General features: G+C 55.0%; 50 protein-coding genes and 1 other annotated feature (1 of these 51 running past the window's edge). Of the genes, 33 read left to right on the top strand and 17 right to left on the bottom strand.

Translation table 11 applies throughout. The features are described 5' to 3' along the window. The first annotated feature begins 549 nt into the window (after positions 1 to 549). From dnaA to GJ746_RS25155, 10 genes are all read left to right on the top strand, one after another. On the top strand, positions 550 to 1,950 hold the full coding sequence (gene dnaA / locus GJ746_RS25200; RefSeq protein ID WP_154682605.1) for a chromosomal replication initiator protein DnaA: 1,401 nt from the start codon (positions 550 to 552) through the stop codon (positions 1,948 to 1,950). Positions 1,951 to 1,954: 4 nt separating this feature from the next. Continuing rightward, complete coding sequence (dnaN, locus tag GJ746_RS25195; RefSeq protein ID WP_154682604.1) at positions 1,955 to 3,055, top strand: DNA polymerase III subunit beta; 1,101 nt, start codon at positions 1,955 to 1,957, stop codon at positions 3,053 to 3,055. Positions 3,056 to 3,193: 138 nt separating this feature from the next. Then, on the top strand, positions 3,194 to 4,267 hold the full coding sequence (gene recF, locus GJ746_RS25190; RefSeq protein ID WP_154682603.1) for a DNA replication/repair protein RecF: 1,074 nt from the start codon (positions 3,194 to 3,196) through the stop codon (positions 4,265 to 4,267). 28 nt (positions 4,268 to 4,295) lie between these two features. Further along, positions 4,296 to 6,710: a DNA topoisomerase (ATP-hydrolyzing) subunit B gene (gene gyrB, locus GJ746_RS25185; protein ID WP_154682602.1), complete on the top strand. Its 2,415-nt coding sequence runs from the start codon at positions 4,296 to 4,298 to the stop codon at positions 6,708 to 6,710. 171 nt (positions 6,711 to 6,881) lie between these two features. Continuing rightward, entirely contained in the window at positions 6,882 to 7,694 is an 813-nt protein-coding gene (gene yidA / locus GJ746_RS25180; RefSeq protein WP_154682601.1) for a sugar-phosphatase, read from the top strand. Positions 7,695 to 7,934: 240 nt separating this feature from the next. Then, positions 7,935 to 8,624 (top strand): D-galactonate utilization transcriptional regulator DgoR, encoded by a 690-nt coding sequence (gene dgoR, locus GJ746_RS25175; RefSeq protein ID WP_154682600.1) that lies wholly within the window; start codon positions 7,935 to 7,937, stop codon positions 8,622 to 8,624. Next, complete coding sequence (locus GJ746_RS25170; RefSeq protein ID WP_154682599.1) at positions 8,621 to 9,496, top strand: 2-dehydro-3-deoxygalactonokinase; 876 nt, start codon at positions 8,621 to 8,623, stop codon at positions 9,494 to 9,496. The genes dgoR and GJ746_RS25170 overlap by 4 nt, the downstream gene beginning before the upstream one ends. Then, positions 9,480 to 10,097 (top strand): 2-dehydro-3-deoxy-6-phosphogalactonate aldolase, encoded by a 618-nt coding sequence (locus tag GJ746_RS25165; protein ID WP_154682598.1) that lies wholly within the window; start codon positions 9,480 to 9,482, stop codon positions 10,095 to 10,097. Before GJ746_RS25170 ends, GJ746_RS25165 begins: the two co-directional genes overlap by 17 nt. Continuing rightward, entirely contained in the window at positions 10,094 to 11,242 is a 1,149-nt protein-coding gene (gene dgoD, locus GJ746_RS25160; protein ID WP_154682597.1) for a galactonate dehydratase, read from the top strand. The genes GJ746_RS25165 and dgoD overlap by 4 nt, the downstream gene beginning before the upstream one ends. 179 nt (positions 11,243 to 11,421) lie before the next feature. Then, a complete protein-coding gene (locus tag GJ746_RS25155) occupies positions 11,422 to 12,759 on the top strand; it encodes an MFS transporter (RefSeq protein ID WP_154682596.1) in 1,338 nt (445 codons plus the stop codon). Here the strand turns inward: GJ746_RS25155 and GJ746_RS25555 are convergent. After that, the gene (locus GJ746_RS25555) at positions 12,720 to 12,953 is read right to left on the bottom strand and encodes a hypothetical protein (RefSeq protein WP_413773423.1); all 234 of its coding nucleotides are present in this window, start codon (positions 12,951 to 12,953) and stop codon (positions 12,720 to 12,722) included. The two genes, GJ746_RS25155 and GJ746_RS25555, sit on opposite strands and share 40 nt — an antisense overlap. 58 nt (positions 12,954 to 13,011) lie before the next feature. Between GJ746_RS25555 and GJ746_RS25145 the strand changes: the two genes are divergently transcribed. Continuing rightward, a complete protein-coding gene (locus GJ746_RS25145) occupies positions 13,012 to 14,238 on the top strand; it encodes a DUF3748 domain-containing protein (RefSeq protein WP_154682595.1) in 1,227 nt (408 codons plus the stop codon). Here the strand turns inward: GJ746_RS25145 and GJ746_RS25140 are convergent, their stop codons facing one another. Continuing rightward, entirely contained in the window at positions 14,239 to 14,571 is a 333-nt protein-coding gene (locus GJ746_RS25140; RefSeq protein ID WP_154682818.1) for a YceK/YidQ family lipoprotein, read from the bottom strand. Positions 14,572 to 14,868: 297 nt separating this feature from the next. Then, positions 14,869 to 14,943: a sequence feature (ROSE (Repression Of Heat Shock gene Expression) occurs in the 5'-region of heat shock genes and acts as an RNA thermometer to modulate expression.), on the top strand. On the opposite strand from GJ746_RS25140, the gene ibpA reads away from it, so the two are divergent. The 4 genes from ibpA (at position 14,937) to GJ746_RS25120 (ending at position 18,622) form a co-directional block, all read left to right on the top strand. Then, positions 14,937 to 15,350 (top strand): small heat shock chaperone IbpA, encoded by a 414-nt coding sequence (ibpA, locus tag GJ746_RS25135; RefSeq protein WP_004126917.1) that lies wholly within the window; start codon positions 14,937 to 14,939, stop codon positions 15,348 to 15,350. It overlaps the preceding feature by 7 nt. Positions 15,351 to 15,467: 117 nt before the next feature. Further along, positions 15,468 to 15,896, top strand: a complete 429-nt coding sequence (ibpB, locus tag GJ746_RS25130; protein WP_154682594.1) for a small heat shock chaperone IbpB — start codon at positions 15,468 to 15,470, stop codon at positions 15,894 to 15,896. A 138-nt stretch (positions 15,897 to 16,034) separates the two neighbouring features. Then, the gene (gene dinD / locus GJ746_RS25125) at positions 16,035 to 16,862 is read left to right on the top strand and encodes a DNA damage-inducible protein D (RefSeq protein ID WP_154682593.1); all 828 of its coding nucleotides are present in this window, start codon (positions 16,035 to 16,037) and stop codon (positions 16,860 to 16,862) included. Positions 16,863 to 16,960: 98 nt separating this feature from the next. Next, complete coding sequence (locus tag GJ746_RS25120; protein WP_154682592.1) at positions 16,961 to 18,622, top strand: putative transporter; 1,662 nt, start codon at positions 16,961 to 16,963, stop codon at positions 18,620 to 18,622. Here the strand turns inward: GJ746_RS25120 and GJ746_RS25115 are convergent. Next, positions 18,590 to 19,336 (bottom strand): GntR family transcriptional regulator, encoded by a 747-nt coding sequence (locus tag GJ746_RS25115; RefSeq protein WP_154682591.1) that lies wholly within the window; start codon positions 19,334 to 19,336, stop codon positions 18,590 to 18,592. The genes GJ746_RS25120 and GJ746_RS25115 overlap by 33 nt on opposite strands. Before the next feature lie 340 nt (positions 19,337 to 19,676). Between GJ746_RS25115 and GJ746_RS25110 the strand changes: the two genes are divergently transcribed. From GJ746_RS25110 to GJ746_RS25090, 5 genes are all read left to right on the top strand, one after another. Beyond that, positions 19,677 to 21,299, top strand: coding sequence for an alpha-glucoside-specific PTS transporter subunit IIBC (locus GJ746_RS25110; RefSeq protein WP_154682590.1), 1,623 nt, complete (start codon positions 19,677 to 19,679; stop codon positions 21,297 to 21,299). Further along, positions 21,296 to 22,618 carry a 6-phospho-alpha-glucosidase gene (locus GJ746_RS25105; RefSeq protein WP_154682589.1) on the top strand — a complete coding sequence of 441 codons (1,323 nt, stop codon included), beginning with the start codon at positions 21,296 to 21,298 and terminating at the stop codon, positions 22,616 to 22,618. Before GJ746_RS25110 ends, GJ746_RS25105 begins: the two co-directional genes overlap by 4 nt. A gap of 188 nt (positions 22,619 to 22,806) precedes the next feature. After that, positions 22,807 to 23,154, top strand: a complete 348-nt coding sequence (locus GJ746_RS25100; RefSeq protein ID WP_004107145.1) for a YidH family protein — start codon at positions 22,807 to 22,809, stop codon at positions 23,152 to 23,154. Further along, positions 23,144 to 23,506 carry a DUF202 domain-containing protein gene (locus GJ746_RS25095; RefSeq protein WP_154682588.1) on the top strand — a complete coding sequence of 121 codons (363 nt, stop codon included), beginning with the start codon at positions 23,144 to 23,146 and terminating at the stop codon, positions 23,504 to 23,506. The genes GJ746_RS25100 and GJ746_RS25095 overlap by 11 nt, the downstream gene beginning before the upstream one ends. Beyond that, positions 23,503 to 24,033 (top strand): radical SAM protein, encoded by a 531-nt coding sequence (locus GJ746_RS25090; protein ID WP_154682587.1) that lies wholly within the window; start codon positions 23,503 to 23,505, stop codon positions 24,031 to 24,033. Before GJ746_RS25095 ends, GJ746_RS25090 begins: the two co-directional genes overlap by 4 nt. A 52-nt stretch (positions 24,034 to 24,085) precedes the next feature. Here the strand turns inward: GJ746_RS25090 and dsdA are convergent, their stop codons facing one another. Beyond that, the gene (dsdA, locus tag GJ746_RS25085; RefSeq protein WP_154682586.1) at positions 24,086 to 25,414 is read right to left on the bottom strand and encodes a D-serine ammonia-lyase; all 1,329 of its coding nucleotides are present in this window, start codon (positions 25,412 to 25,414) and stop codon (positions 24,086 to 24,088) included. Between the two features lie 17 nt (positions 25,415 to 25,431). Then, the gene (gene dsdX, locus GJ746_RS25080; RefSeq protein ID WP_004116631.1) at positions 25,432 to 26,769 is read right to left on the bottom strand and encodes a D-serine transporter DsdX; all 1,338 of its coding nucleotides are present in this window, start codon (positions 26,767 to 26,769) and stop codon (positions 25,432 to 25,434) included. Positions 26,770 to 26,992: 223 nt separating this feature from the next. Between dsdX and dsdC the strand changes: the two genes are divergently transcribed. Further along, positions 26,993 to 27,922 (top strand): DNA-binding transcriptional regulator DsdC, encoded by a 930-nt coding sequence (gene dsdC, locus GJ746_RS25075; protein ID WP_154682585.1) that lies wholly within the window; start codon positions 26,993 to 26,995, stop codon positions 27,920 to 27,922. Between the two features lie 123 nt (positions 27,923 to 28,045). On the opposite strand, the gene emrD is transcribed toward dsdC, so the two are convergent. From emrD to tisB, 4 genes are all read right to left on the bottom strand, one after another. Next, on the bottom strand, positions 28,046 to 29,230 hold the full coding sequence (gene emrD, locus GJ746_RS25070) for a multidrug efflux MFS transporter EmrD (protein WP_154682584.1): 1,185 nt from the start codon (positions 29,228 to 29,230) through the stop codon (positions 28,046 to 28,048). Between the two features lie 209 nt (positions 29,231 to 29,439). Next, positions 29,440 to 30,273: a DMT family transporter gene (locus GJ746_RS25065; protein WP_154682583.1), complete on the bottom strand. Its 834-nt coding sequence runs from the start codon at positions 30,271 to 30,273 to the stop codon at positions 29,440 to 29,442. A 70-nt stretch (positions 30,274 to 30,343) separates the two neighbouring features. Then, entirely contained in the window at positions 30,344 to 30,790 is a 447-nt protein-coding gene (locus GJ746_RS25060) for a GNAT family N-acetyltransferase (protein ID WP_154682582.1), read from the bottom strand. 70 nt (positions 30,791 to 30,860) lie between these two features. After that, positions 30,861 to 30,950 (bottom strand): type I toxin-antitoxin system toxin TisB, encoded by a 90-nt coding sequence (gene tisB / locus GJ746_RS25055; protein ID WP_004107126.1) that lies wholly within the window; start codon positions 30,948 to 30,950, stop codon positions 30,861 to 30,863. 582 nt (positions 30,951 to 31,532) lie between these two features. On the opposite strand from tisB, the gene ivbL reads away from it, so the two are divergent. The 3 genes from ivbL (at position 31,533) to ilvN (ending at position 33,839) form a co-directional block, all read left to right on the top strand. Then, positions 31,533 to 31,628 (top strand): ilvB operon leader peptide IvbL, encoded by a 96-nt coding sequence (gene ivbL / locus GJ746_RS25050; RefSeq protein WP_004107123.1) that lies wholly within the window; start codon positions 31,533 to 31,535, stop codon positions 31,626 to 31,628. A gap of 228 nt (positions 31,629 to 31,856) precedes the next feature. Continuing rightward, positions 31,857 to 33,545, top strand: a complete 1,689-nt coding sequence (gene ilvB / locus GJ746_RS25045) for an acetolactate synthase large subunit (RefSeq protein ID WP_154682581.1) — start codon at positions 31,857 to 31,859, stop codon at positions 33,543 to 33,545. Positions 33,546 to 33,548: 3 nt separating this feature from the next. Continuing rightward, the gene (gene ilvN, locus GJ746_RS25040; protein ID WP_154682580.1) at positions 33,549 to 33,839 is read left to right on the top strand and encodes an acetolactate synthase small subunit; all 291 of its coding nucleotides are present in this window, start codon (positions 33,549 to 33,551) and stop codon (positions 33,837 to 33,839) included. 54 nt (positions 33,840 to 33,893) lie between these two features. Here ilvN and GJ746_RS25035 read toward each other — a convergent pair whose 3' ends face one another. Then, a complete protein-coding gene (locus GJ746_RS25035) occupies positions 33,894 to 34,766 on the bottom strand; it encodes a DUF6708 domain-containing protein (protein WP_154682579.1) in 873 nt (290 codons plus the stop codon). Positions 34,767 to 35,165: 399 nt separating this feature from the next. On the opposite strand from GJ746_RS25035, the gene GJ746_RS25030 reads away from it, so the two are divergent. Together GJ746_RS25030 and nepI are read left to right on the top strand one after the other, a co-directional pair. Next, entirely contained in the window at positions 35,166 to 35,618 is a 453-nt protein-coding gene (locus GJ746_RS25030) for a DUF1198 domain-containing protein (protein ID WP_154682578.1), read from the top strand. A 238-nt stretch (positions 35,619 to 35,856) separates the two neighbouring features. Then, entirely contained in the window at positions 35,857 to 37,038 is a 1,182-nt protein-coding gene (nepI, locus tag GJ746_RS25025) for a purine ribonucleoside efflux pump NepI (protein WP_154682577.1), read from the top strand. 25 nt (positions 37,039 to 37,063) lie between these two features. On the opposite strand, the gene phnX is transcribed toward nepI, so the two are convergent. Next, positions 37,064 to 37,873 (bottom strand): phosphonoacetaldehyde hydrolase, encoded by an 810-nt coding sequence (gene phnX / locus GJ746_RS25020; protein WP_154682576.1) that lies wholly within the window; start codon positions 37,871 to 37,873, stop codon positions 37,064 to 37,066. A gap of 9 nt (positions 37,874 to 37,882) precedes the next feature. Then, positions 37,883 to 38,986, bottom strand: coding sequence for a 2-aminoethylphosphonate--pyruvate transaminase (phnW, locus tag GJ746_RS25015; protein WP_154682575.1), 1,104 nt, complete (start codon positions 38,984 to 38,986; stop codon positions 37,883 to 37,885). Positions 38,987 to 39,125: 139 nt separating this feature from the next. On the opposite strand from phnW, the gene phnR reads away from it, so the two are divergent. The 5 genes from phnR (at position 39,126) to phnV (ending at position 43,887) form a co-directional block, all read left to right on the top strand. Further along, the gene (gene phnR / locus GJ746_RS25010; protein WP_154682574.1) at positions 39,126 to 39,845 is read left to right on the top strand and encodes a phosphonate utilization transcriptional regulator PhnR; all 720 of its coding nucleotides are present in this window, start codon (positions 39,126 to 39,128) and stop codon (positions 39,843 to 39,845) included. A 250-nt stretch (positions 39,846 to 40,095) separates the two neighbouring features. Beyond that, on the top strand, positions 40,096 to 41,109 hold the full coding sequence (gene phnS, locus GJ746_RS25005; RefSeq protein ID WP_154682817.1) for a 2-aminoethylphosphonate ABC transporter substrate-binding protein: 1,014 nt from the start codon (positions 40,096 to 40,098) through the stop codon (positions 41,107 to 41,109). A gap of 5 nt (positions 41,110 to 41,114) precedes the next feature. After that, on the top strand, positions 41,115 to 42,227 hold the full coding sequence (gene phnT, locus GJ746_RS25000) for a 2-aminoethylphosphonate ABC transport system ATP-binding subunit PhnT (RefSeq protein WP_154682573.1): 1,113 nt from the start codon (positions 41,115 to 41,117) through the stop codon (positions 42,225 to 42,227). Next, positions 42,227 to 43,087 carry a 2-aminoethylphosphonate ABC transporter permease subunit gene (phnU, locus tag GJ746_RS24995; protein ID WP_154682816.1) on the top strand — a complete coding sequence of 287 codons (861 nt, stop codon included), beginning with the start codon at positions 42,227 to 42,229 and terminating at the stop codon, positions 43,085 to 43,087. Before phnT ends, phnU begins: the two co-directional genes overlap by 1 nt. Before the next feature lie 2 nt (positions 43,088 to 43,089). Beyond that, positions 43,090 to 43,887: a 2-aminoethylphosphonate ABC transport system, membrane component PhnV gene (gene phnV / locus GJ746_RS24990; RefSeq protein WP_154682572.1), complete on the top strand. Its 798-nt coding sequence runs from the start codon at positions 43,090 to 43,092 to the stop codon at positions 43,885 to 43,887. A gap of 295 nt (positions 43,888 to 44,182) precedes the next feature. On the opposite strand, the gene GJ746_RS24985 is transcribed toward phnV, so the two are convergent. Further along, complete coding sequence (locus GJ746_RS24985; RefSeq protein WP_154682571.1) at positions 44,183 to 44,476, bottom strand: YicS family protein; 294 nt, start codon at positions 44,474 to 44,476, stop codon at positions 44,183 to 44,185. Between the two features lie 209 nt (positions 44,477 to 44,685). Here GJ746_RS24985 and GJ746_RS24980 point away from each other — a divergent pair, with 209 nt between their 5' ends. Both GJ746_RS24980 and GJ746_RS24975 read left to right on the top strand, forming a co-directional pair. Next, positions 44,686 to 45,639, top strand: a complete 954-nt coding sequence (locus tag GJ746_RS24980) for an Rpn family recombination-promoting nuclease/putative transposase (protein WP_154682570.1) — start codon at positions 44,686 to 44,688, stop codon at positions 45,637 to 45,639. Continuing rightward, positions 45,639 to 45,908 (top strand): hypothetical protein, encoded by a 270-nt coding sequence (locus tag GJ746_RS24975; protein ID WP_154682569.1) that lies wholly within the window; start codon positions 45,639 to 45,641, stop codon positions 45,906 to 45,908. Before GJ746_RS24980 ends, GJ746_RS24975 begins: the two co-directional genes overlap by 1 nt. Before the next feature lie 3 nt (positions 45,909 to 45,911). Here GJ746_RS24975 and GJ746_RS24970 read toward each other — a convergent pair whose 3' ends face one another. From GJ746_RS24970 to GJ746_RS24955, 4 genes are all read right to left on the bottom strand, one after another. Further along, complete coding sequence (locus tag GJ746_RS24970) at positions 45,912 to 46,814, bottom strand: carboxylate/amino acid/amine transporter (RefSeq protein WP_195908779.1); 903 nt, start codon at positions 46,812 to 46,814, stop codon at positions 45,912 to 45,914. Between the two features lie 154 nt (positions 46,815 to 46,968). Further along, complete coding sequence (gene murP / locus GJ746_RS24965; RefSeq protein ID WP_154682568.1) at positions 46,969 to 48,402, bottom strand: PTS N-acetylmuramic acid transporter subunit IIBC; 1,434 nt, start codon at positions 48,400 to 48,402, stop codon at positions 46,969 to 46,971. A gap of 24 nt (positions 48,403 to 48,426) precedes the next feature. Further along, complete coding sequence (gene murQ / locus GJ746_RS24960; RefSeq protein ID WP_154682567.1) at positions 48,427 to 49,329, bottom strand: N-acetylmuramic acid 6-phosphate etherase; 903 nt, start codon at positions 49,327 to 49,329, stop codon at positions 48,427 to 48,429. Positions 49,330 to 49,489: 160 nt separating this feature from the next. Beyond that, positions 49,490 to 50,390, bottom strand: the 3' portion of a protein-coding gene (locus GJ746_RS24955; RefSeq protein ID WP_154682566.1) for a multidrug effflux MFS transporter. Its footprint extends 266 nt past the window's final position; the window shows 901 of its 1,167 coding nt (coding positions 267-1,167); its start codon lies beyond the right edge, outside the window; it ends in the stop codon at positions 49,490 to 49,492.

The following is a 50,390-nucleotide window of genomic DNA, read 5'->3' as shown; positions in this document are numbered from 1 at the left end:
CTCAGCGTGGGTGATTAAAGAGGCCGGATTGTAATAATTGTACACTCCGGAGTCAATTCTCTTTCCTTATTTCTCGCACCTTGCCGCACAAAAAATAAGCGCTGGCACGTTACGGAAAACGGGCATTACGCGCCGGGTGGGGGATTATACGACCCTGCGGATAAAGCGCAAGGATCGTAAAGGATCTTTGTTAGATCGATTGCGCCCGGAACCCGCATAGTTCATTAATTTTTCCAATATGCGGCTGAAATCGTGCTTCACTCCTGCCAGGATCGATTACACTTACCCAGCTTCGATCATTCCTGTGGATAAATCGGGAAGAATCTGTTGAGAAACACAAGATCTCTTTCTCAGTTTAGGCTATGATCCCCGGTCCCGATCGGGATCCAGAGATCCGCATCGGGTAATAACCGCAGATAGCGGTTCGCACGTCACCCCGCTTTTGTGCAGGGGCTTTTCGGCTATGCAGGGTCTTGTCGACGTGTGCCAACAATCACGATTGTTTCAGTTTCTCTTTATATATCGATTTTTGTTCGAGTGGAGTCCGCCGTGTCACTTTCGCTTTGGCAGCAGTGTCTTGCCCGATTGCAGGATGAGTTACCAGCCACAGAATTCAGCATGTGGATACGCCCTTTGCAGGCGGAGTTGAGCGATAACACGCTGGCACTGTATGCGCCAAACCGTTTTGTGCTCGATTGGGTAAGGGATAAATACCTCAATAATATCAATGGACTCCTCAATGATTTTTGCGGTGCGGATGCCCCACAGCTGCGTTTTGAAGTCGGCGCTAAGCCTGCCGTTCAGATGCAGAGAGGTACGGTAAGCGTAGCGGCCGCAGCGCCTGCACAGCAGGTCCAGGCGGCGCGCGTTGCGCCGGCTACCGTGCGTCCGGGCTGGGATAACGTTCCGGCGCCGGCAGAGCCTACCTATCGTTCTAACGTCAATGTAAAACATACGTTTGATAACTTCGTCGAAGGTAAATCTAACCAGCTGGCTCGCGCGGCGGCGCGCCAGGTGGCGGATAACCCCGGCGGCGCGTATAACCCGCTGTTTCTTTATGGCGGAACCGGTTTGGGTAAAACCCACCTCTTACATGCGGTCGGTAACGGTATTGTGGCGCGTAAGCCCAACGCAAAAGTGGTTTACATGCACTCCGAGCGTTTTGTGCAGGACATGGTAAAAGCCCTGCAAAACAACGCCATTGAAGAATTTAAGCGCTATTACCGTTCCGTTGATGCCCTGCTGATCGATGACATTCAGTTTTTTGCTAATAAAGAACGTTCGCAGGAAGAGTTTTTCCACACCTTTAACGCTCTGCTGGAAGGCAATCAGCAGATCATCCTGACGTCGGATCGCTATCCTAAAGAGATCAACGGCGTTGAAGATCGTCTGAAATCACGCTTTGGCTGGGGCCTGACGGTAGCGATCGAGCCGCCAGAGCTGGAAACCCGCGTCGCGATCCTGATGAAAAAAGCCGATGAAAACGACATCCGCCTGCCGGGCGAAGTGGCGTTCTTTATCGCCAAGCGTCTGCGCTCTAACGTACGTGAGCTCGAAGGGGCGTTGAACCGCGTTATCGCCAACGCCAACTTTACCGGCCGGGCGATCACTATCGACTTCGTCCGCGAAGCGCTGCGCGATCTGCTGGCTTTACAGGAAAAACTGGTCACCATCGACAATATTCAAAAGACGGTGGCGGAGTATTACAAAATTAAGGTAGCGGACCTGCTGTCTAAACGCCGCTCCCGTTCGGTGGCGCGCCCCCGTCAGATGGCGATGGCGCTGGCAAAAGAGTTGACCAACCACAGTTTGCCGGAAATCGGCGACGCGTTTGGCGGCCGCGACCATACCACCGTCCTGCACGCCTGCCGCAAGATTGAGCAGTTGCGTGAAGAAAGCCACGATATCAAAGAAGATTTTTCCAATTTAATCAGAACATTATCCTCGTGACGCTATGAAATTTACCGTAGAACGTGAACATTTATTAAAACCGCTGCAACAGGTGAGCGGTCCTTTAGGTGGTCGTCCGACGCTACCGATTCTTGGCAACCTGCTCCTTCAGGTGACCGATGGCGCGCTGTCGCTGACCGGTACCGATCTGGAAATGGAAATGGTCGCGCGCGTTGCGCTGCTTCAGCCGCACGAGGTAGGAGCAACAACCGTTCCGGCGCGTAAATTTTTTGATATCTGCCGCGGCCTGCCTGAGGGCGCGGAGATCGCGGTACAGCTGGAAGGCGAGCGTATGCTGGTGCGTTCCGGACGCAGCCGTTTCTCACTTTCAACGCTGCCGGCTGCGGATTTCCCGAACCTTGATGACTGGCAGAGCGAAGTTGAGTTTACCCTGCCGCAGGCGACTATGAAGCGTCTGATCGAAGCGACGCAGTTTTCGATGGCTCACCAGGACGTTCGCTATTACTTAAACGGCATGCTGTTTGAAACCGAAGGTAGCGAACTGCGCACCGTAGCGACCGACGGTCACCGTCTGGCGGTGTGCTCTATGCCGCTGGAGGAGTCGCTGCCGAATCACTCGGTGATCGTGCCGCGCAAAGGGGTGATTGAGCTGATGCGTATGCTCGACGGCGGCGATACGCCGCTGCGCGTGCAGATTGGCAGCAACAACATCCGGGCTCACGTCGGCGACTTTATCTTTACTTCGAAGCTGGTTGATGGCCGTTTCCCTGATTATCGTCGCGTGTTGCCGAAGAACCCGGACAAACATCTGGACGCCGGCTGCGATATTCTCAAGCAGGCCTTTGCCCGGGCGGCGATTCTTTCTAACGAAAAATTCCGCGGTGTGCGTCTGTACGTCAGTGAAAATCAGCTGAAAATCACCGCTAATAACCCGGAACAGGAAGAAGCGGAAGAAATTCTGGACGTTACCTATGCCGGCACGGAAATGGAAATCGGTTTTAACGTCAGCTATGTACTGGATGTTCTGAACGCGCTGAAGTGTGAGAACGTACGTATTCTGCTGACGGATTCCGTTTCGAGCGTGCAGATTGAGGATGCGGCTTCGCAATCCGCAGCCTACGTCGTCATGCCTATGAGGCTGTAGAAAATATCGGGCTATCTTACTTGTTATTCTGGCTCCGGGCAGTGCTCGCAATCCTCACGTACTTTAGTACGCTCCGGTTGCTGCGCGCTGGCCGTAACCAGACTAACTGCGCCGATAACGCCCTGGTTATGAGCTGATATGTCGCTATCCCGACTTCTAATCAAAGACTTCCGCAATATTGAAAACGCGGATCTCGCCTTGTCCCCCGGCTTTAACTTCCTGGTTGGCGCCAACGGCAGCGGCAAAACCAGCGTGCTTGAAGCTATCTACACGCTCGGCCACGGTCGGGCGTTTCGTAGTTTGCAGATTGGCCGCGTGATTCGTCACGAACAAGAGTCGTTTGTTCTGCACGGCCGTCTGCAGGGGGAAGAGCGTGAAGTTTCCATCGGCCTGACCAAAGACAAGCAGGGCGACAGCAAGGTGCGCATCGACGGCACCGACGGCCATAAAGTGGCGGAGCTGGCGCACCTGATGCCGATGCAGCTGATCACGCCCGAGGGCTTTACTTTACTCAACGGCGGCCCCAAATACAGAAGAGCGTTCCTTGACTGGGGATGCTTCCACAACGAAGCCGGATTCTTCACCGCCTGGAGCAACCTGAAGCGCCTGGTGAAGCAGCGCAACGCCGCGCTGCGTCAGGTCAGTCGCTATGCCCAGCTGCGGCCATGGGATCTGGAGCTAATCCCGCTGGCAGAGCTTATTAGCCGCTGGCGCGCCGAATATAGCGCCGCTATCGTCGAAGACATGGCGGATACTTGTCGGCAGTTTTTACCGGAGTTCGCTCTCACCTTTTCTTTCCAGCGCGGCTGGGAGAAAGAAACGGATTATGCTGAGGTGCTGGAGCGAAATTTCGAGCGCGATCGCATGTTAACCTATACCGCCCACGGCCCGCACAAAGCGGATTTCCGCATTCGTGCCGACGGTGCGCCGGTGGAGGATACATTGTCGCGCGGGCAGCTTAAGCTGCTGATGTGCGCCCTACGACTGGCGCAAGGTGAGTTTCTGACCCGCGAGAGCGGACGGCGCTGCCTGTACCTGATAGATGATTTTGCCTCGGAACTTGATGATGCGCGGCGCGGGCTGCTTGCCAGCCGTTTAAAAGCCACGCAATCGCAGGTTTTCGTCAGCGCCATTAGCGCTGAACACGTTCTGGACATGTCGGACAAAAATTCGAAGATGTTCACCGTGGAAAAGGGTAAAATAGCGGATTAACCTAAGATAAAATGAGCGAGAAACGTTGATGTCGAATTCTTATGACTCCTCCAGTATCAAAGTCCTGAAAGGGCTGGATGCGGTGCGTAAGCGCCCGGGTATGTATATCGGCGACACGGATGACGGCACCGGTCTGCACCACATGGTATTCGAGGTCGTGGATAACGCTATCGACGAAGCGCTCGCAGGTTACTGTAAAGACATCGTTGTTACCATCCACAGCGACAACTCCGTCTCCGTTCAGGATGACGGGCGCGGTATTCCCACCGGTATTCACCCGGAAGAGGGCGTATCAGCGGCGGAAGTGATCATGACCGTTCTGCACGCAGGCGGTAAATTCGATGATAACTCGTATAAAGTTTCCGGCGGTCTGCACGGCGTAGGCGTTTCCGTGGTTAACGCCCTGTCGCAGAAGCTGGAGCTGGTCATTCAGCGCGATAACAAAATACACCGTCAGATTTATGCTCACGGCGTGCCGCAGGCCCCGCTGGCTGTCACCGGCGAAACCGAAAAAACCGGTACCATGGTACGTTTCTGGCCTAGCTATGAAACTTTTACCAACGTCACCGAATTTGAATACGAAATTCTGGCGAAACGTCTGCGTGAGCTATCATTCCTGAACTCAGGGGTGTCGATTCGCCTGCGCGACAAGCGTGACGGTAAAGAAGACCATTTCCACTACGAAGGCGGTATTAAAGCGTTCGTGGAGTATCTGAACAAAAACAAAACGCCAATCCACCCGAATATCTTCTATTTCTCCACCGAAAAAGACGGTATTGGCGTTGAAGTTGCGCTGCAGTGGAATGACGGCTTCCAGGAAAATATCTACTGCTTTACCAACAACATTCCGCAGCGCGATGGCGGTACTCACCTGGCGGGCTTCCGTGCGGCGATGACCCGTACCCTGAACGCCTACATGGATAAAGAAGGCTACAGCAAAAAAGCAAAAGTCAGCGCCACCGGCGACGATGCCCGTGAAGGCCTGATTGCCGTGGTTTCCGTGAAGGTGCCGGATCCGAAATTCTCCTCGCAGACCAAAGACAAGCTGGTTTCCTCTGAGGTGAAATCGGCGGTAGAGCAGCAGATGAACGAACTGCTGAACGAATACCTGCTGGAAAACCCGTCTGACGCCAAAATTGTGGTCGGTAAAATCATCGATGCGGCGCGCGCTCGTGAAGCCGCACGCCGTGCGCGTGAAATGACCCGCCGTAAAGGCGCGCTGGACCTGGCAGGCCTGCCGGGTAAACTGGCGGATTGTCAGGAACGCGACCCCGCGCACTCTGAACTGTACTTAGTGGAAGGGGACTCTGCGGGCGGCTCTGCTAAACAGGGGCGTAACCGTAAGAACCAGGCGATTCTGCCGCTGAAAGGTAAAATCCTCAACGTTGAGAAAGCGCGCTTTGACAAAATGCTCGCTTCTCAGGAAGTGGCAACGCTGATTACCGCGCTGGGCTGCGGCATTGGCCGCGATGAGTACAACCCGGACAAACTGCGCTACCACAGCATCATCATCATGACCGATGCGGACGTCGACGGCTCGCACATTCGTACGCTGCTGTTGACCTTCTTCTATCGTCAGATGCCGGAAATCGTTGAGCGCGGCCACGTCTATATTGCGCAGCCGCCGCTGTACAAAGTGAAGAAAGGCAAGCAGGAACAGTATATTAAAGACGATGAAGCGATGGATCAGTATCAAATCTCCATCGCGCTGGATGGCGCAACCCTGCACACCAACGCCAATGCGCCGGCCTTAGCCGGTGAACCGCTGGAAAAACTGGTCGCCGAGTATAACGCCACGCAGAAAATGATTGGTCGTATGGAGCGTCGCTTCCCGAAAGCGCTGCTGAAAGAGCTTGTCTATCAGCCAACGCTGGCAGAGGCCGACCTGAGCAACGAGCAGACGGTAACCCGCTGGATTAACACCCTGGTGAGCGAGCTGAATGAGAAAGAGCAGCACGGCAGCCAGTGGAAATTTGATATTCGCGAAAACGCCGAGCTGCAGCAGTTTGAGCCGATCGTTCGCGTGCGTACCCACGGCGTGGATACCGACTACCCGCTGGATCACGAGTTCGTCACCGGGCCGGAATACCACCGTATTTGCGCGCTGGGTGAAACGCTGCGCGGCCTGATTGAAGATGATGCCTTTATCGAGCGCGGTGAACGCCGTCAGCCGGTCGCCAGCTTTGAACAGGCGCTGGACTGGCTGGTGAAAGAATCCCGTCGCGGCCTCTCTATCCAGCGCTACAAAGGTCTGGGTGAGATGAACCCGGATCAGCTGTGGGAAACCACCATGGACCCGGACAGCCGCCGTATGCTGCGTGTGACCGTGAAGGATGCGATTGCCGCTGACCAGCTGTTCACCACCCTGATGGGTGACGCCGTTGAACCGCGCCGCGCCTTTATCGAAGAGAACGCCCTGAAGGCGGCGAACATCGACATCTAATCTTCATCGCGTAAAATCAGCCCGGCATGCCTTGCGCTGTCGGGCGTTTTTTTGTCTGCAAAAGAGGAATCCCTCTTCGCCATTCCATCCCCCTTTTCCCCACTTTCTATTGCTGTTTTTTGAGCGGAATCGCGTTAGCATGAGTAAGAACTCATCTTACCCGGGGATTTCATGGCTATTAAACTGATTGCAATTGATATGGACGGCACGCTGCTGCTGCCTGATCATACTATCTCTCCTGCGGTGAAAACCGCGATTGCCGCAGCCCGCGAACGCGGCGTCAACGTGGTGCTGACTACCGGACGTCCTTATGCTGGCGTGCACAGCTATCTGAAAGAACTGCATATGGAGCAGCCGGGAGATTACTGCATCACCTACAACGGTGCTTTAGTACAGAAGGCGAGCGACGGCAGTACCGTTGCGCAAACCGCACTAAGCTATGATGACTATCGCTATCTGGAACAGGTAGCCCGTGATGTTGGCTCCCATTTCCACGCGCTCGATCGCAACACCCTGTATACCGCTAACCGTGATGTGAGCTATTACACGGTGCATGAATCTTACGTGGCGACAATCCCGCTGGTCTTCTGCGAAGCGGAAAAAATGGATCCCAATATCCAACTGTTGAAAGTGATGATGATCGATGAGCCGGCGATTCTGGACCAGGCTATCACCCGCATTCCGGCTGAAGTGAAAGAGAAATACACCGTGCTGAAAAGCGCGCCGTACTTCCTGGAAATCCTCGATAAACGCGTCACCAAAGGCACCGGCGTGAAATCGCTGGCCGATACGCTGGGGATTAAACCGGAAGAGGTAATGGCGATTGGCGATCAGGAAAATGACATCGCGATGATCGAATACGCTGGTGTCGGCGTGGCGATGGACAACGCGATTCCGGCTGTCAAAGAAGCGGCAAACTTTATCACCAAATCCAATCTGGAAGACGGTGTGGCGTATGCCATTGAAAAATATGTTTTAAATTAAAAGCTCGTTTCTGAACAACCCGCGTTTATCGCGGGTTTTTTTATGTCTTCAATTCCCCCGTAAGAAAATCCTCAAATAGTATTGTCGTTTTTGTGATCTAAATTGTAGTACAACAATAATGCATTGTACTACATTGTGCGCATGGCGATGATGAGAGCTATCACGTTAGTACTACAAAATTGCGGTCAAATCCGCCTGTCGCGGTAAAGTAGAGATACATCCAGAGCACAAGGACTCTCCATGACTCTCAATAAAACCGATCGCATCGTCATCACGCTGGGCAAGCAGATTGTCAGCGGTAAATACGTTCCCGGCTCTGCGCTGCCAGCGGAAGCCGACCTGTGTGAGGAGTTTGCCACCTCGCGCAATATCATTCGTGAAGTGTTTCGTTCGTTAATGGCTAAGCGACTGATTGAAATGAAACGCTATCGCGGCGCGTTCGTTGCGCCGCGCAACCAGTGGAATTATCTCGACACCGACGTTTTACAGTGGGTGCTGGAGAGCGATTACGACCCGCGGCTGATAAGCGCGATGAGCGAAGTGCGTAATCTGGTTGAGCCCGCGATAGCCCGTTGGGCGGCAGAGCGCGCAACCTCAAGCGATCTGGCGCAAATCGAAGAGGCGCTCAACGACATGATTGCCAACAACCAGAACCGTGAGGCGTTTAACGAAGCGGATATTCGCTATCACGAGGCGGTGCTGCAGTCGGTTCATAACCCGGTGCTGCAGCAGCTCAATGTGGCAATCAGCTCGCTGCAGCGGGCGGTATTTGAAAGAACCTGGATGGGCGATGAGGCCAATATGCCGAAAACGCTCCAGGAACATAAGGCGCTGTTTGACGCCATCCGGCATCAGGACAGCGAAGCGGCAGAACAGGCGGCGCTCACCATGATCGCCAGCTCGACACGAAGGCTGAAGGAAATCACATGACATCTCGCTACATCGCAATTGACTGGGGATCGACAAACCTGCGCGCCTGGCTCTACCAGGACGACCAGTGCCTGGAGAGCAGGCAATCAGAAGCAGGCGTGACGCGCCTGAACGGGCAATCCCCAGCGGTGGTGTTTAGCGAAATAACCGCGGGATGGCGCGACAGCGCTACCCCGGCGGTGATGGCGGGAATGGTCGGCAGTAACGTCGGCTGGAAGATGGCATCCTACCTGCCAGTTCCTGCTCATTTCTCCGCTATTGGCGAGCAATTAACGTCCGTTAGCGACAAAGTCTGGATTATTCCCGGGCTTAGTGTCTCTCGGGATGATAACCATAATGTGATGCGCGGCGAAGAGACTCAGCTCCTCGGCGCGCGGGTGATAGCCCCTTCCTCCGTCTATGTGATGCCCGGCACCCACTGCAAATGGGTGCAGGCTGACCGCCAACAAATTAATGACTTTCGCACGGTGATGACCGGCGAACTGCATCACCTGCTGCTGCGCCACTCGCTGGTTGGCGCCGGGCTGCCAGAGCAGGTCTCAGCCCCGGACGCGTTTAGCGCTGGTCTTGAACGCGGCATCGATTCCCCAGCCGTACTACCGCAGCTTTTTGAGGTACGCGCTGCGCACGTGTTGGGCTCTCTGCCGCGTGAACAGGTCAGCGAATTTCTATCCGGTCTGCTGATTGGCGCGGAAGTCGCCACCATGAGCGAACGTTTCTCCGGGCGTCAGATCACTATCGTTGCCGGAGAGACGCTGGCAGAGCGTTATCAGCAGGCGCTTGGCGCAATCGGTCGTCAAACGAAGGTGGTGTCAGGCGATAGCGCATTTCAGACAGGAATAAGGAGCATCATCCATGCAGTGGCAAACTAATTTACCGCTTATCGCTATTCTGCGCGGTATCAGGCCGGAAGAGGCGCTGGAACATGTTGGCGCCGTCATTGAGGCTGGATTTGACGCCGTTGAAATCCCGCTCAATTCACCGCAGTGGGAAAAAAGTATTTCCGCCGTTGTTGAGGCGTATGGGGATAAAGCGTTGATTGGGGCCGGTACCGTACTAAAGCCTGAGTTAGTAGACCAGCTTGCGCAAATGGGATGCAGGCTTATCGTCACGCCAAATATTCAGCCAGAAGTTATTCGCCGGGCGGTGAGCTACGGCATGACGGTTTGCCCCGGATGCGCGACGGCGACGGAAGCTTTTGCCGCGCTGGACGCAGGTTCTCAGGCGCTGAAGGTATTCCCATCGTCGGCGTTTGGTCCTGACTACATTAAAGCGTTAAAAGCCGTTTTGCCGCCGGAAGTACCCGTTTTCGCCGTGGGCGGCGTGACGCCGGAGAATCTGGCGCAGTGGATAAAAGCCGGTTGTAGCGGTGCCGGGCTGGGCAGCGATCTGTATCGTGCCGGGCAATCCGTGGAACGAACCGCACAGCAGGCGGCAGCATTTGTTAAAGCGTATCGAGAGGCAGTGCAATGAAAATAACCAAAATCACCACGTATCGTTTACCCCCGCGCTGGATGTTTTTGAAGATTGAAACCGACGAGGGTGTCGTTGGCTGGGGCGAGCCCGTGATTGAAGGGCGGGCACGAACCGTAGAGGCGGCCGTGCATGAGCTCGGCGATTATCTGATAGGCCAGGATCCGGCGCGGATTAACGACCTGTGGCAGGTGATGTATCGCGCGGGTTTTTATCGCGGCGGCCCGATTTTAATGAGCGCCATTGCCGGTATCGACCAGGCGCTGTGGGATATTAAAGGCAAAGTACTGAATGCGCCGGTCTGGCAGCTGATGGGCGGCCTGGTACGCGAGAAAATCAAAGCCTACAGCTGGGTGGGCGGCGATCGGCCGGCGGAGGTTATTGATGGCATCAAAAAACTACGCGGCATTGGTTTTGATACCTTCAAATTAAATGGCTGTGAAGAGCTCGGACTTATCGATAATTCTCGCGCGGTGGACGCCGCGGTGAATACCGTCGCGCAAATTCGCGAGGCTTTCGGTAATGAAATTGAATTCGGCCTTGATTTCCACGGTCGCGTTAGCGCCCCGATGGCGAAAGTCCTTATTAAAGAGCTGGAGCAATATCGCCCGCTGTTTATTGAAGAGCCGGTTCTTGCCGAACAGGCCGAGTATTATCCGCGACTGGCGGCGCAAACCTCGATTCCTATCGCTGCGGGTGAACGTATGTTCTCGCGCTTTGAGTTTAAACGCGTGCTGGAAGCCGGTGGGGTGGCGATTCTGCAGCCGGACCTGTCGCATGCGGGCGGTATTACCGAGTGCTATAAAATCGCCGGTATGGCCGAGGCCTATGATGTCGCGCTGGCGCCGCACTGCCCGCTGGGACCCGTTGCGCTCGCCGCTTGTCTGCACGTCGACTTTGTCTCTTATAACGCCGTCTTCCAGGAGCAAAGTATGGGCATTCACTATAACAAAGGAGCTGAATTACTCGACTTTGTGAAAAATAAAGAAGACTTCAATATGGAAGGCGGCTTCTTTAAACCGCTAATGAAGCCAGGACTGGGTGTAGAAATAGATGAGGCGCGGGTGATTGAATTAAGTAAAAACGCGCCGGACTGGCGTAATCCGTTGTGGCGGCATGAGGATGGTTCTGTCGCTGAATGGTAAATGCGCGTCATACTTTGCGCTGCTGATGCGTTGGCTGCATTTTCTTATCCCAGTCACATACTAATGTATGCTCCTGGGAATGCGAAAACTTGCCGCCTTTCCCCAGCACAAATTATTTAGCGCATTACGGTTAAGTTATTAATAAAAAATTTAAATAAACCCTCTGTAAATTACAGGGCATGGTGAGCGGCCTCGCTATGCCCAAAATCTGGAGACAGATTGCGATGGATATTTCAGTTACAGCTGCAAAACCCGGACGTCGGCGTTATCTGACGCTGATTATGATCTTTATTACCGTAGTGATTTGTTATGTTGATCGCGCCAACCTTGCTGTGGCATCAGCGCATATTCAGGAAGAGTTTGGTATTACCAAAGCGGAAATGGGATATGTATTTTCGGCCTTTGCATGGCTATATACGCTTTGCCAGATTCCCGGGGGCTGGTTCCTTGACCGCGTGGGATCGCGTCTGACCTACTTCATCGCTATTCTGGGCTGGTCAGTGGCGACGCTGCTTCAGGGGTTCGCCACCGGGCTGATGTCTTTGATTGGCCTGCGCGCGATCACCGGAATATTTGAAGCCCCGGCGTTTCCAACCAATAACCGCATGGTGACCAGCTGGTTTCCGGAGCACGAGCGCGCATCAGCCGTAGGTTTTTATACCTCAGGGCAGTTTGTCGGCCTGGCATTTCTGACCCCGCTTTTAATCTGGATTCAGGAAATGCTTAGTTGGCACTGGGTATTTATCGTCACTGGCGCAATCGGTATTGTCTGGTCACTGATCTGGATTAAGGTCTATCAGCCGCCGCGTCTGACGAAAAGCATCAGCGAAGCCGAGCTCGATTATATTCGCGACGGCGGTGGCCTGGTGGACGGCGATGCGCCCGTTAAAAAAGAGGCGCGGCAGCCGCTGACCAAAGCCGACTGGAAGCTGGTATTCCATCGCAAACTGATTGGCGTTTATCTCGGGCAATTTGCAGTGACCTCCACGCTGTGGTTTTTCCTGACCTGGTTCCCTAATTATCTGACCCAGGAAAAGGGAATTACGGCGCTGAAAGCGGGTTTCATGACTACGGTTCCGTTTCTTGCCGCCTTTGTTGGTGTGCTGCTCTCCGGCTGGCTGGCGGACCGGCTGGTGAGAAAGGGCTTCTCGTTGGGGGCGGCGCGTAAAACGCCGATTATCTGCGGGCTGCTGATCTCGACCTGCATCATGGGGGCGAATTATACCAACGATCCGCTGTGGATTATGGTCCTGATGGCGCTGGCCTTCTTCGGTAACGGCTTTGCTTCGATTACCTGGTCGCTGGTCTCCTCGCTTGCGCCGATGCGGCTTATCGGGCTGACCGGCGGGATGTTTAATTTCGTCGGCGGGCTGGGCGGTATCACCGTTCCGCTGGTGGTGGGTTATCTGGCCCAGGACTATGGTTTTGCGCCTGCGCTGGTTTATATTTCCGTCATTGCGCTGGTTGGCGCGCTCTCTTACATCCTGCTGGTGGGGGATGTTAAACGAGTAGGGTGACTGCTCCCCGCTGTAAACGGCGAGTCTTCCCACTTCTCAGGCTGCTTGCGCAAGTTTCGATGGGCTTTGACGACAAGTCCTGCTGCCATTAATTCAGTGATGCCCTGGCGCTGGATGTTGATCGCCGCGTTGATATCGCGGTCATGATTGGTATTACTGCCGGTGCAAGTCCATTCACACACTTTCAGCGGCATTTGCTAATCCATTGCGATACGATACCCTGATGCGAAAGTCTCGCATCAGGGTATCTTTATGAAACAAGTCACCTTTGCTCCCCGAAACCATCAGCTTACCAATACCCGTACCTGGACGGCGGACAGCCGCTGGCTGGTCTTTGATGTTCGCCCCTCTGGTGCTTCCTTTACCGGAGACACGATTGAACGGGTGAACGTTGATAGAGGGGATGTAGAGATCCTCTACCGTGCCGGACAGGGGGCTCACGTTGGCGTGGTGACCGTTCATCCATCGGTAGATAAATATGTCTTCATCCACGGCCCGGAAAACCCGGACGAGCGCTGGCATTACGATTTCCACCATCGTCGCGGCGTGGTGACGTACCAGGGGGAAACCCACAATCTCGATGCAATGGATATCTCCGCGCCTTATACGCCTGGCGCGCTGCGCGGCGGCAGCCATGTACACGTCTTTAGCCCGAATGGCGAGTTTGTCAGTTTTACCTATAACGACCATGTGCTGCATGAACGCGATCCGGCGCTGGATTTGCGCAACGTTGGCGTGGCGGTCCCCTATGGTCCGGTAACACCGCGTGGGAATCATCCGCGAGAATATCGTGGCAGCCGCTGGTGCGTGCTGGTTAGCAGTACGACACCGATGCCCGCGCCGGGTAGCGATGAAATTAATCGCGCCTATGAAGAGGGCTGGGTCGGTAATCAGGCGCTGGCCTTTATTGGCGATACCCTGGCGATAAATGGCGATAAAGTGCCGGAGCTTTTTATTGTCGATCTGCCAGACAGCGAAGAGGGTTGGAAACAGCCCGGCAACGCGCCGCTGGCAGGAACGGAAACCACGATGCCTGCACCACCTGCAGGAGTTGTTCAGCGTCGCTTAACGTTTACCCACCAACGCCGTTATCCGGGGCTGGTGACTACGCCCCGCCATTGGGTGCGGGCCAACCCGTTGGCCACGGAAATCGCTTTTCTGATGCGCGATGATGACGGCGTCGTTCAAATGTGGCTCATCTCGGTGCAGGGGGGTGAGCCGCGCCAGTTGACCCACAATCGTTCCGATATCCAGTCGGCGTTTAACTGGCACCCGTCAGGAAAATGGCTGGGCTTTGTGCTGGAAAACCGAATCGCGCTCTGTGATGCGCTGAGCGGCGAAATCTACTTTTTGACGGATGCGCATGCAAACCCGCCATCGGCCGATGCCATCGTCTTTTCGCCAGACGGCAAACAGATTGCATGGATGGAGGAGGTGGACGGTTACCGACAGCTGTGGGTAACCGCTACGGGGCGTTGATTATGGGTTAGGCATTTGTGCTGGCGGGATCACTGAATTGGTCGCCAGCGTCTCTTTCTCGCTCTTTTCCACGCGGGATTTGACCGAACTGTCGGTACGGAATATATCCCACGGCAGAAGCAGGGTATCCATGACGGCAGTGAGCGGCATATCCAGTGCCACAAGGGATTTCGTGCCCCAGTTGGCGTCATCATCTCCGAGCATTTGCGCGCTGGCGCGCGTTCCCGGGTAGGTTCCTTCCTTGCCGCCAGTATGTGACATTACGCTGGAGCAACCGCCCAAACTTATCATCCCGCTGAGCAGGACCAGCTTTAACAGACCGTTTTTCATCATTTTTCCGTCATCGTTACGGGCGTTGATAGAACCTTGTGTGTGCAAAATCATTCAGAACTCAGTTCACCAGAAGTCATCTGAACAATCGCGTACCTATCGGTTATATCGGGCCAATCCATGGATGCATAGCGCGATTGCACTGCACTGTGGCAGGCGTCGCACTTTGCCTTTTGTGCTGTCACTCCAGTCTAAGCAATAGACCGCAAACTGCAAAAAAAATTGCTTTTTTCCCCTTGAAAAGGCCACGGATAGACCCATTTTAGGAATGTGTCCGCAGGAATACGCCGAATGGGTATTCCGGGTAATAACGGCCTGTCCATGATGGAAGGTCAGATAATTCTCGCTGATTTCAGGAGCTATATATTATGCGTAATTTCGATCTCTCCCCGTTGTATCGTTCTGCTATTGGTTTCGATCGCCTTTTCAATCTGTTAGAAAATAATCAAAGTCAAAGTAATGGCGGTTATCCTCCGTACAACGTTGAATTAGTAGACGAGAACAACTACCGCATCGCGATTGCCGTTGCCGGTTTTGCCGAGAGCGAACTGGAAATTACCGCTCAGGATAATCTGCTGATCGTTAAAGGCGCCCACGCCGCCGAGCAAAAAGAGCGTACTTATCTGTATCAGGGCATCGCTGAACGCAATTTTGAGCGTAAATTCCAGCTTGCGGAAAATATCCATATTCGCGGTGCCAATCTGGTAAACGGTCTGCTGTATATCGACCTCGAGCGCGTTATTCCCGAAGCGAATAAACCGCGCCGCATCGAGATTAACTAATTTTTAGGGCCGCCAGGGCGGCCCGGTATTAATTCCAAAATCTGCCTGCCGTCAGGGGGCAAATGCGAATCCACAGGATTTGCAGATATCAACTCGCTTCTTAGAAGGAGAAACACAATGCGTAACTACGATTTATCCCCGCTGCTGCGTCAATGGATCGGTTTTGACAAACTGGCCAACGCGCTGCAAACCGCCGGTGACAGCCAGAGCTTCCCGCCCTATAACATCGAAAAAAGCGACGACAACCACTATCGCATTGCCCTTGCGCTGGCCGGTTTCCGCCAGGAAGATCTGGATATCCAGCTTGAAGGTACGCGCCTGACGGTAAAAGGCGCGCCGCAGCAGCCGGAAAAAGAGACCAAATGGCTGCATCAGGGGCTGGTTAACCAGGCGTTTAGCCTGAGCTTCACGCTGGCCGAAAATATGGAAGTCTCCGGGGCCACCTTTACCAACGGCCTGCTGCATATCGATTTGACCCGCAATGAGCCGGAACAGATAGCTCCGCAGCATATCGCCATCAGCGAACGCCCCGCGCTAAATAGCTGATTAAGCGAATCACTTATAAAGCCCCGATTTTCGGGGCTTTTTTGTGCGCGAGAGCGCATTAAATTCCCTTGCTGCAACAGATGTTTCAGTTTAAAAAATGATCAGATTTTATTGGCTAACTGAAACAAGGGATATGTAATGAACGAACAGCAGCCGTTTGAAGCGATTAAAAATAAAGATGAGGCAGGGAGAGAGTATTGGTCTGCCCGAAATCTGGGACCTTTGCTGGATTATAAAGAGTGGAGGAATTTTCAGAAGGTAATTTCAAAAGCGGTCATTGCATGTGAAGCGAGCGGTCAGCTAGCCGCCAACCATTTTGTTGAGTCCAACAAAATGGTTGAATTAGGCTCTGGTGCCAGCAGGGCTCTTGAAGATGTTCATCTCTCCCGCTACGCCTGCTATCTGGTTGTGCAAAATGGCGATCCGTCGAAGCCGGTGATTGCCGCGGGGCAAACCTATTTTGCTTTACAAACCCGGCGCCAGGAGCTGGAAGACGATCGGACATTTAAATCTCTGCGAGAGGATGAAAAGCGACTGTTCTTGCGCAATGAACTCACAGAACATAATAAACATCTGGTTGAAACGGCCCAGCTGGCTGGCGTGGAGACAACGCTGGATTTCGCTATCTTCCAGAATCACGGCTATAAAGGTCTCTACGGTGGCCTGGATCAAAAAGCGATTCATGAGCGTAAAGGGCTAAAGAAAAGCCAAAAAATCCTCGACTATATGGGATCTACTGAACTTGCTGCCAACCTGTTTCGCGCTACTCAAACGGAAGAAAAACTACGCCGTGATGAGGTTGATACGAAGCAGCTGGCGAATCAAACCCATTATGAAGTTGGGCAAAAAGTGCGTCAGACTATCAAAGATCTTGGCGGCACGATGCCTGAAGCGCTCCCTTCCCCGGAGAAAAGTATTCAGCAACTGAAAATCGCCGCGAAAAAGAAAGGTGCTTCAGAGTCGTAGAGCTGATCCCGTGATTATTGTGCGCCAGGCAGCATACAGTCCATGCTGTACCGGTCATAATCCGTTTTATTCGTAATGTTATACACAGGGAAGAGACGATGAGTGATATAGCATTGACCGTTAGCGTATTGGCGTTGGTTGCGGTAGTCGGATTGTGGATCGGCAATGTAAAAGTGCGCGGTGTCGGCTTTGGCATCGGAGGCGTGCTGTTTGGCGGTATCATCGTCGGCCACTTTGTGGACCAGGCCGGTATTACGCTCAGCAGCCCAATGCTGCACTTTATTCAGGAATTTGGCCTGATTCTGTTCGTGTATACCATCGGCATCCAGGTGGGGCCGGGCTTCTTCGCCTCGCTGCGCGTCTCCGGCCTGCGGCTTAACCTGTTTGCGATTTTGATTGTGATTCTCGGCGGTCTGGTCACCGCGGTCCTGCATAAACTGTTCGATATCCCTCTTCCCGTGGTGCTGGGTATCTTTTCAGGCGCGGTAACCAATACGCCTGCGCTGGGGGCTGGCCAGCAGATTCTCCGCGACCTTGGCGTACCGCTTGATACCGTCGATCAGATGGGGATGAGCTATGCCATGGCCTATCCGTTCGGCATTTGCGGTATTTTACTGACCATGTGGCTGGTCCGGCTGTTTTTTCGCATCAACGTTGAAAAAGAGGCTCAGCTGTTTGATGAGAACAACGGCAGCGGTAATGCGCATCTTAAGACCATCAACGTACAGGTCGAAAACCCTAACCTGAACAATATGGCAATTCGGGATATCCCGATGCTTAACAGCGATAAGCTGATTTGTTCGCGTCTCAAGCGTGAAGAGATGCTGATGGTGCCCGCGTCCACGACTCTGATTCAGCTTGGCGACCTGCTGCATCTGGTCGGGAGAGCGGAGGATTTGCGTAACGCTCAGCTGGTGATTGGTAAGGAAGTTTCCACTTCGCTCTCCACTCGCGGCACCGATCTGAAAGTTGAGCGCGTGGTGGTCACCAACGAAAAAGTGTTAGGCAAAAGAATTCGCGATTTGCACTTTAAACAGCGCTATGACGTGGTGATATCACGCCTAAATCGCGCCGGGGTTGAGCTGGTCGCCGGTAGCAATGCCAGCCTGCAGTTCGGTGATATTCTTAACCTCGTTGGCCGGCCGGAGGCGATTGACGCGGTTGCCGCTGAGCTTGGCAATGCGGAGCAAAAGCTGCAGCAGGTGCAAATGCTGCCGGTATTTATTGGTATTGGTTTAGGGGTGCTGCTGGGTTCAATTCCGCTGTTTATTCCGGGATTCCCGGCGGCGCTGAAGCTGGGCCTGGCGGGAGGGCCGCTGATTATGGCGCTGATCCTCGGGCGTATCGGCTGCATCGGCAAGCTGTACTGGTTTATGCCGCCCAGCGCTAACCTTGCGCTGCGTGAGCTGGGCATTGTGCTGTTCCTGGCGGTAGTTGGGTTGAAATCAGGCGGCGATTTTGTGGCGACGCTGATTGAAGGCGACGGCATGAGCTGGATTGCCTACGGCATCTTTATCACCGCTATACCGCTGCTGGCGGTGGGTATTCTGGCGCGTATGTTTGCGAAGATGAACTACCTGACCCTGTGCGGCATGCTGGCCGGCTCAATGACTGACCCGCCGGCGCTGGCTTTTGCCAACAACCTGCATGCCACCAGCGGCGCGGCAGCGCTCTCCTACGCGACGGTTTATCCGCTGGTGATGTTCTTACGTATTATCACGCCGCAGCTACTGGCGGTGCTGTTTTGGGGGATAGGTTAACGGATTTTCCGCCTGGACGCGCCGCAGATGGTAGTCCACCTGATACTCGCTGGCGTTACGGAACATCACCGAGTAGTTAAGAAATTCGCCGCTGTCGCTGTAGGAAAGAGAGGTAATACGCAGCAGCGGCGTTTGTTCCGGTACGTTCATCGACTGCGCCAGCTGCTTGTCCGCCAGCACTGGCGACAGCGTTTCATAGTTACCGCTGATGGTTATCCCACACTCCTTCTCAATGTAATCGAACTTCGACCCCTCCAGATGCACCAGCGACAGATTGCGAAACAGCTTCACCGGCATATAGCTGTCTTCGAGCATTAGCGGTTTGCTATCGACATAGCGCACCCGGCGCGAGAAGTAGATCCGTTCATCAATTTGTATTCGCAGCAGGCTGGCGATAGCCGGAGGGGCAGGCATGACTTCAAAACTCAGGACATGGCTCACGACCACTTTTCCCTGCTTGCGCAGGATCTCGGCCAGTCCGGTGAGATTGGCCGTTTCATGATGGAGGTCTTTATGGGCGACATAGGTACCGGAGCCGTGCCGACGCACCACCAGCCCCCATTCGACCAGCAGATCGATAGCTTTGCGGATGGTCATGCGCGCAACGCCGAACTCTTCCGCCAGCTTTTTTTCGCTCGGTAGCGGGCTGCCGACGACGAAATCGGTGGAATTCAGCCGTAGACGCAACCTGTCGGCGATAGATTTATAGATCACCTGTAGACCTCTATTTAAAAAGTGGCAAGCAATGCTGAATAGTAATTTATCTATATAAATTAATTAAATATAGAAACATAAACCTTTTTTTTATGGTGACTCAATAAACTCAACTTACCATGTCTAATTTTTTATAAAAAAGTAGATAACATTGGCGTAATTAAAACCATGAAAGGGATCACGAATCGAAACCGCGCTGCATGTTGCCGCCAGGGCAAATTTCTATCCTCGTTTCAGGCCAGTACAAATAGTTGCCCTGAATAATTCACCGTTGTACGTGAACTATGCCGGGTATGAATAAGGCCACTCACCCTAAAAGTTGTTACATGAGGATTTTCAAATGCTCAGTCAAATACAACGCTTTGGCGGCGCCATGTTTACCCCGGTTTTACTCTTTCCTTTCGCCGGGATCGTGGTGGGTATCGCCATTATGTTGCGCAACCCGATGTTCGTCGGTGAAGCGCTCACAGCACCCGATAGTTTATTTGCTCAGATTGTTCATATTATTGAAGAGGGCGGCTGGACCGTCTTTCGTAATATGCCGCTGATTTTCGCCGTCGGTCTGCCGATCGGTCTGGCGAGACAGGCTCAGGGCCGGGCCTGTCTGGCGGTACTGGTTAGCTTCCTTACCTGGAACTATTTCATCAACGCCATGGGGATGACCTGGGGCCACTTCTTCGGCGTCGACTTTTCTGTTGAACCGACGGCCGGCAGCGGCCTGACGATGATGGCCGGGATTAAAACGCTCGATACCAGCATTATCGGCGCCATTGTTATCTCCGGGCTGGTAACCGCCCTGCATAACCGCTATTTCGATAAACCGCTGCCGGTCTTCCTGGGGATTTTCCAGGGCTCCTCTTTTGTGGTGATTATCGCCTTCCTGGCAATGATCCCCTGCGCATGGCTGACGCTGTTGGGATGGCCAAAAGTGCAGATGGGTATTGAATCACTACAGGCTTTTTTACGCTCGGCCGGGGCGCTGGGCGTCTGGGTCTATATCTTCCTCGAACGCATCCTGATCCCCACCGGTTTACATCACTTCGTCTACGGACCGTTTATTTTCGGCCCGGCGGTAGTGGAAAGCGGTATTCAGGTTTACTGGGCGCAGCATTTACATGAGTTCAGCCAGAGTACCGAGGCGCTGAAAACCCTGTTCCCGGAAGGCGGATTCGCGCTGCACGGTAACTCGAAGGTCTTTGGTTCCGTGGGTATCGCGCTGGCGCTCTACTACACCGCCGCGCCGGAAAATCGCGTCAAAGTCGCCGGGCTGCTAATCCCCGCCACCTTGACCGCCGTACTGGTGGGGATTACCGAGCCGCTGGAATTCACCTTCCTGTTTATTTCGCCGCTGCTGTTTGCCGTCCATGCGGTGCTGGCGGCCACCATGGCCACGGTGATGTATATCTGCGGCGTGGTGGGCAATTTTGGCGGCGGCCTGCTTGACCAGTTCCTGCCACAAAACTGGATCCCGATGTTCCACAATCACGCATCAATGATGTTTATCCAGATAGGCGTTGGCGTGTGTTTCACCGCACTCTACTTCGTCATCTTCCGTGCGCTGATCCTGCGGCTGAACCTGAATACGCCGGGCCGTGAAGAGAGTGAAATCAAGCTCTACAGCAAAGCGGATTACCAGGCCGCACGCGGCAAAACCAGCGTCGCGTACGCAACGGATAGCAAACTGGGCCAGGCCGCCGGTTTCCTGCAGGCGCTGGGCGGAGCGGGCAACATCCAAAGTATCAATAACTGCGCCACCCGGCTGCGCATCGCGCTGGTCGACATGGCAAAAACGCAAAGTGATGACGTTTTTAAAGCGCTGGGCGCCCACGGCGTAGTCCGCCGCGGCAACGCAATTCAGGTCATCGTCGGCCTGCACGTTCCTCAGGTCCGTGACCAGTTGGAAACCCTGATAAAAGATTCTCAACAGACCGAACAAACCACCATGACGGAGGCAGTATCATGAAAAAATTCTCAGTTGTTATCGCAGGCGGCGGTAGTACATTTACTCCGGGCATCGTTTTGATGCTGTTAGCGAACCAGGATCGCTTTCCTCTGCGAGCGCTGAAATTTTACGACAACGACGGCGCGCGTCAGGAGACCATCGCCGAGGCATGCAAAGTGATTCTCAAAGAGCAGGCGCCGGAGATTGAATTCAGCTATACCACCGATCCGCAGGCGGCCTTTACCGACGTTGATTTCGTGATGGCGCATATCCGCGTGGGCAAATATCCGATGCGTGAAAAAGATGAAAAAATTCCGCTCCGTCACGGTGTGCTGGGGCAGGAAACCTGCGGTCCTGGCGGTATCGCCTACGGTATGCGCTCCATCGGCGGCGTTCTGGAACTGGTGGACTATATGGAAAAATATTCGCCAAACGCCTGGATGCTGAACTACTCCAACCCGGCGGCAATTGTCGCGGAAGCCACCCGCCGTCTGCGTCCGAACGCTAAAATCCTTAACATTTGCGATATGCCGATTGGGATTGAAGGCCGGATGGCGCAAATCGTCGGCCTCAAAGACCGCAAACAGATGCGCGTGCGCTACTACGGCCTGAACCACTTCGGCTGGTGGACTTCAATTGAAGATTTGCAGGGCAACGATCTGATGCCGAAACTGCGCGAACATGTGGCGAAATTCGGCTATGTGCCGCCGTCAAACGATCCGCATACCGAGGCCAGCTGGAACGATACCTTCGCCAAGGCGAAGGACGTGCAGGCGCTGGATCCGGATACGATGCCCAATACTTACCTCAAGTATTATCTGTTCCCGGACTACGTTGTGGCGCACTCTAACCCGGAACGCACCCGGGCCAACGAGGTGATGGATCATCGCGAGAAAAACGTCTTCAGCGCCTGTCGGGCAATTATTGAGGCCGGTAATTCTTCCGCGGGGGATCTGGAAATTGACGAACATGCTTCCTATATCGTCGATCTGGCGGCGGCCATTGCCTTTAATACCCAGGAGCGCATGCTGCTGATTGTGCCGAACAACGGCGCGATTCATAACTTCGATGCCGATGCGATGGTGGAAATTCCGTGCCTGGTTGGCCACAACGGACCGGAGCCGCTGACGGTTGGCGATATTCCGCACTTCCAGAAAGGGATGATGAGCCAGCAGGTGGCGGTGGAAAAACTGGTGGTGGATGCCTGGGAGCAGCGCTCTTACCACAAGCTGTGGCAGGCGATTGCGCTGTCAAAAACCGTGCCGAGCGCATCGGTCGCCAAAGCGATTCTTGATGACCTGATCGCGGCCAATAAAGAGTACTGGCCGGAACTGCATTAATCCTGCTGACCGGCATCCACAGGATGTCGGTCTTCGTCTGAGGGCGCAAAAGGGCCTGATAGCCTGACTTAACAAGCTATCAGGCCTGAACTTTCTCTGAGAAGGGGTGATTATTGATGCCTTCCGCTTTGGCAGTCAGGTAGAATCGGCGGTATTTTACGCAACCGGGAACCCATCAAGGAGTCGTGATGAAAATATCCCGTCTTGGCGAAGCTCCGGATTACCGCTTCTCGCTGGCCAATGAACGTACTTTTCTGGCATGGATCCGCACTTCGCTCGGCTTTCTGGCCGGTGGCGTCGGGCTGGACCAGCTGGCGCCAGATTTCGCCACGCCGCTGATTCGTGAAATTCTCGCCCTGCTGCTGTGCCTGTTTGCCGGCGGGCTGGCGATCTACGGCTATTTACGCTGGCTGAGTAACGAAAAGGCGATGCGGCTTAAGCAGGACCTGCCTTATACCCGCACTTTGCTGCTGATCAGCATTTTGCTGACCATCGTTATCGTGGTGGTGATGGCGTTGGTACTCTATGCCGGATAATCGTCGGGCGCGCCGCGAGCGCGATCCCGGTCTCCAGCCGGAGCGCACATCGCTGGCCTGGTTTCGTACTCTCTTAGGCTATGGCGCGCTGCTGGCGCTGGCAATCAGGCACCACTGGCATCAGGCGGGGCTGCCGTTCTGGATCTCTCTGGGCATATTGCCGTTCGTCGCCGTTCTCCTCTGGCGCTATACCCGCAGCCGCAATTTGATGAACGTCGAGCAGAGCGATTTTGCTCAGCCGCAGGCGGTTCGTGACAAATTTTTGATCGCATTCGCAGTACTTTCCCTGTCATTGTTGTTTGCTATCACCCACATAAGACAGGTGATTTTGTTTATTAAGGATGTGACATGACAGGATGTCAGGCCGACTACGGTGACGATCGGCACTGCGGCAACTGCAAATCTCAGGTGAGTGATATCCCCGTACAGGAAGTGATTATCCATCGTCAGGAGTGTGAACGGCCCGAACGCGTCTACCACCAGCTGAGCGCGCAGGGAGCGATAGCTATCAAATTCATTCCTCATCTACAGCCCGCAGACGCCCGGCTGTGGGGAGATTTCCTCTGCGCGGTATTCGCTATTTGGGTTAAAGAAGACGCTAACCGCATTGTTGTGCCGCTGTTTGAAGCCACTCTGCGCGCCTGGCGCGGTGAGACGGTGCACTATGCTGATAACCCCCCAGGGCCAGCGTGCGCTGGCTGCGCCTGGTTGAGATTATGCGGTGGGGGCTGCCCACAGGTGCGTCTGGAGGATGGCTCCAATGCGCTGTGCGAGGGGTACCGGCAGTTTTATAGCTGGAGCGCGCCCTATATGCGCGTTCTGCGCGATTTACTCAATCAGCACCGCTCGCCGGTAGAGCTGATGCATCTGCTGCGCTAAAAAATGGCGACGAGAGAGCCTTCGTCGCCATGGTGTTTACCTGCCTGGAGGGTTACCGACCCTTCGCCAGATACTGCGCCATCTCTTCTTCCGGCACCATGCCGCCGCCGGTCGCCCACACCAGATGGGTCGCATTGCGCATCTGCTCAGCGGTGAAGCCGTGCATCTGCTGATACGCCTGGCTGGCGCAGACCCGCTGCGGCCCGGCCATACCGGCCAGGGCGGATGGCTCCAGGCGAATACCTTCTTCTTCGGCTAACCAACCCAGCATGTCGTACATGGTCTGGTCATCGAGAGAGTAGAACCCGTCCAGCAGGCGCTCCATTGCCCGACCAACGAAGCCGGAAGCGCGGCCGACCGCCAGACCGTCGGCGGCGGTCAGATTATCGATTCCCAGATCCTGCACCGAAATTTCGTCATGCAGGCCGGTATAAACCCCCAGCAGCATACAGGGAGAATGGGTCGGTTCAGCGAAGAAGCAGTGGACGTGGTCGCCGAAAGCCAGCTTCAGGCCAAACGCCACCCCGCCGGGGCCGCCGCCAACGCCGCACGGCAGATAAACAAATAATGGGTGTGCGGCATCGACAACGCGACCTTCGCGGGCGAACTGCGCCTTTAACCGCTCACCGGCCACGGAATAACCGAGGAACAGGGTGCGCGAGTTCTCATCATCGATAAAGAAGCAGTTCGGGTCAGATTCAGCGGCTTTACGCCCTTGTTCAACCGCTACACCGTAATCCTCTTCGTACTCCACCACCGTTACGCCATGGCTGCGCAGTTTGGCTTTTTTCCACGCCCGGGCGTCGGCGGACATATGTACCGTCACCTTAAAGCCAATACGCGCGCTCATAATACCAATCGACATCCCGAGGTTGCCGGTGGAGCCGACGGCGATGCTGTACTGGCTAAAGAAATCCCTGAACTCGGGAGTCAGCAGCTTGCGATAGTCGTCGGAAGTTTTTAATAATCCCGCGCCGATCGCCAGCTTCTCCGCGTGGGTCAGCACCTCATAAATACCGCCGCGGGCCTTAATGGATCCGGAAATCGGCAGGTGGCTGTCTTTTTTCAGCAGCAGATCGCCGTCAATGGGCTGGCTAAAGACTTTTTCCAGCCGGGCTTTCATTGCCGGAATGGCAACCAGCTCAGACTCGATAATGCCGCCGGTCGCGGCGGTTTCCGGGAAAGCTTCCGCCAGGTATGGCGCAAAACGATCGAGCCGGGCGTGGGCGTCCTTAACGTCTTCTGTCGTCAGGCCAACGTAGGGTAAACCTTCCGCCAGCGACGTCGTTGACGGATTAAACCAGGTGGTTTCTTTCAGGGCAATCAGCTCCTCCAGCAGAGGAAACTGCGCGATTAAAGTGGTCATGTCAGCGTTTTTCATATTACGTCTCTTTGCGCTCAGATGATGAAAGAAAGCAGGAATGTACCGGCCAGTGCAAGCAGCGAAGCGATAAAGGTCGCCGTGGTATAGTATTTGAACGTCTCGTTGAGGCTTGCCCCGCAGTACTGTTTAACCAGCCAGAACAGGGAGTCCGTTACGATAGTGCAGCCAATCGCGCCGGAGCCGATGGCGATAGCGATGATTTCCGGGCTCACGCCGGGATAGAGCGGCAGCATCGGCGCGACGATGGCGGTTGCGCCCATCATCGCCACGGTGGCGGAACCAACCGCGGCATGCAGAATCAGCGCCACCAGCCAGGCCAGCAGAATCGGGTGCATATCGAGGTTCGACAGAATCACCGCCAGCGTATCGGCGAGGCCGCTGGTTTTCAGAATGGCGTTGAAGGCTCCGCCTGCGCCGATAATCAGCAGAATGTTGGCAATCGACCCGAAACAGTTTTCCGTATGCGTCAGCAGGGTACTCATGCCCATATTCTGGCGGATACCCAGCACGTAATAGGCCACAAAAACGGCGATAAACATGGCGGTGATCGGGTTACCGATAAACTCCAGCAGCATATACAGCGTGCCGCCTTTGGTCATATTCAGTTCGGCGATGGTTTTTACCAGCATCAGACCGATTGGCAGCAGGACCGTAAACAGCGTGGCGCCAAGCGACGGCAGGGTCTCTTCTTTGCGCACTTCGAGGTTAGCAAATTCAGCTGGAACCGCTTTAAACGGCAGGCGGTTGCCGAGCAGACGCAGGAACAGCGGACCACCGACCAGCGATGCCAGCAGGCCCACCAGCAGACCGTAAACGATCACCGTGCCGATATCCGCGCCCAGCTTATTCGCGACAAACAGCGCTGCCGGATGCGGCGGCACCACGCAGTGCACCGCCATCAGCGCCGTACACAGCGGGATGGCCAGCTTCAGCAGGGAGGTGTTGGTCTTTTTGGCAATGGAAAATGCCAGCGGGATCAGCAGTACCACGCCCACTTCAACGAACAGGGTGATCCCGCAAATCAGTCCCACCAGCACCATAATGACGTCAGCGGACAGCCAGCGGCAGCGCTGGAGCGTCAGGCCGATACGCTCAGCCGCGCCGGAGACCTCCATCATTTTGCCGAGAATCGTCCCCAGCCCAATTACCGCCGCCAGGAAGCCCAGCGTGCCGCCAATCCCGCTCTCGATGGCGTTAACCATATCCAGCGGGCTCATACCCATCATGGCGCCGACAAAAAAGCTTGCCAGCAGCAGCGCCAGAAACGGGTGAAACTTCAGTTTGACGATAGTTAATACAATCAACACGATGCTGATCAGCAGCGTGCTCACAACCCAGATCTGAGATTCCATACCCCACCTCGCCTGTGAATAATCTATCGCTATTGAACAGAAAAACGGCGCCTGCTGACAAACGATATAAACGCTCCTTAAGGTGAATAAGATTGAATCAAAAAGGTGATTTTGCTCTAAATTAGTCTGTTTTATGTGCTATGAATCACTTTTATTCACCTTTCTTACGCGGCTGGGGCGAAAACTTTCTTACAATCGGCGAAGAAAAGTGAAGGAGTAAGAGATGGAGACGTTAAAAGAGTTAGGCACTCGCCTGCTTAATGGCTGGCAGCTATCGAAGCTGTATACCTTTGAAGTCGCCGCCCGCCATGAGTCGTTTGCCCTGGCGGCAGAAGAGCTGTCGTTGACGCCGAGCGCGGTCAGCCATCGTATTAATCAGCTGGAAGAGGAGCTGGGGATCCAGCTGTTTGTACGCTCGCACCGCAAGGTGGAGCTGACGCACGAAGGTAAGCGGGTGTTCTGGGCGCTGAAGTCCTCTCTGGATAGCCTGAATCAGGAAATTCTGGATATCAAAAACCAGGAGCTGTCGGGGACCTTAACGGTCTATTCGCGCCCGTCCATCGCCCAGTGCTGGCTGGTACCGGCGCTCGGTGATTTTACTCGTCGCTATCCGTCGATATCGCTTACCGTGTTGACCGGCAACGATAACGTCAATATGCAGCGCGCGGGTATCGACCTGGCGATCTACTTTGATGACGCGCCATCATCGCAGTTGAGTCACCATTTTCTGATGGATGAGGCCATTGTGCCGGTGTGTACGGCGGATTACGCGCGCCGGCATCAGCTCCAGCAGAATCCCGGCAATCTTCTTCACTGTACGCTGCTGCACGACAGGCAGGCATGGAGTAACGATTCCGGCACCGATGAGTGGTTCAGCTGGGCGCAAAAATTTGGGATTGATTTACCACAATCGTCGGGGATTGGCTTCGACCGTTCGGATTTAGCGGTGATAGCCGCGATGCATCACGTCGGCGTGGCTATGGGACGTAAGCGGCTGGTGCAAAAGCGTCTCGACAGCGGGGAACTGATTGCGCCGTTCGGCGAGATGACCCTGAAATGCCACCAGCACTATTATGTGACGACCCTGCCGGGCCGCCAGTGGCCAAAAATCGATGCCTTTATCAACTGGTTGCAGAGTCTGGCGCAATTATGATGACCGGCTTAGTTTCATCCCGGTGGCGCTGCGCTGACCGGGCGACGGGTTCATCGGCGTCCGTCATGTTGTAGTCCGGGTAAGACGCACCGCGTCGCGACCCGGGAAACCCACAATGACGCCTTAAACCGGCTGCTGGTGTTGATGAAACCGCGACGCCAGCGGCAGCCAGCACAGCAGGATCAGCAATCCCATCAGCATCATCAGCAGACCGAGACTACCCTGACCGGTCTGCGGCATCATTGCCGACAGCCACGCCAGCACGCCGGAACCGATATTTTGCAGCCCACCCACCAGCGCCCCGGCGGTTCCAGCGAGGAACGGGAAGGGCTCCATTGCGCCGCTGGTCGCCAGCGGGAACAGCATTCCTGCGCCGAAGAAGAACAGCGCGGCGGGAATCAGCAGGGTCCAGACGGTCATCACGCCCAGCAGGCCTGGGATCCACATCATTACGCCCGCCAGCAGGCAGCAAATTACCGACTGCCACATCAGCGTCGGGAAACGTTTATTCGGCCGCCCGGCAAACCAGGCGCCAAAAAACGCCGCCGGGATCGGCAGAATAAACAGAATACTGACCGACATACTGCTCAGTCCCAGCACCGCGCCCATTAGCACCCCGGAACAGGCTTCAAATACGGCAATACCTGCCAGGCCGCCGATCAGCATCAGCAGATAGCAGTTAAACGCCCCGGTACCGAACAGGGTTTTGTAGTTAGTGATGAGTCGGGTATGCGGTGCACCGGTAGGCCGGGTCTCGGGCATCCAGCGTGCCATGCTGAAGGTGACGCCAGCGCAAAGAATCAGCAGGAACACAAAGCAGGCCCGCCAGTTCCAGATAGTATCGAGAATTCCGCCAATCAGCGGGGCCAGCAGCGGGCTGACCAGAATCCCCATATTCAGCAGGCTATTAGCGTGCCTGAGCTGAGCGCCTTCATACAGGTCACGCGGCAGGGTACGCGCCATCACGCCGCCGACGCCGGTTCCCATCCCCTGCATTGCGCTGGCGGCGATCAGCACCGGCAGACTATGGGTGGTGATGGCAACTAACGTCGCCAGCATAAAAATAGACATTCCAATGAGGATCACCGGACGGCGACCAACGCGGTCGGAGAGCGGGCCGTAGAAAAGCTGCGATACGCCGTAGGTCAGCAGATATGCGGCCATCACGCTCTGTACCGCGCCTTCGCGAACGTTTAGCGATACCGCCATGTCGGCTATCGCCGGAATATAAATGGTCTGCGCCATCTGGCCTACGGCCACCAGCAGTACCAGCATCAACAATAAATTGAAGTTCTTATGCCGTTTCATGTCGATGAATACTTCGTGGAAAGTTTAGGATAAAGAATATGTGACTGGCACACCCGCAAAACGATGGAGGAATCTACCATATAAAAATGACAGGACAACTACGCGACGGTGATTGCTGAAGAATATTCAGGCAGGTTTTGTAAACGATAATCGGCAACTAATGTTGCCATGAGTTTAGTCGTCATACTTCAAGTTGCAGATGCGTTGGCTTAAGACAGCCGCAGCAGAATCGCCCCGGCAGCAATGCCGCAGGCGGCAACAATGCGCAGTGGCACCATTTTCTCTTTCAACAGGACAAACGCAATTACCGCGCCGAAAAGAATGGAGGTTTCGCGCAGGGCGGCGACCACCGCCAGCGGCGCCTGGGTCATTGCCCACAGCGCCAGGCCGTAAGAGCCCATAGTACCTACGCCGCCGATCATTCCTTTCTTCCAGTGCTGGCGCAGATAGCGGCTGGCCTGAGGGCGTCGGACAATCATCGCCCAGCTCAGCAGGCAGAAGCCGTTCATAAAAAAGGTCCACAGCGTATAGCCCAGCGCGGTTTCTGAAAGCCGCACTCCGGTTCCATCTACCAGCGTATAACCGGCAATAAAGCAGGCGTTGATCAGCGCAAGTATGATACCGGCGCTCGAACTGGATCGACCGTTAAACGCCATCGCCAGTATCGCCAGACAAATTACGCCGATTCCCAGCCACGCTAGCGGAGAGAGGCGATCGTCAAGGAAGATGACGCTGATTATCGCCACCAGCAGCGGCGCGGTGCCGCGCATCAGCGGATAGGTCTGGCTCATATCAGAGACCTGATAGGTCTTTGCCACCAGAACGGTGTAGACCACCTGCAGCGCGCAGGAAACAGCAAGGAACGGCACGCTGGCTAGCGTAGGCTGGGGGGCAAAAGGGAGCAGAACCAGGGCGATTAATGACGCTGAGCCGCTGACGCCGATCGCCGCATACATTTTATCGCCGCTCGCTTTAACAATCGCGTTCCAGCTGGCGTGGAGCAGGGCGGCAAACAGTAGAATACAAAATACGGTAATGGTCATTACGGCCCGGCGCTGGGGAATAATTCGTCACTGGACTGTAACATGCGCACTCTTCGGCAGCCAGCGATGGCTAGAGCGAACAGAACAGACGATGTGTGACCTGAGGCTCATCATGCACCGGGCGAAATCCCAGATTTTCATAAAATGACCATGCTGCTGACGGCGCGTGGGCGTTGAGAAAATCAAAGCTGGCGCTGGAGTGGGTGATAACCGAGACCAGTAGCTGATGCCCGATCCCCTGCTGACGGTGGCGTTCGCCGATATATAAATGGCGGATGCGGCCGGCCCGCGGCTGCTGGCTAAAGGGGTCGATATTCAGCCCACAAACGCCGACCAGCAACCCATGCGCAAAGGCCCCCAGCAGCTTCTCTCCCGGCGCGTTAAAGCGATTTTCTCCGTTCTGCCAGTTCTCCGCCAGGCGATGCAGCATATTCAGGTTTTGCGTCTGGCTTTCGGCGCGTAATGCGGCAAAGCCGGGTTCGTCCGGGGTAATTGCGGCAATTAACAGCGGTGCCATGGTTTTCTCCTGTGGGTTAGCCTGTAGAGGGGCGGTTTCCCGCCCCTCTCAGGTGCGACTTGAACCTGAATCAGCGGAACTGCTTCAGGACTGCATCAAGTAGTTGCAGCACGGCAACCATGAGTTTCAGGATCAGAACAACGATATCCACTCCGCCCATACGCGTCTCCTCTGGTTCAGGAGCACGACCGGCTGGCGTACCTTTCCGCCGCCTGTTGCCAGCCAGGATATACCCGTCACATTTCAGGCGCCGACCTGCCGGTGGCGGACCAAATTATTCGGGGTATTTGTTGACGTAACACAGTGTGCTCTTCTGAGGTTAAGGCGCTGACGGCACCACCCGTTTCAGCCAGGACTTCTTTGCGCCGGTAAAAGTGCGGCCCCAGATCTCACCCTGCGTACCCTCTCAGTATAGAATGATTACTGTATATATGAACAGTATTTTTTGGACAAATTTGCGGGCACGATCCATACTCTAAATCAGCAAAAACCGTCGTCAAAATTGCGCCATCTTCCCCGATCGCGTATACTTTTCTCGTTGACGTAATACAGTGTGCTTATGGCTACCAACCGGAATACACTGAACAAAAAACCTCGCTATGGCGGGGTTTTTTGTTTTCATCCCTCGGCAAATTAATGTGATCATTCACGCAGTTTTTCCTGGCTGAAAATAAATCCATTGTGAAATGGCGAAAGCTGTGTTTGTATAAATCCATTCACTTTTTGCGAGAACAGGTCCCTAATGAACGCTACCACGCTGACTTCGACCCTACTACTAACCGCGCCTGCCGCGGTGGTCGTCGTGTCTGTGGTGGTCGTCGTCGGCAACGCGCCGTAGGGTCCGGAACAACACGAATTCCAAACCCCGCCGGCGCAAACCGAGCGGGGTTTTTCGTTTAAGAGCCCTGCCCGGATACGCTAAGTAATTCGGGTTGCAGGAAGGCGGCAAGTGAGCGAATCCCCAGGAGCGTACATAGGTATGTGACTGGGGTGACCAAGCGCAGCCAACGCACCAGCAACGTGAAGTACGACGCGTAAAGTCGGCCCAGAATAAAAGGACTGGAGCATGGCAAGTTCGGGCACAGCATCACAAAAAATGCGCTTCACTGGCGCACAGTTAGTCGTTCATTTACTGGAGCGTCAGGGGATCACCACGGTAAGCGGCATTCCGGGCGGCTCCATCCTTCCCATTTACGACGCGTTAAGCCAAAGCACGCAGATTCGCCATATTCTGGCGCGTCACGAGCAGGGAGCGGGATTTATCGCTCAGGGTATGGCGCGCACCGAGGGTAAACCCGCGGTATGTATGGCCTGCAGCGGTCCAGGAGCCACTAACCTGATCACCGCTATTGCCGACGCCCGCCTGGATTCAATTCCGTTGGTATGTATTACCGGTCAGGTTCCGGCCTCGATGATCGGCACCGACGCCTTCCAGGAAGTCGACACCTACGGTATCTCTATCCCCATCACGAAACATAACTATCTGGTACGTAATATCGCCGAACTGCCGCAGGTGATGTGCGACGCGTTTCGCATCGCGCAGTCCGGGCGTCCGGGACCGGTGTGGATAGATATTCCTAAGGATGTTCAGGCGGCGACCATTGAGCTGGAGGTTCTGCCTGAACCGGGTACCCGCATGGCGGCTCCGGAGTTCGACAGCGCCAGCGTACGCGAAGCGGCAGCGATGATTAACGCCGCACAGCGCCCGGTGCTTTATCTTGGGGGCGGGGTTATCAATGCTCCTGAGCAAATTCGCCAGCTGGCGGAAAAGGCGAATCTGCCTACCACTCAGACGTTGATGGCGCTGGGGATGATGCCGAAAGCGCACCCGCTGTCGCTGGGCATGCTGGGTATGCACGGTGCGCGCAGTACCAACTTTATTCTGCAAGAATCTGATTTGTTAGTAGTTTTAGGGGCACGTTTTGATGACCGGGCGATTGGTAAAACCGAGCAGTTCTGCCCGAACGCGAAAATTATCCACGTTGATATCGACCGTTCGGAGCTGGGTAAAATCAAGCAGCCGCACGTAGCGATTCAGGGCGATGTTGGTGAGGTGTTGAACCAGCTGATCCCACTGGTTGAGGCGCAGCCGCGTAGCGAATGGCTGCAGCTGGTAGCCGATTTGCAGCGTGAGTTACCCTGCGCCATTCCACAGGAGAAAGACCCGCTCAGCCATTATGGTCTGATTAACGCCGTTGCCGCCTGCGTTGACGATGAGGCTATCGTGACCACCGACGTGGGCCAGCACCAGATGTGGGTCGCTCAGGCTTATCCACTGAACCGTCCGCGCCAGTGGCTGACCTCTGGCGGTCTTGGCACCATGGGTTTTGGTCTGCCCGCCGCGGTTGGCGCGGCGCTCGCTAACCCGCAGCGTAAGATTATTTGTTTCTCCGGTGACGGCAGCCTGATGATGAATATTCAGGAAATGGCTACTGCGGCGGAAAATCAGCTGGACGTGAAAATTATCCTGATGAATAACGAAGCGCTGGGGCTGGTTCACCAGCAGCAGAGTCTGTTCTATAAGCAGGGCGTGTTTGCCGCGACCTATCCGGGGATGGTCAACTTTATGCAGATCGCCGCGGGGTTTGGTCTGCAAACCTGTGATTTAAATAACGAAGCCGACCCGCAGGCGGCGCTGCAGGCGATCATTGACCGTCCTGGCCCGGCGCTGATCCACGTGCGTATCGATGCCGAAGAAAAAGTGTATCCGATGGTACCGCCGGGTGCGGCCAATACTGAAATGGTGGGGGAATAAGCCATGCAACAGTCGACTCATGAAAACGTTATTCTACAGCTCACCGTGCGCAACCACCCCGGCGTAATGACCCACGTTTGTGGCCTGTTTGCCCGCCGCGCATTTAACGTAGAAGGCATTCTTTGCCTGCCGATTCAGGACAGCAATCAGAGCCGTATCTGGCTGCTGGTCAACGACGATCAGCGCCTGGGGCAGATGATTAGCCAGATCGAAAAGCTGGAAGATGTTGAGAAAGTGGTGCGTAATCAGTCCGATCCGTCGATGTTCAGCAAAATTGCGGTCTTTTTTGAGTAATTGAGCTTCCCCGAAAGGAAATATTCCTGCCGGGGAGTAATATCTGCTCTGATTTTATTCAGGGCAGATTTTTCTGTACTCATCTAAAGATGATGCTTTAGATTTTTTATCCAGATCGTCAGGCCAATTTACTTCGCGGCCATAAATGCCTACTTGCGCATTAACCGACGTATCTAATAAGTCATCGTTAAACTGCATAAAGTTACTAATCCATAACCACAGCTTGTAGTTAGGCATAAATAGCGCGTCCGTACCTGCGTCAGTCGATATCAGGTTAAAGGAATCGATCATAGTGGTGCTGATGCTGGAGTCATAAACGATACAGCGAATTGTGGAGGATGATGAGTGCTTATTGCGTGAAAAGATACTGATGGCTTGGATCAGACTCCAGTCATACTCTTTGCATTCGGCTTTAGTTGGCTTATAAAAAGGAAGATGCCACCAGAAGGTATAGGTTAATTTATAAGTAATACTATACAAAACATAATCGTAAACATAAACCTTACCGGTCTTTCTGTTGAAGCGAACAGGATAGTGTCGGGGAGCAAAGATAAAGTAATTAACAATAGCCGCGAAAGCAAACGTCATAAAAAGTATAATGAAAAACGCAAAATGTAGCAGGAAGTGAGCGTTTGGTCTGGAACTCCAGGTTTCAATATATGTTTTAAAATTGAATGTCGCATCGTATAAGAAAAACAACACCACGCCAAAGCATAAAATAACGACAGGTAAGAATAGCGCAATACCCAGGATGTTCATCCCATAAAATGAAGTATAATTGCGCGTAATCTCGCAGTAGTCATCATTGATATAAACTAATTTACCGCTATGCGATAGCTTATCTGTTTTGCTCTGCGTTTTTTTATTGAGTTGGTTGAGTAAACGCGCGTCAATAGTTTGTTTTGCGAGGTGAGGTTGCCGATGCATATATATTCCTTTGCTGATTCTGCAGGAACAATATCATGCGGCTTGTTCTCTGTACATAATAGATGCAGGGGTTCTGGCAGGAATAAGATTAATATATAAAATGAGTGAATAATTTAAAGTAATGTATGGTGAATATATCAGTAAAATTAAATATCTCTCCTGCCGTTGTGAATGACGTGCTGGCAACACTACCCGCTATACCCGCCATGGCCTCTATCGCCCTTATTAACGATCATCTTATCTTCTGTTCCGGTTTTTTAGGCTTCGTGCAGGGCTGTTTAATGCGGCAGCTCGCATAGCTATCCGCAATCGCGATAAGTCACATAATGATACGTCCGGCAGTCGACAGCGGACAAATTCCCATTATGATAGTGGGGCTGCGATTGAATGAGAGGATGCATGATCTGGTTAGGACTGGCCACGCTGATAGTGGTATTTGTTGTGGGATTTCGGGTGCTTACCTCTGATTCACGCCGCGCGATTCGCCGTCTGAGCGAACGGCTAGGCATTACGCCGGTGCCGCTGGAATCGATGATCGATCAGCTGGGGAAAACCGCCGGTAATGAGTATCTGCGCTACCTTGAACGGCCTAACGAAGCGCATCTGCAAAATGCCGCGCAGGTGCTGCTTATCTGGCAGGTTGCGGTCGTCGACGGCAGCGAGCAGAACCTGCACTACTGGTATCGGTTGATGCAAAAATCCCGCCTCGCTGCGCCGATTACCGAAGCGCAAATCCGTCTCGCGCAAGGATTTCTCCGCGAGCTTGAGCCGGAAGTTAGCGAGCTGCACGCTCTGCAGGAGCGCTATAACACGCTGTTTTTGCCGGAAGATGGCGTCCACTGGCTACATTGATATCACTTCCCTGTGCGCCGTTGGCTTCGTTAAAAATCTACACCGGCGAAGTCAACCCGGCAAAAGGCATCGCCACAAAGCGTCATTATCTGGCCGTACTTCCAATGAAATTATCGTTAATCCTGCGAATCTTGTGGTTGCGGGCGATACTGGTGAAAAAGTTGTCAAAACGTTAATTTCGTCACATTTAAAATGTTACACTGCGCGGCTTCTCCATGTTCAACCATGCAGGTAACTTATGACTCCTTCGAATGCATCCACGCCACACGCCAGTCAGGCAGCACGACCAAACTGGTCAGCGGTCTTTGCGGTGGCCTTCTGCGTTGCCTGCCTGATTACCGTTGAGTTCCTGCCGGTAAGTCTGCTTACGCCAATGGCGCAGGATTTAGGCATCTCTGAAGGCGTTGCCGGACAGTCGGTTACCACCACGGCGTTCGTGGCGATGTTTGCCAGCCTGTTTATAACCTCGATAATCCGCGGTACCGATCGCCGCTATGTGGTGATTCTTTTTTCGGTGCTGCTGACCATTTCCTGCCTGTTGGTCTCCTTTGCCAACAGCTTTTCATTATTGCTCCTCGGTCGCGCCTGCCTTGGACTGGCGCTGGGCGGCTTCTGGGCTATGTCGGCGTCGCTTACCATGCGGCTGGTACCGATGCGCGTGGTTCCCAAAGCGCTGTCGGTCATTTTCGGCGCGGTGTCGATAGCGCTGGTGATCGCCGCGCCGTTGGGTAGCTTTCTCGGCGGGATTATCGGCTGGCGTCATGTTTTTAACGCCGCCGCGGTGATGGGCGTGGTCTGTACAATTTGGGTACTCAAGGCGCTGCCTTCTCTGCCCGGCGAGTCGACCTCGGCGCAGCAAAATATGTTCGGCCTGCTGAAGCGCCCCGGCGTAATGGCCGGAATGTGCGCCATCTTTATGGCTTTCGCCGGTCAGTTCGCCTTTTTTACCTATATTCGCCCGGTGTACATGACGCTGGCGGGCTTTGACGTTGACGGCCTGACGCTGGTGCTGCTGAGCTTCGGTATCGCCAGCTTCGTTGGTACCTCGCTCTCTTCAATGCTGCTCAAGCGCTCGGTAAAAGCGGCACTGGCGATTGCCCCGGTGGTACTGGCTATCAGCGCCGCGGTGCTAGTTTTGTGGGGGGAGAGTAAAATTGTGGCGTCTACGGTAGCGGTTATCTGGGGCTTTGCTTTCGCGCTGGTACCGGTAGGCTGGTCGACGTGGATCACCCGCTCTCTTTCCGACCAGGCCGAAAAAGCCGGGTCGATTCAGGTGGCGGTGATCCAGCTGGCCAACACCTGTGGCGCAGCGGTCGGCGGCGTAGCTCTGGATCATCTTGGCCTGCTGTCGCCGCTGATCCTTTCCGGTTCGTTGATGCTGATTACCGGCCTGCTGGTTGCTACGAAAGTGCGCGTATAATTAGCCGTGGACAGGTGAAACCAATCTATGGGCGTTCACCTTTTGCCAGACGGCAATTAATGTCGGCAATGACGCCCGGTAAGTCCGCCAGGGTATCTACCACATAGTGTGCACCGGCGGCGTACAGCTTACCGGCAGCGTGCTCGCGGCGGGTGGCAATATCTTCAGCGGTCATCTGTTGATACTCCTCCAAGGTGGCGCCGAATTCGTTACCGGAAACCGCCAGCCCCACGCTCCACATTCCGGCGTTTAATCCTTCGGTAATGCCCGGGGCGGAATCATCAACCTTGACGCAGTGGGCAACCGAATCAATGCTCAGCGCAATCACGTTCTGCAGGGCCATCCACGGACCCGGTCGTCCCCCGGCGGCGAGGTCATCCGTCGCGACCCAATAGTCAGGCGCATAGCCCTGCGCGGCGGCGGCGGGCGCCAGCTTTTCCATGACCGGGCGCGGATAGCCGGAACAGGAGCCAATTTTTATCCCATCGGCGCGTAGTGCGGTAATCGTGTCGACAACCCCGGCGATTGGCGCAGAAAAATCGACGACTTTAGCAATTTGCAGCGGCATAAAGGCGGCGTAGATAGCATCGATATCCGCAGCATTCATCGCACGACCAAACTTTGTCTGCCAGCGGGCATCTACGGCGGGTAGTTTTCCCAGTGCTTCAATATGCTGCCATTTGCCAAGGCCCATCGGCACTCTTGCCTCTTCAAGCGTAATATCCATATCAAAGGCCTGGCGAAAGGCTTCAACGAAAATCTGCGTCGGCGCAAAGGAGCCGAAATCGACGGTGGTGCCTGCCCAATCAAGAATAACGGCGTTAATACGGTTCATGGCGGTTCCTTAATGTTGCCAGTACATGGCGTTGTTGATGGCCGCCAGCAGGGCGGTAATGTCGGCTTCGTACACTTCACCGATGTTGCCGATACGGAAGCAATCGCTTTGTGACACCTTACCCGGATAGATCACAAAACCCTGTTCTTTGAGCCGCTGATAAAAATCTTTAAAGCGGTACTGCGGCGCATCCGGAGAGTAAAATGCGGTGATGATCGGCGAATGCAGGCTATCGTCGAGAAGAGGCTGAAAGCCTAACGCGCGCATTCCCGCCACCAGACGGCGCTGATTTGCGCTGTAGCGCTGATGGCGCGCGCTCACCCCACCTTCTTCCGCCAGCTCTTTCAGCGCCTGAGCAAAAGCCAGCACGGTATGGGTTGGCGAGGTAAAACGCCATTTGCCGTGATTATCTTCCATGCAACGCCACTGGGCGTAGAGATCCAGCGACAGCGAACGCGAGCGGCCTTGGCAGGTTGCCAGTTCCGCTTCCCGAGCAATGACGAACGCAAAGCCCGGCACGCCCTGGATGCATTTGTTGGCGGAGCTGATCAGATAATCGATATTCAGCGCGGCGACGTCTAAGGGAATGCCGCCGAAGCTGCTCATCGCGTCGACGATATAGCGTTTATCGTACTGCTTCGCCAGTGCGGCAACCTCTTCAATCGGATTGAGCATGCCGGTGGTGGTTTCGCTATGCACCATCGCGATATGGGTGATCGCCGGGTCAGTTTGCAGGATCCGTTCGATCGCCGCCGCATCCGGGCTCGCCACTTCGCCGCAGTCGTAAGGATGATGCGCAATGCCCATCAGCTGCGCCATCTCGATCATGCGCGCGCCGTATGCGCCGTTGCTGATAATCAGCACTTTGCCCTGTGAGCCGATAACGCTGCCGAGCACCGCTTCAACCGCGTAGCTACCGCTACCTTGCAGCAGAACTGAGGTGTAGCCGGTGGCGGGCGTTGCCAGCTCGACCAGCTGTTGACGGATTGCCTGAACCACGCCGAGATTGTAGTCGTCATCCCAGGTGCAGCTATCGAACAGCATCGCTTCTTTTACCGTACGGGAAGTGGTTAACGGTCCGGGAGTTAGCAGCAGATAATTACGCGAAATCATTTTTTCACCATTTGGTCTATACCAGTTGTTTTTTATAATGACGATCGTCGCCTGAAAAGGTCAAAGGGAAAGTGGTGCTGCAACAAAAAATTCATCTGGTTATGTATAATGACCGCATCAAATTTGGCCGCGAGCGAACATGAAATCACCCTCTGGCGAGACGCCGCAGTATCTGCTGATTAAGGCACAGCTACAGGCGCGTATTCAAAACGGCGCGCTGAAGAGTGGCGATAAACTGCCCTCCGAGCGCGAGCTGTGCGCGCTGTTTAATACCACGCGTATTACGGTGCGCGAGAGCCTGGCGCAGCTGGAGGCCAGCGGGGTGATCTACCGCGCCGACCGCCGCGGCTGGTTTGTCACGCCGGAGCGTCTGTGGCTGGATCCAACGCAAAATACCAACTTCCATAAGCTGTGCCTGGAGCAGGGACGGGAGCCGAAAACGGTGCTGCTGGACGGGCGTTTAACCGCCGTTCCGCTGGACGTTATGCTGCCGCTGGCGCTGCAGCCTTTCGACCAGGTTTACCGGCTAACCCGCCTGCGCTACGCCGACGGGCGAGCGATTTGCTATTGTGAAAACCACTGCCTTCCCGCCAGGGTTCCGGAGCTGCTGCGCCACGATTTGAACGGTAGCCTGACCGAGATTTATCAGGTTCATTACGACTTGATATATACCAGCATGCATCTGTCGTTCTACCCTACGTCAATGCCGCCGCAGGCCGCCGCAGCGCTGGGGGTGATGGAAGGGCGCCCGGCGCTGCTGCTGCGCCGGCTTAACTACGATCAACACGGGCGAATTCTTGATTACGATATCGAGTACTGGCGTCACGATAGTCTACGGATAGAAGTCGATACCCACTGACTTTTCTCGGCCTGTTCGTGCTTTTTCCGCGGGTCGCGGCTGATGCCTGACCTGGGCTACAGGTTCACCGCAGTCTGCTGGTTTGGTAGCCCGGACAGGTGCGTCAAGCGCCGCCTCCGGGGAAAGCGACGCACTCCTGCTTTTAACCCTTTCGACACACTTTATTCATCGTTTTGTCATAAAGCCCCGGTAGCGTGAAACTCTATCTGGTATAGACCATTTAATTCACTCACCCGAAAAGGCTGACATGATGAAACTCTCCCGACTCGCTCTGCTATCCGCTATCGCCCTTGCCAGCGCCCCGGTTTGGGCCGATGGCGTGGTTACCGTCTATTCCGCTGACGGCCTGCACGATGGCGACAACAGCTGGTACAAAAATCAGTTCGATGCCTTCACCAAAGCGACGGGCATCAAAGTACAGTACGTTGAAGGCGGCTCCGGAGCGATTGTTGAACGCCTGTCAAAAGAGCGTACCAACCCGCAGGCTGACGTGCTGGTGACGGTGCCGCCGTTTATCCAGCGCGCCGCCAAAGAACAACTGTTGGCTGAATTTAAGCCGCAGGGCAGCGAACAGATCTCCGGCGTCCATGACCGCTACTCGCCCCTGGTTAACAACTACCTGACCTTCATCTATAACAGCAAACTGCTGAAAGCCGCTCCGGCCAGCTGGCAGGATCTGCTTGATAGCCGCTTCAGGAACAAACTGCAGTATTCGACGCCAGGCCAGGCGGGCGACGGAACCGCAGTGATGCTGCAGGCTTTCCACAGCCTGGGTAGCAAAGAGGCGGGGTTCGACTATCTCGGCAAGCTGCAGGCCAATAACGTCGGGCCGTCAGCTTCTACCGGTAAACTGACCGCGCTGGTCAACAAAGGCGAGCTGTACGTCGCTAACGGCGATCTGCAAATGAACCTGTCGCAGATGGAGCGTAATCCGAATGTCCAAATCTTCTGGCCAGCGGATGCTCAGGGTGAACGCAGCGCGCTGGCGCTGCCTTATACCATCGGCCTGGTTCAAAATGCACCGAACGGCGAAAACGGTAAAAAGCTGATTAACTTCCTGCTCGATAAATCCGCACAGGCCAGCGTAAGCGCGCTCTCCTGGGGACTGCCGGTGCGTAGCGATGTTGCTCCGCAAGATGTCAGGTTTAAGGCGGCGAAAGCGGCGCTTGACGGCGTGAAGAGCTGGGAACCTGACTGGGACGATGTTGCGGCTTCGCTGTCGGCGGATATCGCCCGCTGGCATAAAGTCACCGATAGCGAGTAAGCGTGATGTTGATGAAAACGACCGTCTCTCACTCTCCGCCGCTGGCGGGAACGTCCGGGATTACTCTCGACTCGCTGCGCGTTTCATATCACGGCAACGTGGTATTGAAGCCGCTGACTTTGACTATTGAACCGGGTGAGGTGCTGGCGCTGATCGGTCCCTCCGGCTCCGGGAAAACCACGGTACTGCGGGCGATAGCCGGTTTTGTGCAGCCTGCGGGCGGTCGGATTTTGCTTGGCGACACCGATGTTACCCACCTGCCGCCGTATAAACGCGGTCTTGGTATGGTGGTGCAGAACTACGCCCTGTTTCCGCATATGAAGGTGGAAGACAACGTTGCCTTCGGCCTGCGGGCGCAAAAGCAGCCAGGCGTGCAGATCGCTGAACGGGTCAAGGAGGCGCTGAAAATTGTCGGCATGGCGGATTACGCCAGCCGCTATCCGCACCAGCTCTCCGGCGGTCAGCAGCAGCGCGTCGCCATTGCCCGCGCTATCGCCGTGCGTCCGCGGGTATTGCTGCTTGATGAACCGCTTTCGGCGCTGGATGCGCAAATTCGCCATAACATGGTAGAGGAAATAGCTCGCCTGCACCGCGAACTGCCGGAATTGACCATTCTCTATGTCACCCACGATCAGACCGAAGCCCTGACCCTGGCGGACAAGATTGGCATTATGAAAGACGGCTCGCTGATTGCCCACGGCGAAACCCATCAGCTATATCACTATCCGCCCAATCGCTTTAGCGCCGAATTTCTCGGTCGCGCCAATATCCTGCAGGCGACGGCATTGAAAGATACCGCGCAGCCGGGAGTGGTTAGCGTCAGCTGCGGCGGTGGATTGGTTAGCGCTTTCAGCCACGGGGGGCAGCACGGCAACAATAAGCTGCTGTGCATTCGTCCTCAGCATATGAGCCTCGCGCCGCGCTCGGCTATCAGCAATCGGCTTAATGCTACCCTGACGTCGGTGCACTGGCAGGGCGATCTGACGCATCTGTTGTGCGACGTGGCGGGCGAGGCGGTACGCATCGTGATGACCCACGTAAACCCGCTGCCGCGTGTGGGTGACAAGCTGGCGCTTTACTTTGAACCCAACGATGCGGTTCTGATCGAGGTGCAATGATGGCGCAAACCCTAACGCTTGTGCGCCCGGCGCGGAACCTGCGCCCTTACCTGTGGCTGTTGTTGCCCCTGCTGGTACTGGCGACGCTGTTTTTTTACCCACTGTTGCTGATTGGCGAACAGGCGCTGCGCGATGCCAGCGGGCACCTGAGCCTGGAAACGTTCCGGCAGGTGGTGGAGTCCCGGCGCTTTATCAGCGCGTTGCTCAATACGCTGCAAATTGCGGTCTTTGCCACGCTCGGCTGCCTGCTGCTTGGCAGCATACTGGCGCTGATTCTGGTCTTTATTCCGTTCCCCGGCAGCCAGTTGATTAGCCGGATAATTGATACCTTTATTGCGCTGCCAACTTTTCTTATCACCCTGGCTTTTACCTTTATCTACGGTTCCGCCGGACTGCTCAACGGAACGCTGATGTCGCTGTTTGCTTTTGAACTGCCGCCGGTGGACTTTCTCTATTCCATTCAGGGGGTGATTCTGGCGGAAATTACCGTTTTCACGCCGCTGGTGATGCGTCCGCTAATAGCTGGACTGCGGCAGATTGATAAAAGCCAGCTTGAGGCGGCGAGCATTCTTGGCGCTCATCCGCTGCGGGTTATCGGCCAGGTAATTTTCCCGGCGGCGCTGCCGGCGCTGATGGCGGGGGGCAGCCTGTGTCTACTGCTGACCACCAACGAGTTCGGTATCGTGCTGTTTATCGGCGCCAAAGGGGTCAATACCCTGCCGATGATGGTTTACAGCAAGGCCATTCTCGAATCGGACTACAGCGTAGCCTGCATGATTGCGTTGATAAATATTCTGCTGTCGCTGGGGCTGTTTATGCTCTATCGGCTGGCCGCCGCCCGTACCGGCGTGAGGAGCTAACGATGTTGATTTGGTCGCGTAAAGGCCGTACGGCGGCGGGAGCGCTGGCGGTGACGCTGTTTGGCGGATTTTTCTTTTTGCCGCTGGCGGTGATTTTAATGTCCAGCCTGAGCCAACAGTGGAACGGCCTGCTGCCCTCAGGCTTCACTCTCGGGCATTTCGTTAATGCATTTCGCGGCGCCGCGTGGGATGCGCTGTTCTCCAGCCTGATGGTCGGATTTTGCGCCAGCCTTTTCGCTCTGCTCTGCGGCATGTGGGCAGCGCTGGCTTTGCGCCAGTACGGTACAAAGCTGCAAAAATACCTTGGGCTGGCGTTCTATTTACCGAGCGCAATTCCATCGGTATCGGTGGGATTAGGTATTCTGGTGGCTTTCAGCCAGGGGCCGCTACAGATGAATGGTACCTTCTGGATCGTGCTGGCGGCGCACTTCGTACTGATTTCCGCATTTACCTTCAGCAATGTTTCCACCGGTCTGGCGCGTATTTCCGCCGATATTGAAAACGTCGCCTCCAGCCTGGGAGCATCGCCATGGTACCGCCTGCGCCATATCACGCTGCCGCTGATGACGCCGTGGATGATCTCTGCGCTGGCGCTGAGCCTGTCGCTATCGATGGGCGAACTGGGCGCGACGGTGATGATTTATCCGCCGGGCTGGACAACGCTGCCGGTAACGATTTTCAGCCTCACCGATCGCGGAAATATTGCCGATGGTTCGGCGCTGACCATCGTGCTGGTGGGCGTTACGCTGCTGCTGATGATTAAGCTGGAGCGTATCGCCCGCCGGATGAGCCAGAAGTAGCGTCTCTTTCCGGTGATATTGCGCTGGCCGGGCTATGGATTTATTGATGCCTGCAACCCGGGGGATTTAACCCGGCTCGCGCTACGCTCAGCCGGGCTACCGGTTTCCCCTAATAGAGCGACGCCGGTAGGGTGTTCAGCTTTGCGGGATCGCTACGGCTGTCCGGTATTGAATATTCAATGAGGACGATGAACAGGGGAAAAATCAGCTTCTCTGACTGAGCAGACGCTGATGCTTGATAGCTGTCTGCTGTGCGGAGATGTAATTATTCCATACCGCTGGTAGCGTACAGATATCAGGGGGTTGGGCACTGAATGTCGTTAATGGCCCTCTGATAAGCGGCGCTGTTGTTTTTATCCAGCGCCCGCGTTGCGCTTTTTACAGCGGTTTTGTTTTCAGTTGACTCCAGCACGCGGTTAGCAAACTGAGTATCATCAAGGCCTCTACTGACAGGGCAGTTTTTCCGCACATCCTTCACTATCTGCTGCTTTTGCTGTTCAAACTTCAGTCCGGAGAGCGGTGCGGCCGTCGCCACGATGGGTAACATCAGGCAGGCTGCCAGCGACAGCGCAATACTCATTCTCTTCATCACGAAAATCCTTAATTTCATAACGTGTTCTTCTAACTATAGACGCATTTCTCAATGAACATTTTGCGTGCTTCTTTCCGCAAAAATGAACCTGTTTCAGTCGTTGAAATTTATCTTCCGTACCAGTAAGCAAAGCCGAACATGTGCTGATGCTCGCCTATCTTTTGCTGAGTATATTCCAGCCATTGTGTTTCCACGGATGGCGAACCATGAAGAAAAAAGGAACTACTCCGACGCCGCACGATGCGGTTTTTAAACAGTTTCTATCGCATCCCGAATGCGCCCGGGATTTTATCGAGATTCATTTACCGGCTTCGCTACGTCAGCTGTGCGATCTGCAAACGCTCAGGCTGGAGTCCGGCAGCTTTATTGAGGCAGATTTACGCGCCAGCTATTCCGATGTGCTGTGGTCGCTGAAAACCAGCGATGGTGACGGCTATATCTACGTGGTGATTGAACATCAGAGCACGCCTGATGTGCATATGGCCTTCAGGCTGATGCGCTACGCGCTGGCTACAATGCAGCGTCATCTGGATGCCGGGCATAAAACGCTGCCGCTGGTAGTGCCGATGCTGTTCTATCACGGAGCCAAAAGCCCTTATCCCTTTTCACTTTGCTGGCTGGATGAGTTTGCCGATACGGCGGTAGCGCGTCGGCTTTATGCTGCTGCTTTCCCGTTAGTGGATATCACGGTGGTGCCGGATGACGACATTATGCAGCACAGACGCGTGGCGCTGCTGGAGCTAATACAAAAGCATATTCGCCAGCGCGATTTACTTGGCCTGGTGGAGCGATTAGCTGAGCTGTTGGTTAAAGGTTGTGCTAATGACAGCCAGCTTGAAGCGCTGTTTAATTACATGCTGCAGTGCGGCGATGAGCCTCGTTTTGCTGAGTTTCTTTACGAGACCGCGCGGCGTGTTCCTCAACATAAGGAGGTCATCATGACCATTGCGGAAAGACTACGGCAGGAAGGGCGACAAGAAGGCAAGTTAGAGGGCAAGTTAGAAGGTAAACAAGAGGGTAAACAAGAAGAAGCGCTGCGTATTGCTCGTTTATTTCTGGAGCAAGGATTTGAGCGCGAGCTGATACGGATGACTATTGGGCTCTCGGATGACGATCTTAATGCATTCCAGGATACATCCCTCAAGATGGGGGAAAATTAATGACGATTGTAGAGAGGCTACGGCTGGAAGAGATACCACAGGAGTTACAACAAGAGTATTTACTAGGATATCTGTTGGAATTATTCCTGGCGTTTTATGAAGGATTTCAGGAAGGTAAACAGGAAGGTAAACGCGAAGAAGCGCTGCGTATTGCTCGTTCATGTCTGGAACAGGGCTTTGAGCGCGAACTGGTAAGGGATGTTTGTCAGCTATCAGATGACGACCTGAAGATGCTGCAAACTCAGGTCGCAGCATCCTCAGCCAGATAATCATCAGGCCGTTTTAACCCTACGCCGCGAATCCATGGCGATCAGCACCACTGACGAGAGAATCAGCAGCGTGCCCAGCCAGTCCGGGAGGGTAAACGTAATGCCGAGCAGCAGCAGCGAGAGCAGGGCGCTACTCAGCGGCTCCGCGCAGCTGAGGATCCCCGCTTTCGCGCCGCCAATCTGCTGCGCGCCGTTCAGGTAGAGGCTGAAGGTCAGCGAGGTGCCGATAACCACCAGGTAGAAAAAGGCCAGCAGCAGGCCTCCGGTCACCACAAAATGGTTACCCTGCCCGGCGTAGAACGGTAGCAGCATGGCCCCGCTGAGCAGCATACTCCAGCCGACAATCGGCAGCGTGCCGTAGCGGGCAATCAGCGTCGAAGGATAAGTGGTGTAGAACGCGGCGGCGAATGCCGAGGCAATACCCCAGAACAGCGCGGTGGGAGAAATCGACAGCGTCGTCGGGTTGCCGTGGGTGACCAGCAGGAATGTGCCCGCCAGCGAGGTACAGATAGCTGCCAGCACCAGCGGGCTGGGTCGCGTTTTGCGGGCGATGGCAAACCAGGCGACGATAATCGTTGGTGACAGAAACTGCAGCACCGTTGCGGTGGCCGCGTTTGATTGCTCGATAGTCATCAGGAAGGTGTACTGCACGGTGAGCGCGCCGAACAGCGAGAAAATAAGCAGGCTGATGGCATCTTTACGGTTATGCAGAATGCGGAAAATCTTATCGCCGTGAACGAAGGAGAGCATCAGGAGGATCAGGCCGGCGAACAACAGCCGCGTCATGGTCAGAAACGGTGATGACATCTGGCTTTGCTGCATAATGTATTGCGCGCAGACGCCGGAACTTCCCCACAGCACGGCGGCTATCAGTACGTTCAGCATCCCTTTTTTGCTGGAGCCCATCTTTCCCTCGGGTGAAATATCGTCAAAGCGGCATCATAGCATGAGCGCATGCGGGCGGCGGGGCAGGAAATGGTAGCGGCGCCATTTATCATGCCCCCCACCCGCCATGCGGCGGGTTAAAAAGCGTTCAGCCGCTATGCATCAGACGCGCGGCTTAGCTCAAATCAACGTTCTTGCTGCCGAACAGCCAGGTCAGAGCGAACCCGCACAGGTATGAGACCGCCAGCCCGGCGGCATATACCGCCATTCCTGCGTAGATCCCGCTGCCGGAGGTCATCAGCGGCAGCGCCACCAGCCCCGAGGGGCCAAACACCGTATTCAGGCCTACCGGCAGCCCCATCCAGGCGATAAGCCCGAGGAAAAAACCGCCGCAGGCGCCGCCGAGGCAGGCGGTGATAAACGGCTTCATGCGCGGCAGCGTTACGCCGTAAATCAGCGGTTCGCCGATGCCTAGGAAGCCGGGGATTATCGCTCCTTTAATTTGCATACGCAGCATAGACCCCTGCTTAGCTCTCCAGAACAGCGCCAGCGCCGCGCCGACCTGTCCGGCTCCGGCCATCGCCAGAATCGGAAACAGCGAGTTAAAACCCTGCGCCTCCACCAGCGCGAAATAGACCGGTACAAAGCCTTGATGCACGCCGAACATCACCGCCAGCAGGAACAGGCCGGCCAGTACCGCAGAGCCGAACGGGTTACCGTTAAGATGCAGGAACAACCACGACATTCCGGTAAACAGCCAACCGCCAATGGGCATAATGACGGTAAAGGTTATCGCGCCCATGATCAGCAGCGTCACCGCCGAGGTAAGGATCATGTCGAGGTTGGCAGGCATAATGCGGCGTATCTGCTTTTCCACCCACGCGCCGATAATACAGGCGATCAGTACGCCGATAATATTGCCGCGCGGGTCGATGGCGTGGCCGAAGAAGGTTGAAATCCCGGAGTAGAAACCGCTGGTGGCCTCCGGGTTATAGCCAAGCACAAACAGCGATGCGATGATTGCTCCGTTGACCCCGGAGCCGCCGAAGGCTTTCTGCGCATTGTAGCCAATCAGGATGCTCAGGAAAGTAAACATCCCTTTGCTGAAGACCTTCATATAGCCGATCAGCGCTACTACCGTGGCGTTGGGATGCGTGTTTTCGAGAACAAATATCTGTTCCGCCAGGGTGGCAAATCCCAGCAGCAGGCCAACGGCGATAAAACCGGGTATCAGCGGGGTAAAAATGGTGGCGAATTTGGCGAGGAATTTTTGGATGCCGCTGGTTTGCTTACTCTTCAACGCCTGTTTTTTCTCGGCGGCGACATCGGCCAGCGATGGCGTTTCCGCCGGAGCGTCTTCCAGTAATGCGTTCATCATTTCCGCGGCGGTTTGCGCCTTGCCGGGCCCAAGGACAATCTGGAACTGCTTATCGCTGACGATCACTCCCATCACGCCTTCGATCCGGCGGATGGCGGCGCTATCCGCCTGCGATTCATCGTGCAAGGTTAAACGCAGCCGGGTCATACAGTTGCCCGCCTGTGCGATGTTCCCGGCTCCGCCAACGTGCTGCAGGATCCGCGCTATCATCTCTTTATTTATTTTTGCCATTGCAGATTACCCGTTGGTCAGCGGTCAGGAGCGGCTCAGCGCTTTGCGGATGTAGCCATTATTTTTTGCCAGTAGCGCCTGAGCATCCGCGGCGCTTAAATCAGCCAGCACCATCACAATCGCCGTTTTGCAGCGGCGGCCGCAGGCTTCCAGCGCGCTCTGAGCGGTTGCGCGATCGCATTCGGTGGCTTCCATGACGATGGATATCTGGCGCTCGATAAGCTTGGCGTTAGTCGCTTCAACGTCCACCATCAGGTTGCTGTAGACCTTGCCGATGCGAATCATCGCTCCGGTGGAGATCATATTCAGCACCAGCTTTTGTGCGGTGCCCGCCTTCAGACGCGTTGAGCCGGTCACCACTTCCGGGCCAACCACCGGCGTTATGGCGACGTCCGCCAGCTGGGCCATTTCACCGTGCGGGTTGCAGCTGACAATGGCGACAAAAGCGTTCTGGCTATGAGCATACTCCATCGCGCCTATCACGTACGGCGTGCGTCCGCTGGCCGCCAGACCGACCAGCACGTCGCGGTTGCTAAAGTTAAGGTTCTGCAGGTCCATTGCTCCTTGCGCTTTGTTATCTTCGACGTTCTCTACGGCACTCAGAATTGCTTTATGACCGCCAGCAATGATGCCCACTACCTGTTCCGGGCGGGTACCGAAGGTCGGCGGGCATTCGCTGGCATCAAGGATCCCCAGACGACCAGAAGTGCCTGCACCAATATAAATCAGCCGCCCGCCGGCCTGCAGCGCCGCTGCGACTTTATCCACGACCTGGGCAATTTGTGCCAGATAAGGCGTAATAGCGTGAGCCACCTGCTGGTCTTCCTGGTTAATTACCGTCAGCATCTCTTCGGTGGAGAGGGTATCAATGTGGGCGCTATTGGCGTTACGGCGCTCGGTCAGCAGTTTGCTCAGGTCGATATTCATAAGAACCTCTTTATTCACAGTGGCGGGCAGTATAAGGAATTAATTATTCCTTTCATGTGAAGGCTATCACGATTGATGTTGAATGAAGAATAGAAGATTACAGCCCTGGCGGGAAATATGGTGGTAAAAAAATGGAATATTTTATTACCACCAGCAGGAGTTACCGTGCGGAATGCGGTTTTATCAGGCCAACCAGCAGAGAGGCGAGATAGCAAAGGGCCATCGCGCTACTCATTTTGAGCATCGTTTCACCGCCGAGTCCGGCCAGCGGCGCGGCAATACCGCCAAACACAAACATCAGCGTGCCCATCAGGGCTGAAGCCGTTCCGGACTGGCGGGCGTTAATGGTATTCATGGCTTCCGATCCGGCAACGGTACTGATGCCGCTCATCATTGAGACCGTAAAAAACAGGCCAATCAGCGCCAGCGTCGGCAGCTGTAACCAGGTAAGCAGCAGGGTGATGGCGGCAAATGTCACGGCCAGCAGCTGGCCACCGCGCAGTAGGGCTTCGGCGCTGAAGCGGCGCGCCAGTCGTGAGAAGATCAGCGCCGCGATAATCAGCCCGATGCCGTTAAGGCCGAACAGCAGACTGAACTGCATTGCGTTCATGGCATATTCGCTCTGGATAACGAACGAAGATGAGCCGATATACGAGAAGAGTCCGGCCATCATAAAGGCCTGAATCAGGCTATAGCGCATGAAGCGGCTGTTTTTCAGCACCGGGGTATCATCCTGCTGTCGGGCAACCGAGGCGGCGCTTTTTGCCGGCAGCGTTTCATGCAGTACCGTCAGGCTGAGCAGCAGCAGGACAATGCCGATGGCCGCCATCGCCCAGAACAGAATACGCCAGTCGAAGGCGGTGATGATCCAGCCGCCGAGTACCGGCGAAAGCACCGGCGCGATGCCGTTCACGGTCATCAGCAGGGCGAAAAACTGGGTCAGAAGGGTACCCTGATAGCGGTCGCGGGCGATAGAACGCGACAGCACCGAGCCGCCCGCGCCGGCGAAACCCTGCAGAAAACGCCAGGCGATCAGCATATGGATATCGTAGGTGATGGCG

Source organism: Klebsiella oxytoca (assembly GCF_009707385.1).
Classification (GTDB): Bacteria; Pseudomonadota; Gammaproteobacteria; order Enterobacterales; family Enterobacteriaceae; genus Klebsiella; species Klebsiella oxytoca_C.
This window is presented reverse-complemented; position numbering and strand designations above follow the sequence as displayed.

Excerpts from the sequence above, each read along its gene's own strand:
- dnaN (WP_154682604.1), top strand. The coding sequence starts at position 1,955 with ATGAAATTTACCGTAGAACGTGAACATTTATTAAAACCGCTGCAACAG.
- recF (WP_154682603.1), top strand. The coding sequence starts at position 3,194 with ATGTCGCTATCCCGACTTCTAATCAAAGACTTCCGCAATATTGAAAAC.
- gyrB (WP_154682602.1), top strand. The coding sequence starts at position 4,296 with ATGTCGAATTCTTATGACTCCTCCAGTATCAAAGTCCTGAAAGGGCTG.
- yidA (WP_154682601.1), top strand. The coding sequence starts at position 6,882 with ATGGCTATTAAACTGATTGCAATTGATATGGACGGCACGCTGCTGCTG.
- dgoR (WP_154682600.1), top strand. The coding sequence starts at position 7,935 with ATGACTCTCAATAAAACCGATCGCATCGTCATCACGCTGGGCAAGCAG.
- GJ746_RS25170 (WP_154682599.1), top strand. The coding sequence starts at position 8,621 with ATGACATCTCGCTACATCGCAATTGACTGGGGATCGACAAACCTGCGC.
- GJ746_RS25165 (WP_154682598.1), top strand. The coding sequence starts at position 9,480 with ATGCAGTGGCAAACTAATTTACCGCTTATCGCTATTCTGCGCGGTATC.
- dgoD (WP_154682597.1), top strand. The coding sequence starts at position 10,094 with ATGAAAATAACCAAAATCACCACGTATCGTTTACCCCCGCGCTGGATG.
- GJ746_RS25155 (WP_154682596.1), top strand. The coding sequence starts at position 11,422 with ATGGTGAGCGGCCTCGCTATGCCCAAAATCTGGAGACAGATTGCGATG.
- GJ746_RS25555 (WP_413773423.1), bottom strand. The coding sequence starts at position 12,953 with ATGCCGCTGAAAGTGTGTGAATGGACTTGCACCGGCAGTAATACCAAT.
- GJ746_RS25145 (WP_154682595.1), top strand. The coding sequence starts at position 13,012 with ATGAAACAAGTCACCTTTGCTCCCCGAAACCATCAGCTTACCAATACC.
- GJ746_RS25140 (WP_154682818.1), bottom strand. The coding sequence starts at position 14,571 with ATGATGAAAAACGGTCTGTTAAAGCTGGTCCTGCTCAGCGGGATGATA.
- ibpA (WP_004126917.1), top strand. The coding sequence starts at position 14,937 with ATGCGTAATTTCGATCTCTCCCCGTTGTATCGTTCTGCTATTGGTTTC.
- ibpB (WP_154682594.1), top strand. The coding sequence starts at position 15,468 with ATGCGTAACTACGATTTATCCCCGCTGCTGCGTCAATGGATCGGTTTT.
- dinD (WP_154682593.1), top strand. The coding sequence starts at position 16,035 with ATGAACGAACAGCAGCCGTTTGAAGCGATTAAAAATAAAGATGAGGCA.
- GJ746_RS25120 (WP_154682592.1), top strand. The coding sequence starts at position 16,961 with ATGAGTGATATAGCATTGACCGTTAGCGTATTGGCGTTGGTTGCGGTA.
- GJ746_RS25110 (WP_154682590.1), top strand. The coding sequence starts at position 19,677 with ATGCTCAGTCAAATACAACGCTTTGGCGGCGCCATGTTTACCCCGGTT.
- GJ746_RS25105 (WP_154682589.1), top strand. The coding sequence starts at position 21,296 with ATGAAAAAATTCTCAGTTGTTATCGCAGGCGGCGGTAGTACATTTACT.
- GJ746_RS25100 (WP_004107145.1), top strand. The coding sequence starts at position 22,807 with ATGAAAATATCCCGTCTTGGCGAAGCTCCGGATTACCGCTTCTCGCTG.
- GJ746_RS25095 (WP_154682588.1), top strand. The coding sequence starts at position 23,144 with ATGCCGGATAATCGTCGGGCGCGCCGCGAGCGCGATCCCGGTCTCCAG.
- GJ746_RS25090 (WP_154682587.1), top strand. The coding sequence starts at position 23,503 with ATGACAGGATGTCAGGCCGACTACGGTGACGATCGGCACTGCGGCAAC.
- dsdA (WP_154682586.1), bottom strand. The coding sequence starts at position 25,414 with ATGAAAAACGCTGACATGACCACTTTAATCGCGCAGTTTCCTCTGCTG.
- dsdX (WP_004116631.1), bottom strand. The coding sequence starts at position 26,769 with ATGGAATCTCAGATCTGGGTTGTGAGCACGCTGCTGATCAGCATCGTG.
- dsdC (WP_154682585.1), top strand. The coding sequence starts at position 26,993 with ATGGAGACGTTAAAAGAGTTAGGCACTCGCCTGCTTAATGGCTGGCAG.
- emrD (WP_154682584.1), bottom strand. The coding sequence starts at position 29,230 with ATGAAACGGCATAAGAACTTCAATTTATTGTTGATGCTGGTACTGCTG.
- GJ746_RS25065 (WP_154682583.1), bottom strand. The coding sequence starts at position 30,273 with ATGACCATTACCGTATTTTGTATTCTACTGTTTGCCGCCCTGCTCCAC.
- GJ746_RS25060 (WP_154682582.1), bottom strand. The coding sequence starts at position 30,790 with ATGGCACCGCTGTTAATTGCCGCAATTACCCCGGACGAACCCGGCTTT.
- tisB (WP_004107126.1), bottom strand. The coding sequence starts at position 30,950 with ATGGGCGGAGTGGATATCGTTGTTCTGATCCTGAAACTCATGGTTGCC.
- ivbL (WP_004107123.1), top strand. The coding sequence starts at position 31,533 with ATGAACGCTACCACGCTGACTTCGACCCTACTACTAACCGCGCCTGCC.
- ilvB (WP_154682581.1), top strand. The coding sequence starts at position 31,857 with ATGGCAAGTTCGGGCACAGCATCACAAAAAATGCGCTTCACTGGCGCA.
- ilvN (WP_154682580.1), top strand. The coding sequence starts at position 33,549 with ATGCAACAGTCGACTCATGAAAACGTTATTCTACAGCTCACCGTGCGC.
- GJ746_RS25035 (WP_154682579.1), bottom strand. The coding sequence starts at position 34,766 with ATGCATCGGCAACCTCACCTCGCAAAACAAACTATTGACGCGCGTTTA.
- GJ746_RS25030 (WP_154682578.1), top strand. The coding sequence starts at position 35,166 with ATGATCTGGTTAGGACTGGCCACGCTGATAGTGGTATTTGTTGTGGGA.
- nepI (WP_154682577.1), top strand. The coding sequence starts at position 35,857 with ATGACTCCTTCGAATGCATCCACGCCACACGCCAGTCAGGCAGCACGA.
- phnX (WP_154682576.1), bottom strand. The coding sequence starts at position 37,873 with ATGAACCGTATTAACGCCGTTATTCTTGATTGGGCAGGCACCACCGTC.
- phnW (WP_154682575.1), bottom strand. The coding sequence starts at position 38,986 with ATGATTTCGCGTAATTATCTGCTGCTAACTCCCGGACCGTTAACCACT.
- phnR (WP_154682574.1), top strand. The coding sequence starts at position 39,126 with ATGAAATCACCCTCTGGCGAGACGCCGCAGTATCTGCTGATTAAGGCA.
- phnS (WP_154682817.1), top strand. The coding sequence starts at position 40,096 with ATGAAACTCTCCCGACTCGCTCTGCTATCCGCTATCGCCCTTGCCAGC.
- phnT (WP_154682573.1), top strand. The coding sequence starts at position 41,115 with ATGTTGATGAAAACGACCGTCTCTCACTCTCCGCCGCTGGCGGGAACG.
- phnU (WP_154682816.1), top strand. The coding sequence starts at position 42,227 with ATGGCGCAAACCCTAACGCTTGTGCGCCCGGCGCGGAACCTGCGCCCT.
- phnV (WP_154682572.1), top strand. The coding sequence starts at position 43,090 with ATGTTGATTTGGTCGCGTAAAGGCCGTACGGCGGCGGGAGCGCTGGCG.
- GJ746_RS24985 (WP_154682571.1), bottom strand. The coding sequence starts at position 44,476 with ATGAAGAGAATGAGTATTGCGCTGTCGCTGGCAGCCTGCCTGATGTTA.
- GJ746_RS24980 (WP_154682570.1), top strand. The coding sequence starts at position 44,686 with ATGAAGAAAAAAGGAACTACTCCGACGCCGCACGATGCGGTTTTTAAA.
- GJ746_RS24975 (WP_154682569.1), top strand. The coding sequence starts at position 45,639 with ATGACGATTGTAGAGAGGCTACGGCTGGAAGAGATACCACAGGAGTTA.
- GJ746_RS24970 (WP_195908779.1), bottom strand. The coding sequence starts at position 46,814 with ATGGGCTCCAGCAAAAAAGGGATGCTGAACGTACTGATAGCCGCCGTG.
- murP (WP_154682568.1), bottom strand. The coding sequence starts at position 48,402 with ATGGCAAAAATAAATAAAGAGATGATAGCGCGGATCCTGCAGCACGTT.
- murQ (WP_154682567.1), bottom strand. The coding sequence starts at position 49,329 with ATGAATATCGACCTGAGCAAACTGCTGACCGAGCGCCGTAACGCCAAT.